41 protein-coding genes (1 of these 41 running past the window's edge) are annotated in these 57,671 nt (G+C 62.0%); 17 read left to right on the top strand and 24 right to left on the bottom strand.

Annotated features, from left to right (window positions below; translation table 11 throughout):
- Positions 1 to 877, bottom strand: partial view of an enolase C-terminal domain-like protein gene (locus tag DX909_RS19900; RefSeq protein ID WP_128546970.1) — the 5' portion only. 500 nt of this gene lie to the left of the window's left edge; 877 of the gene's 1,377 nt are visible here — the first part of the coding sequence; the start codon lies at positions 875 to 877; its stop codon lies beyond the left edge, outside the window.
- Positions 878 to 908: 31 nt separating this feature from the next.
- Positions 909 to 3,110 (bottom strand): outer membrane protein assembly factor BamB family protein, encoded by a 2,202-nt coding sequence (locus DX909_RS19895; RefSeq protein WP_128546969.1) that lies wholly within the window; start codon positions 3,108 to 3,110, stop codon positions 909 to 911.
- A 93-nt stretch (positions 3,111 to 3,203) separates the two neighbouring features.
- On the opposite strand from DX909_RS19895, the gene DX909_RS19890 reads away from it, so the two are divergent.
- Together DX909_RS19890 and DX909_RS19885 are read left to right on the top strand one after the other, a co-directional pair.
- A complete protein-coding gene (locus DX909_RS19890; RefSeq protein ID WP_128546968.1) occupies positions 3,204 to 5,852 on the top strand; it encodes a DUF7133 domain-containing protein in 2,649 nt (882 codons plus the stop codon).
- A 67-nt stretch (positions 5,853 to 5,919) separates the two neighbouring features.
- A complete protein-coding gene (locus DX909_RS19885) occupies positions 5,920 to 6,363 on the top strand; it encodes an OsmC family protein (protein ID WP_206513023.1) in 444 nt (147 codons plus the stop codon).
- Here the strand turns inward: DX909_RS19885 and DX909_RS19880 are convergent.
- The gene (locus DX909_RS19880) at positions 6,248 to 6,613 is read right to left on the bottom strand and encodes a cytochrome P450 family protein (RefSeq protein WP_128546967.1); all 366 of its coding nucleotides are present in this window, start codon (positions 6,611 to 6,613) and stop codon (positions 6,248 to 6,250) included. The genes DX909_RS19885 and DX909_RS19880 overlap by 116 nt on opposite strands.
- A 184-nt stretch (positions 6,614 to 6,797) precedes the next feature.
- Between DX909_RS19880 and DX909_RS19875 the strand changes: the two genes are divergently transcribed.
- The 6 genes from DX909_RS19875 (at position 6,798) to DX909_RS19850 (ending at position 16,506) form a co-directional block, all read left to right on the top strand.
- Positions 6,798 to 7,823, top strand: a complete 1,026-nt coding sequence (locus tag DX909_RS19875; protein WP_128546966.1) for an SDR family NAD(P)-dependent oxidoreductase — start codon at positions 6,798 to 6,800, stop codon at positions 7,821 to 7,823.
- A gap of 18 nt (positions 7,824 to 7,841) precedes the next feature.
- On the top strand, positions 7,842 to 8,387 hold the full coding sequence (locus tag DX909_RS19870; RefSeq protein WP_128546965.1) for a (2Fe-2S)-binding protein: 546 nt from the start codon (positions 7,842 to 7,844) through the stop codon (positions 8,385 to 8,387).
- Positions 8,384 to 9,364: an FAD binding domain-containing protein gene (locus DX909_RS19865; RefSeq protein WP_128546964.1), complete on the top strand. Its 981-nt coding sequence runs from the start codon at positions 8,384 to 8,386 to the stop codon at positions 9,362 to 9,364. Before DX909_RS19870 ends, DX909_RS19865 begins: the two co-directional genes overlap by 4 nt.
- Positions 9,365 to 9,373: 9 nt before the next feature.
- Positions 9,374 to 11,599: a xanthine dehydrogenase family protein molybdopterin-binding subunit gene (locus DX909_RS19860; protein ID WP_128546963.1), complete on the top strand. Its 2,226-nt coding sequence runs from the start codon at positions 9,374 to 9,376 to the stop codon at positions 11,597 to 11,599.
- Positions 11,600 to 11,939: 340 nt separating this feature from the next.
- Positions 11,940 to 15,782, top strand: coding sequence for a PVC-type heme-binding CxxCH protein (locus tag DX909_RS19855; RefSeq protein WP_128546962.1), 3,843 nt, complete (start codon positions 11,940 to 11,942; stop codon positions 15,780 to 15,782).
- 139 nt (positions 15,783 to 15,921) lie between these two features.
- On the top strand, positions 15,922 to 16,506 hold the full coding sequence (locus tag DX909_RS19850; protein WP_128546961.1) for an RNA polymerase sigma factor: 585 nt from the start codon (positions 15,922 to 15,924) through the stop codon (positions 16,504 to 16,506).
- On the opposite strand, the gene DX909_RS19845 is transcribed toward DX909_RS19850, so the two are convergent.
- The 3 genes from DX909_RS19845 to DX909_RS19835 all read right to left on the bottom strand — a co-directional run bounded on the left by DX909_RS19845 (position 16,490) and on the right by DX909_RS19835 (position 18,372).
- Complete coding sequence (locus DX909_RS19845; protein ID WP_128546960.1) at positions 16,490 to 16,969, bottom strand: RES family NAD+ phosphorylase; 480 nt, start codon at positions 16,967 to 16,969, stop codon at positions 16,490 to 16,492. The genes DX909_RS19850 and DX909_RS19845 overlap by 17 nt on opposite strands.
- A 3-nt stretch (positions 16,970 to 16,972) precedes the next feature.
- Positions 16,973 to 17,455 carry an Xre family toxin-antitoxin system antitoxin gene (locus tag DX909_RS19840; protein ID WP_128546959.1) on the bottom strand — a complete coding sequence of 161 codons (483 nt, stop codon included), beginning with the start codon at positions 17,453 to 17,455 and terminating at the stop codon, positions 16,973 to 16,975.
- A gap of 71 nt (positions 17,456 to 17,526) precedes the next feature.
- On the bottom strand, positions 17,527 to 18,372 hold the full coding sequence (locus tag DX909_RS19835) for a DUF4595 domain-containing protein (RefSeq protein WP_128546958.1): 846 nt from the start codon (positions 18,370 to 18,372) through the stop codon (positions 17,527 to 17,529).
- Between the two features lie 222 nt (positions 18,373 to 18,594).
- Here DX909_RS19835 and DX909_RS19830 point away from each other — a divergent pair, with 222 nt between their 5' ends.
- The 8 genes from DX909_RS19830 to DX909_RS19795 all read left to right on the top strand — a co-directional run bounded on the left by DX909_RS19830 (position 18,595) and on the right by DX909_RS19795 (position 30,138).
- Positions 18,595 to 19,641: a FecR family protein gene (locus DX909_RS19830; RefSeq protein WP_128546957.1), complete on the top strand. Its 1,047-nt coding sequence runs from the start codon at positions 18,595 to 18,597 to the stop codon at positions 19,639 to 19,641.
- 228 nt (positions 19,642 to 19,869) lie between these two features.
- Entirely contained in the window at positions 19,870 to 23,415 is a 3,546-nt protein-coding gene (locus tag DX909_RS19825; protein ID WP_229311115.1) for a TonB-dependent receptor, read from the top strand.
- Between the two features lie 21 nt (positions 23,416 to 23,436).
- On the top strand, positions 23,437 to 25,167 hold the full coding sequence (locus tag DX909_RS19820) for a RagB/SusD family nutrient uptake outer membrane protein (protein WP_128546955.1): 1,731 nt from the start codon (positions 23,437 to 23,439) through the stop codon (positions 25,165 to 25,167).
- A gap of 218 nt (positions 25,168 to 25,385) precedes the next feature.
- The gene (locus tag DX909_RS19815) at positions 25,386 to 26,603 is read left to right on the top strand and encodes a purple acid phosphatase family protein (RefSeq protein WP_128546954.1); all 1,218 of its coding nucleotides are present in this window, start codon (positions 25,386 to 25,388) and stop codon (positions 26,601 to 26,603) included.
- 37 nt (positions 26,604 to 26,640) lie between these two features.
- Entirely contained in the window at positions 26,641 to 27,444 is an 804-nt protein-coding gene (locus DX909_RS19810; protein ID WP_229311114.1) for an endonuclease/exonuclease/phosphatase family protein, read from the top strand.
- A gap of 102 nt (positions 27,445 to 27,546) precedes the next feature.
- Complete coding sequence (locus tag DX909_RS19805) at positions 27,547 to 28,023, top strand: Xre family toxin-antitoxin system antitoxin (protein WP_128546953.1); 477 nt, start codon at positions 27,547 to 27,549, stop codon at positions 28,021 to 28,023.
- 14 nt (positions 28,024 to 28,037) lie between these two features.
- A complete protein-coding gene (locus DX909_RS19800; RefSeq protein WP_128546952.1) occupies positions 28,038 to 28,487 on the top strand; it encodes an RES family NAD+ phosphorylase in 450 nt (149 codons plus the stop codon).
- Between the two features lie 64 nt (positions 28,488 to 28,551).
- A complete protein-coding gene (locus DX909_RS19795; protein ID WP_164851346.1) occupies positions 28,552 to 30,138 on the top strand; it encodes an arylsulfatase in 1,587 nt (528 codons plus the stop codon).
- Between the two features lie 3 nt (positions 30,139 to 30,141).
- Here DX909_RS19795 and DX909_RS19790 read toward each other — a convergent pair whose 3' ends face one another.
- The 18 genes from DX909_RS19790 to DX909_RS19705 form a co-directional block, all read right to left on the bottom strand.
- Positions 30,142 to 32,409, bottom strand: a complete 2,268-nt coding sequence (locus DX909_RS19790) for an NADP-dependent malic enzyme (protein ID WP_128546951.1) — start codon at positions 32,407 to 32,409, stop codon at positions 30,142 to 30,144.
- Positions 32,410 to 32,440: 31 nt separating this feature from the next.
- Entirely contained in the window at positions 32,441 to 34,360 is a 1,920-nt protein-coding gene (locus tag DX909_RS19785) for an aldolase/citrate lyase/malate synthase family protein (protein ID WP_128546950.1), read from the bottom strand.
- 31 nt (positions 34,361 to 34,391) lie between these two features.
- Positions 34,392 to 36,167 (bottom strand): L-lactate permease, encoded by a 1,776-nt coding sequence (locus tag DX909_RS19780; protein ID WP_128546949.1) that lies wholly within the window; start codon positions 36,165 to 36,167, stop codon positions 34,392 to 34,394.
- Between the two features lie 86 nt (positions 36,168 to 36,253).
- Positions 36,254 to 37,519 (bottom strand): MFS transporter, encoded by a 1,266-nt coding sequence (locus DX909_RS19775; protein WP_128546948.1) that lies wholly within the window; start codon positions 37,517 to 37,519, stop codon positions 36,254 to 36,256.
- Between the two features lie 22 nt (positions 37,520 to 37,541).
- Positions 37,542 to 39,017, bottom strand: a complete 1,476-nt coding sequence (locus tag DX909_RS19770) for an NAD-dependent succinate-semialdehyde dehydrogenase (RefSeq protein ID WP_128546947.1) — start codon at positions 39,015 to 39,017, stop codon at positions 37,542 to 37,544.
- A 2-nt stretch (positions 39,018 to 39,019) separates the two neighbouring features.
- On the bottom strand, positions 39,020 to 40,147 hold the full coding sequence (locus tag DX909_RS19765) for a zinc-dependent alcohol dehydrogenase family protein (RefSeq protein WP_128546946.1): 1,128 nt from the start codon (positions 40,145 to 40,147) through the stop codon (positions 39,020 to 39,022).
- A gap of 7 nt (positions 40,148 to 40,154) precedes the next feature.
- Positions 40,155 to 41,141 carry a D-2-hydroxyacid dehydrogenase gene (locus DX909_RS19760; RefSeq protein ID WP_128546945.1) on the bottom strand — a complete coding sequence of 329 codons (987 nt, stop codon included), beginning with the start codon at positions 41,139 to 41,141 and terminating at the stop codon, positions 40,155 to 40,157.
- Between the two features lie 65 nt (positions 41,142 to 41,206).
- Positions 41,207 to 41,833, bottom strand: coding sequence for a NanQ anomerase/TabA/YiaL family protein (locus DX909_RS19755; RefSeq protein WP_128546944.1), 627 nt, complete (start codon positions 41,831 to 41,833; stop codon positions 41,207 to 41,209).
- 74 nt (positions 41,834 to 41,907) lie between these two features.
- Entirely contained in the window at positions 41,908 to 43,071 is a 1,164-nt protein-coding gene (locus DX909_RS19750) for a YncE family protein (RefSeq protein ID WP_128546943.1), read from the bottom strand.
- A gap of 85 nt (positions 43,072 to 43,156) precedes the next feature.
- Positions 43,157 to 44,599 carry a RagB/SusD family nutrient uptake outer membrane protein gene (locus DX909_RS19745; protein WP_128546942.1) on the bottom strand — a complete coding sequence of 481 codons (1,443 nt, stop codon included), beginning with the start codon at positions 44,597 to 44,599 and terminating at the stop codon, positions 43,157 to 43,159.
- Positions 44,600 to 44,612: 13 nt separating this feature from the next.
- Positions 44,613 to 48,131, bottom strand: a complete 3,519-nt coding sequence (locus DX909_RS19740; RefSeq protein ID WP_128546941.1) for a SusC/RagA family TonB-linked outer membrane protein — start codon at positions 48,129 to 48,131, stop codon at positions 44,613 to 44,615.
- 20 nt (positions 48,132 to 48,151) lie between these two features.
- Positions 48,152 to 49,162: a FecR family protein gene (locus DX909_RS19735; RefSeq protein ID WP_128546940.1), complete on the bottom strand. Its 1,011-nt coding sequence runs from the start codon at positions 49,160 to 49,162 to the stop codon at positions 48,152 to 48,154.
- A gap of 51 nt (positions 49,163 to 49,213) precedes the next feature.
- Positions 49,214 to 49,849 carry an RNA polymerase sigma-70 factor gene (locus tag DX909_RS19730; protein WP_229311113.1) on the bottom strand — a complete coding sequence of 212 codons (636 nt, stop codon included), beginning with the start codon at positions 49,847 to 49,849 and terminating at the stop codon, positions 49,214 to 49,216.
- 186 nt (positions 49,850 to 50,035) lie between these two features.
- The gene (locus DX909_RS19725; RefSeq protein WP_128546938.1) at positions 50,036 to 52,249 is read right to left on the bottom strand and encodes a glycoside hydrolase family 20 zincin-like fold domain-containing protein; all 2,214 of its coding nucleotides are present in this window, start codon (positions 52,247 to 52,249) and stop codon (positions 50,036 to 50,038) included.
- 27 nt (positions 52,250 to 52,276) lie between these two features.
- Positions 52,277 to 52,888: a LutC/YkgG family protein gene (locus DX909_RS19720; protein ID WP_128546937.1), complete on the bottom strand. Its 612-nt coding sequence runs from the start codon at positions 52,886 to 52,888 to the stop codon at positions 52,277 to 52,279.
- Entirely contained in the window at positions 52,885 to 54,321 is a 1,437-nt protein-coding gene (locus DX909_RS19715) for a lactate utilization protein B (RefSeq protein ID WP_128546936.1), read from the bottom strand. The genes DX909_RS19720 and DX909_RS19715 overlap by 4 nt, the downstream gene beginning before the upstream one ends.
- Complete coding sequence (locus DX909_RS19710; RefSeq protein WP_128546935.1) at positions 54,321 to 55,058, bottom strand: (Fe-S)-binding protein; 738 nt, start codon at positions 55,056 to 55,058, stop codon at positions 54,321 to 54,323. Before DX909_RS19710 ends, DX909_RS19715 begins: the two co-directional genes overlap by 1 nt.
- A gap of 100 nt (positions 55,059 to 55,158) precedes the next feature.
- Positions 55,159 to 55,623, bottom strand: a complete 465-nt coding sequence (locus DX909_RS19705) for a nuclear transport factor 2 family protein (RefSeq protein WP_128546934.1) — start codon at positions 55,621 to 55,623, stop codon at positions 55,159 to 55,161.
- Positions 55,624 to 55,861: 238 nt separating this feature from the next.
- Here DX909_RS19705 and DX909_RS19700 point away from each other — a divergent pair, with 238 nt between their 5' ends.
- The gene (locus tag DX909_RS19700) at positions 55,862 to 57,244 is read left to right on the top strand and encodes an erythromycin esterase family protein (RefSeq protein ID WP_128546933.1); all 1,383 of its coding nucleotides are present in this window, start codon (positions 55,862 to 55,864) and stop codon (positions 57,242 to 57,244) included.
- The last annotated feature ends 427 nt before the right edge of the window (positions 57,245 to 57,671 follow it).

Raw genomic sequence — 57,671 nt, 5'->3', positions numbered from 1 at the left:
CCTCGATGAAGTAGGGGCGGTATTCCTCCAGCCCTTTGATCATGTTGATGGCCTCGATGGGCTCGATCAGTTCGTGGATGTCGTGCAGCAGTTCGACATCCTCTCCGCACCGTTTCCGGACCATATCGAACATCTTCGGAACCCGTTTGAGGTAGGTGCGCTGGTCGATGTAGTCGTCGCTCTCCCGCCCGAACCCGGCGGTGCGGAAGTCGGGTTTTTTCTCGATGGCCCCGACCCCGCCGTAGCCGCCCTGCTGGATCCGAACATGCCGGAAGCCCATGTTCATGAATTCCTGCACCTTGTCGGCGATGGCCTCGGGCGTGGGGCCGCTGGCGTGGGTGTAGGTATCGACGGCGATGCGGGCCTTGCCGCCCAGCAACTGGTAGACCGGCATGTTGGCCCGCTTGCCCTTGATGTCCCAGAGTGCCTGGTCCAGGCCCGACAGGGCGTTATTCAGCACCGGCCCGTTCCGCCAGTAGGAGCTGACGTAGGCCGACTGCCACATGTCCTCGATGTTGTCGACATCCTTGCCGACGCAGAATTCGTTCAGGTAGATATTGACGGCCGGAATGACGACGTGCGCCCGCTGGGTGAAGGTGGCGCAGCCCAGCCCGTACAGGCCCGGTTCGGAAGTCTCGACCTTGACGATGACGAGGTTGGGACCGCCGGGGGCCGTCGTGATGGCCCGCACGCTCTTGATGGTGATGGGCGCCATGCCTTTGGCGTAGGCCGGGGTAACGTGATGGTCGGCCCGGACTTTCGGGCTGTCGAACAGGCCCAGAACACCGGCGGAGGCTCCGAGAGCCAGTTTCCTGAGGGCGTTCCGGCGGCCGGCGTCCCGGCGTTCGCTCTCGGGCGATTGATCGAATGGGGTCATAAGGGTTGGGAGAATGAAGGTTCAGGGTCCATTATTTAAGAGCGAATGCGACGTAGTTTCCACCGATTTTCTGGCCCCGGCCGCCACCGGCCGCGATCACGACGTACTGTTTACCGTCCACTTCGTAGGTGATCGGCGTGGCGAAGCCGCCGGCCGGGAGCTGGTATTCCCAGACCTGTTTGCCGGTTTTCCGGTCGAAGGCGCGGATTTTTTCGTCCTTCGTGGCGGCAATGAACAACAGGCCCCCCGCCGTCACCAGCGGCCCGCCGTAGCTGTCGGTGCCGGTGGTCGGGACGCCCTTCTTCGCCAGCTCGGGGTATTCGCCCAGCGGGATTCTCCAGAGGTACTCGCCGGTGTTCAGGTCGATGGCGTTCAGGGTGCCCCAGGGCGGTTTGATGCCGGGGTAGCCGTTCTGGTCCACAAAGCGGTCCCAGACTTTCACAACGTAGGCCGGCACGTAGGGAAAGCCTTTCTTTTCGGCGGTGCCGTCCGGCTGCCTGCGGGCGACGGCTTTGGCGGTTTCCTTCCCGAGCAGGAAGGCCACGAGGGCGTCGCAGTCCTTTTCGGGCAGGTGCTGGAAGGACGGCATCCGGCCGCTGCCGGTTTTCAGGACGGCTTTGATTTCGTCGGCCGAGCGCCGTTTGCCGATGTCCACCAGCCCGGGCAGTTCGGGGCCGCTGCCTTTGCGGTCCTGCCCGTGGCACAGGGCGCAGTTGGCCGTATAGAGCGCCTGGCCCGGCGTCAGGGCAGCCGTCTCCTTTCGGGAGCCGCCTGACTCGGTCATGACCAGTTCCCAGGGTTCCTCGTTGGCGTTCTGGTACAGAATCCCGTCGGGGTCGATGGCGTTGCCGCCCCATTCGGCGCCCCCGCTATAGCCGAACAGGAGCGTTCCCTTCGTGCCGGGCGGGGTGAATTTGTGGTCGGTCCGGATTTTTTCGAACCGCTTCTTCAGGTAGGCATGGGTCTCCGGTGTCAGGTCGGACAGGTCGGCTTCGGTGTACACCTGCCGGGTGAAGGGCAGCGGTTTCAGCGGGAATTTCTGGGTCGGGTAGGGATGTTCGCCGGGCAGGCCATTGGTCGGTACGGGACGTTCCTCCACCGGAAACAGCGAGGTGCCGGTGTCGCGGTCGAGCACGTACACCAGCCCGTCTTTGGTGGCCTGAACGACCGCGTCGACGCGCTTCCCGTTGCGGGTCAGCGTGATAAGGTTGGGCGGACAGGGGTGGTCACGGTCCCAGAGGTCGTGGTGGATGGTCTGGTAATACCACTTCATCTTTCCGGTTTCGGCCTCCAGCGCCAGGATGCAGTTGGCAAACAGATTGGCCCCGGCCCGGTCCCCGCCGTAAAAGTCGGAGGCCGGCGAGCCGGTGCCGAAATAGACTACGCCCCGGCCCTCGTCGAGGGCCATGCCGCTCCAGTTATTGACGCCCCCGATGCGTTTGTAGGCGTCTTTCGGCCAGGTCTCGTAACCCGGTTCGCCGGGCTGCGGAATCGTGTGGAAGACCCACTTCAATTTCCCCGTCACGACGTCGAAGGCCCGGATATGGCCCGGAGCCGCATCGCCCGACTCCGACACGCTCGACCCGATGATGAAGGTATTTCTATAGACGATGCCCGGCGAGGTGGCGTTGACCGAGAGCTTGCTGACGTCGTGGTCGAGGCCGGTCTGGAGGCCTTCATGCAGGTCGGCGCGGCCGTTCGTTCCGAACGCCGGGATGCCGCGGCCGGTGCGGGCGTCGACGGCGTAGAGGCTCGAACCGACCGTATACAGGATACGTTTGTCATCGCCGTTTTCCCAGTACACCACGCCCCGGTTGGAGTTGAGCCGGTCGGAGGGCGAGGGCGAAAACCGCCAGAGTTCCCGGCCGGTGCCGGCGTGCAGGGCGAACAGCTTCAGCTCGGGGGTGGTGCCGTAGAGAATGCCGTTAACGACGATGGGCTGACACTGGATGGCACGGTCCCGGCGCCGGCCGGGGTTGGCGGGGTCGGGTTTCTCGGAGGCATCGTACATCCAGGCCACCTGGAGGTTCTTCACATTGTCGAGGGTGATCTGCTTCAGGGGCGAGTACCGGTTTCCGGCCTTATTTCCGCCGTAGTTCGGCCAGTCGAGGCCGGTTTCGGGGAATTTGTCGGACAATTCCATGCCGGTCAGCAGGCAGCTTCCCGTCAGCACGGCCGTCAGGGTACCATACGGAAGCAGCCTGCGCAGGAGCGGATTCAATTTCAGAAGCATTCAGGGTCAGGCTTGTTTTCAAGGTTTAGGATTTCCAAATTAGCGGAAAAATTCGTTTCCTGAAAACCCGTTCGCGCGGTGTTCCTGAATCTCATGTCAAAGTTTACCCTTACCCTCTTCCCGGCCCTGCTGCTTCTGCTCTGGAATACGCTCCGGCCGGCCCGTTATGAAACGCTGAATACGCATCCGGTTGCCCCGGCGGCCGATACCCTGCCCAATGCCTCGCGCTGGCCCGGTGAATTGACCGTCAGCAACTTCACCGGCCCCGACCTGACGCCCAGCCCGGCCTGTCTGGCCGTGGCTCCGACCGGCGAGGTGTTCGTCGGCGTGGACATGATCGGCTCGCTCGGCAAAACGCCCGGCAAGGGCAGCATCGTCCGGCTCGTCGACGACAACCACGACGGCAAGGTCGACCGCCACACCACCTTCGCCCCCGTCGACAACCCGCGGGGCATCCTGCCGGTCGGCGATCAGGTATTCGTGCTGCACACCACCTTCTCGAAAGAAACCGGCAAAGCCTCCGGCATGGACCTGGTGGTGTTTGAAGATAAAAACCGCGACGGACAGGCCGACGGCCCCGCCAAAGCGCTCATCGAAGGCATCAGCAACCCCAAATTCCTGCAAAGCCGCGGCACCGACCACGCCACCAACGGCATCCGGATGGGCATCGACGGCTGGATTTACATCGCCGTGGGCGACTTCGGTTTCCATAACGCCGTCGACCGCTCCGGCAAAAAGCTGACCATGCTCGGCGGGGGCATCGTGCGCGTCCGGCCCGACGGCACCGAAATGGAAGTCTTTTCCCACGGGATGCGGAACATCTACGACGTCGCCATCGACCCGTACATGAACATCTTCACCCGCGACAACACCAACGACGGGGGCGGCTGGAACATCCGCTTCAGCCACCAGATTCAGTCGGCCGAGTACGGCTACCCGGTTCTGTTCAAACACTTTACGGATGAGATCATCCCGGCGCTGGTCGATGTCGGGGGCGGCTCCGGAACCGGCTCCCTGTTTCTCGACGACGATTCCTGGCCCGCCCAATACAACCGGGTGCCGATGATGGCCGACTGGGGCAAAAACCAGCTGTACATCCACCGCGTGACGCCGGACGGCCCCGGCTTTACGCAGAAAGAAGAAGAGTTTATCCGTCTGGCGCAGATCACCGACGTCGATATCGACGCGTCGGGCCGGATGTACCTCGCGGCCTGGGCCGGCGCCGGCTATTCCGGCAACCCGGCCAAAGGCTTCGTGGTCCGGGCCGTCCCGAAAACCTGGAGCTACAAACCGGCTATCGACCTGAAGAAGGCGTCCGAAAAAGAACTGGCGGCCGAGCTGAAATCGGGCAGTGCGGTCCGTCGGCTGGCGGCCCAGCAGGAGCTGCTGACGCGCCCCGCCAAACGGACGGCCGAAGCCGCCTGGAAGCTGGTCGACGATAAGAAGCTGCCGCTCTCCGTCCGGGTGGCCGGCCTGTTTACCTACGCCCAGGCCGCCGGCGCCGACGGCATCGCCAACCTCGTAAAGCTGACCGCCGACAACGACCTCCGCGAATTTGCCCTCCGCGCCCTCGCCGACCGCAAACCGTTCGTCGAAAAAGTGCCGTCCGAGCCGTTCCTGAAGGCCCTCCAGGACCCCTCCGAGCGGGTTCGGGTGGCGGCTATCGTGGGGCTGGGCCGGCTGGGCCGGGCCGAAGCTGCCCCGGCGCTGCTCCAGGTGAAGGTGCCGGCCTCGTTCGTGGCTCCCGCCAAAGGAACCGAAGGCCCGCACGCAACGCCGAATGCCGCCATCATCCCGGCCCACCTTGCCGTCCGCTCGCTGGTGGCGCTGAACGCCGTCGATGCCTCGGTGGCCGCCGTCGGTTCGCAAAACTCGACGATTGCCCTCTGGGCGCTTCGTTATATGCACGACCCCAAAGCCGTTCAGGGGCTGATCGCGGCCTACCGGAAAACCGGCGACGAAATGCTGAAAAAACAGATTCTGACCACACTGGCGCGGCTGTATAAAAAGGAGGCCGATTACGATGCCTCGTGGTGGTGGAGCACTCGTCCCGACACCCACGGCCCGTATTACAAAGCCGTCGAGTGGGAGGGTTCGCCCGCCGTCAAAGCCCTGTTGCTGGAAGAAGCCGGCAAGGCCGCCGACAAGACGTTCTTCGCCGACCTGAACAGCCGGCTCCGGCTGGAAATCCCGGAACTGGGCGGGATGGAGGAACCGGTGGTGGCAAAGGAGGAGGTGAAGGTCGATTTGGAAAAAATCCGGAATCGCAAGGGGCAGGTGGGCGAGTCGTCCATCGAGGACGTGATGCTGGCGATGGCGAAGATCAAGGGCGACCCGGGGCTGGGCCGTCAGCTGTTCACCCGCCAGGGCTGCATCGCCTGCCACAGCCTCAGCCGGAACGAGCCGATGAAGGGGCCGTTCATGGGCCAGATCGGTTCGATCATGAACCGGGAGCAGATCGCCGAGTCGATCCTGAAACCGAACGCGTCGATTTCTCAGGGTTTCGCCACGGTGCAGATCACGGCCAAAGGCGGCAAGAGCTACATGGGCTTCGTGACCGAGGAATCGGCCAGCCGCGTCGTCCTGCGGGATATTACCGGTCAGGTCTATACCCTGAAGGCGTCCGACATCCTCAAACGGCAGGAAATGGAAACGTCGATGATGCCCCCGGGCCTCGCCAACGCGCTCTCCTACGAAGAATTCGCTTCGCTGATCACCTTTCTGTCCGAGCAGAAGAAATAACCGTATTCCAAAGCTCGTAAGAAGTCCCGCCGGTCTGCGTTCTGAACGTGCGACCGGCGGGACTTTTTTGCTCAGTGTCGATCCGGCTTTTCCCAAAGAGATTGGCGGCAACGGCGGGGCTACCAATCCGGAGCAGTTGTTTGCTGCGGGCTTTTCGGCCTGTTTCGGGCAGAGTCTTTCCTTTGTCGCTTCGCAACGCAAACTTCCCGTAGACGTCAAACGGGTCAGCGGAACGACCCGGGTTCATCTGCTCCGGATCGAAGGCGGTTTCGGCCCGGCGGCCGACCTGTTCATCCGGGTGCCGGGCGTGGATCGCGAGGTGGCCGAAGAACTGGTGGAAGCCACCAAACCGTCTGCGCCTACTCCAATTCGACGCGGGGGAAAGTTCAGACGACCTACCGGATTGTCGAAGACTGAGCCGGATCCTCAGGTTTCGGATGCTGGTCGCGGGTCATCATCGTCATCATCAGTTCCTTACGGTAGCGGTGGCGACCGTCGTCGAGGGCCATGATGCTGCGCTCGCCGGGCAGCGTCTTCTGCACCGGCTTCGGAATGGCGCCCCGGCGAACAAACCGGGTAGGGTCGTAGAATAGCCGGGCGGCTTCCTCTCCGGTCAGGCAGATGGTATTCTGGAGCATGATGCGGGTCCGGAAGAGGTTGGAGCCGTGTTTCCGGCAGCGGAGCTGAATGAACCGGAACCCGTCGCGCAGCAGGGCGATGGAACTGTCGAAGCTTTTCTCGCGGGGGATCGTAGTCGCCATACCGGTGGAACCGGCTGCCCGGCAAAAGGACAGGGCGGCCCGATGGGCGATGAGGGTACGGCCCGGAACCGGTTTCGGTGGGAATCTGCCGGATAATCATCCTACAGAATAAATAGACGGTTGAATTTCAAACCTGTTCCGGGCTGCCGGGTTAAACCGGAACGACCACTCACTTTCCACATTCATGACTTCCCAAAACGGCAAAACCGCTTTGATTACCGGTGCGTCCGGCGGTATCGGGCTGGAACTGGCCCGCTTGTTTGCGCAGGACGGCTACGACCTGATTCTGGTGGCCCGGAGCGATGATAAACTACAGCAACTGGCGCAGGAACTCCGGGAATCCCACGGCAACCTGAACGTCACGGTCATTCCGAAGGATTTGTCGCAGGAGAACTCCGGCCGGGAACTGTACCAGGAGGTGCAGCAGCGGAGCGTTTTCGTCAATGTCCTCGTCAACGACGCCGGCGTGGGCCACTACGGGGCCTTCGCGACCGAGACGGACTGGGAGAAGGAGAGCGCCATGATCCGGCTGAACATGGTATCGCTTACCGAACTGACCAAGCTGTTTCTGTTTGATATGGTCGCCCGGAAGGAAGGCCGCATTCTGAACCTGGCTTCCATGACCTCGCTCGTGCCCTCGCCCCTGATGGCGGTTTACAGCGGTACCAAAGCGTACGTCTACCAGTTCACCCAGGCCCTGGCCAACGAACTGAAAGACAGCCCGGTGACGATCACCGCCCTGCTGCCCAACGCCACCGCGACCGACTTCTTCAACAAGGCCGGGGCGCAGAACGCCCGCGTGACCGAACAGCTCGACGATCCGGTCCAGGTGGCCCGGGCCGGCTATGAAGCCCTGATGAAAGGCCGGACCAAAGTGGTGCCCGGCGGCCTGAAAAACAAGTCTTTCGCGGCCCTGAGCAACATCGTGCCTACGGAAGCCCTGACCGGCATGATGCGGAAAAACATGGAGCCGAGGGAGCAGAAGCCGATTTACGTCACCAAAAAAACGCAGAAGAAACTGGCCCTCGGGCTGGGGCTGGTGGCGGTGGGGCTGGTCGGTTACGCCCTGGTGCGGGCCTACGACAGCCTCTCCTGGTACGACAAGGCCCGCTACCGGTACCGGCTCAATCAGGCCGGTCGGCGCATTCGGCAGGCCGTGGACCGGACGACGAATAAAACCCGTGCGACGGTGGCGGAGGCCCTGTCCTGATCCTATTCAATCAACGTTATGAGCAACCAATCAGCAACCATCACCGAAGCCCCGAAAACGGCCCAGCTTCCCCGCACCTCGATCGTCACCCTGACCGTCAACGGCGAACAACGGAGCCTGCGCATTGCGCCCTGGACCACCCTGCTCGACGCCCTGCGCGAGTATCTGGACCTCACCGGCACCAAAAAAGGCTGTGACCACGGCCAGTGCGGAGCCTGCACCGTTCTGGTCGACGGCAAACGAATCAACGCCTGTCTGGCGCTGGCCGTCATGGTCGACGACCGGGAGATCACCACCATCGAGGGGCTGACGAAGGAGGGGAGCGCCACGCCCGACGGGCTGCACCCGATGCAGGCGGCTTTCATCGAACACGACGCCTTCCAGTGCGGCTACTGCACCCCCGGCCAGATCTGCTCCGCGGTGGGGCTGCTGAAGGAGGGCCACGCCCACAGCCGCGAAGACATTCAGGAGCTGATGAGCGGCAACATCTGCCGCTGCGGGGCCTACCCGAACATTGTCGATGCCATCGAAGACGTCAAGAACCACCAGCCCGACCGCGCATGAATCCCTTTACCTACTCCCGGGCCGGCGACCTCGACGAGGCCGTGCGGGAAATCTCCGACAACGACCGCGCCAAGTTCATCGCCGGCGGTACGAACCTCGTCGACCTGATGAAGGCCAACGTAATGCACCCGACCCACCTGGTCGACATCACGCGTCTGGGCCTGTCGGCGATCGAAGAGACCGAAGAAGGCGGGCTGCGGCTCGGGTCGCTGGTGACCAACGCCGAAACCGCCTACCACCCGCAGGTGGCCGAACGGTATCCGCTGCTGGCCAACGCGATCCTGGCCGGGGCCTCGCCCCAGCTGCGGAACATGGCGACCAACGGCGGCAACCTGCTCCAGCGGACCCGCTGTTATTATTTTTACGATACCGCCACGCCCTGCAACAAGCGCGAACCCGGCTCGGGCTGCTCGGCGCTGAACGGTCACAACCGCATTCACGCCATCCTGGGTACCAGCGAACACTGCATCGCCACCCATCCGTCGGATATGTGCGTGGCCCTGGCCGCGCTGGAAGCGGTGGTGCGGGTCACGAACCGCTACGGTGAGCGGGCCATTCCCTTCGCGGACTTTCACCGCCTGCCCGGCGACACGCCCCACATCGACGCCAATCTGGAGCCGGACGAGATCATCACCGCCGTCGAACTGCCGCCGAGAGGCTTTTCGCAACATTTTAAGTATTTGAAAATCAGGGACCGGGCGTCCTACGCCTTTGCGCTGGTGTCGGTGGCCGTCGGGCTGGAGATGGAGGGTGACACGATCCGGGAGGCTCGGCTGGCGCTGGGCGGAGTGGCCCACAAACCCTGGCGCAACCTGGAAGCGGAAGCTCTGCTGGTGGGCAACCCGGCCAACCGGGAAACGTTTAAGCGGGCCGCCGATCGCATCGTGGCCGACGCCCGGGGCTACGGCTCCAATTCCTTCAAGATCGAACTGGCCCGTCGGGCGGTGGTCCGCGCCCTGAACGAAGCCGCCAAATAAGCAATCCCCATGACAACTAACTATATCGGTAAGCCGACCAACCGCGTGGACGGCTACGCCAAGGTGACCGGCGGAGCCAAATACGCCGGGGAGCATAATGTGCCCGGCCTGACCTACGGCGTCGTGGTGTCGAGCGACATTGCCCGGGGCCGCATCAGCCGCATCGACGCGAGCGAGGCCCTGAAGCTGAACGGTGTGCTGGAGGTGTTCACCCACGAAAACCGTCCCTCGCTGCCCTGGTTCGACCGCAACTACCAGGATCAGGACCAGCCGCCGGGGTCGCCTTTCCGGCCCCTGTACGACAACGAGATCCAGTTCAGCCAGCAGCCCATCGCGCTTGTGGTGGCCGAAACCTTCGAGCTGGCCCGGTATGCGGCTTCGCTCGTGAAGGTGCAGTATGTCCGGGAGCCGCACGGCACCGACCTCCGGGCGATTCAGGGCCAGGCCTATGCGCCCTCGAAGGGCAAACCCAGCTGGAAGAAGCCCAGGCCGCGCGGCAATGCCGCCCAGGGGATGGAACAGTCGATTTTCAAAATAGAAGGCCGCTACGACCATGCCGCCGAACACCACAATCCGCTCGAAATGCACGCGTCGACGGTGGTGTACGAGCCTTCGGGCAAGCTGACGGTCTATGACAAGACGCAGGGCGTTCCCAACAGCCAGAAATACATTTCGCGCATCTTCGGCCTCTCCAAAGCCCAGGCCACCGTTCATGCGCCGTTTATCGGAGGAGCCTTCGGGTCGGGGCTGCGGCCGCAGTATCAGCTGTTTCTGGCCGTCATGGCGGCACTTCAGCTGAAGCGGTCGGTGCGGGTGACGCTGACCCGCCAGCAGATGTTCTCCTTCGGCCACCGGCCGGCCACCATCCAGCGGTTTGAATTGGGCGCCGATGCCGAGGGCAAACTCCAGGCCGTGGTGCATGAGGCTATTCAGGAAACGTCTCAATTTGAGGATTATACCGAAAATGTGGTCAACTGGTCGGGAACGGTATACCAGTGCGACAACGTAGAGCCGACCTACAAGCTGGTGAAGCTGGATACCTATACCCCGCTCGACATGCGGGCGCCCGGCGGAGCCACGGCCATGGCGGCCTACGAAGTCGCCATCGACGAACTGGCGTATGCCGCCGGCATCGACCCGCTGGAATTCCGGCTGATCAACTATACCGAGCGCGACCCGATGCAGGACCTGCCCTATTCGAGCAAGGAACTGCGGGCGTGTTACCGGCAGGCCGCCGAACGCTTCGGCTGGTCGAACCGCCGGCCCGAACCGCGGTCCATGCGCGACGGCAACGAGCTGATCGGCTGGGGCATGGCGACCGGCATCTGGGAGGCCGAGCAGAAACCGGCCATGGCGAAAGCCGTGCTGACCGCCGACGGAAAACTAACCGTCAGCAGCGCCACCGAGGACATCGGCACCGGCACCTACACCATCATGACGCAGATTGCCGCCGAGACGCTCGGCCTGCCGCTGGAGAACGTCACCTTCGAACTGGGCGACTCCAGCATGCCGGAGGCCCCGCTGCAGGGCGGTTCCTGGACGGCGGCCACCGTCGGGTCGGCGGTCAAGAGCGCCTGTCTGGAAGTGCAGAAGCGGCTGTTCGAATACGCCGGATCAATGCCCGATTCCCCGCTCGCCAAAGCTGATGCGGATGGGGTGGTTTTCGCCGACGGACGGATTCATCTGAAACACTACCCGACCATCGGTGTGACCATTCAGGATGTGCTGCGTCATAGCGGAGTAGACCGGATCGAGGAGGAAGTGACGACGCTGCCGGATATGCTCCGCCAGAAGAAATACGCCCGGTTTACGCATTCGGCGGTTTTCGTGGAGGTGAAGGTGGATGAGGACCTCGGCACGGTGCACGTGACCCGGGTGGTGACGGCCGTGGCCGGCGGACGCATCCTCAATCCCAAAACCGCCCGCAGTCAGGTACTCGGCGGGGTGGTCTGGGGCATCGGCATGGCGCTGGAGGAGGAGTCGGTTCTGGATCATCAGTTCGGGCGGTTCATCAACCACGACCTGGCCGAATACCACGTGGCCGTCAACCTCGACGTGCCGCCGATCGACGTCATCTTCGTCGAGGAAAACGATACGGTAGTCAATCCGCTGGGCGTCAAAGGGCTGGGCGAGATTGGTGTCGTCGGCACGCCGGCGGCCATCGCCAACGCGGTGTTCCATGCCACCGGCAAGCGGCTCCGCGATCTGCCCATCACCCTCGACAAAGTGATGTAACCGGACTTTCAATTCGTGGAACGGCCGCTCCCGGAATCTCAGGAGCGGCCGTTTCGTTGGCCGGTCATTCCGCCGGCAGGAGGACCACCCCCCGGCCCCCTCCTTGGTAAGGAGGGGGAGTGCGCTGCCACTCCCCAGTTCCTGCGAAGCCACCCCCTCCTTACCAAGGAGGGGGCCGGGGGGTGGTCCCTCCTTCAATCCACCTCTTGGCGAGTTAAGTACAGGCTTATCCTTTCGACCCTTGGAAAAACCCGTTAGATTAGGACGGGAAAAAATAGGCTTTTAGGTATATTGCGATTTCCGGACAGCCAGCCTCCGGGACGCCCAAACCCTGACGTTCATGAAAGCCGTTTTTCTATCTCTCGTCCTGATCGTTTTCAGCCTCGGCTGGATTTCCAAATACGCCGGCGGCTTCGGCTCCGACGAGAAGGCCGGCCTGCGGCTGGTACAGGACGAAAAAGCGGGCACCATCTCCGTCCTCCGGGTCGGTGGCAAAGAGCCGATCCTGACCCAGAACGCCAAACCGGACTTCCGGCCTTATCTCCACCCCCTCATCGCCCCCGACGGCAAGGGCCTCCTGACCGAATACAGCCCCGGTCACCATAAACACCAGACCGGTATCTACACCGGCTTCACCCGCATCAACGGCCGCGACTATTTCCACCATCCGCAGGGCGATTACTGGCGCCGGGTGTCGGCCAAAGTCGTGAAGGCCACGGGGCCGGAGGTGCGCTGGCAGACCGTTTACGAAATGCTCGACTCCACCGGCCGGGCCGTGATGACCGAAACGCAGAACTGGGCCATGCGCGAGCAGAACGGCCGCTACCTGCTGGACCTGGAATGGAACGGCGAGGCCAAAACCGAGGTGACCGTCGGGAAGTACGACTACGGCGGGCTGTTCGTGCGGATGCCCTGGCGCGAAGGCATGAAGGGCGAGGTAATCAACGCGGCCCGGCAGAAGAACGAAAAGGCCGAAGGGCAGCGGGCTATGTGGGTCGACGTCGGCCTTCAGGTGGACGGCCGTTCCGACCGGGCGCACATCGCCGTCTTCGAACACCCCGAAAACCGCAACTACCCGACCCTCTGGCGGGTCGACGGGCAGCTCGGCATCGGCCCGGCCCGCGCCCGGAACGGCGGCTGGACCATCAAAGCCGGCGATACCGAAGTCATTAAACACCAACTGGTTATTTATACCGGCGACCTGAACGACGTCGAACTGACCAACACCTGGAGCGCCTTCAGCGGGGTCAACTCCACGGCGGCCCTCTGGGGCATCGCCCAGCAGGAAGCCCTCCAGGCCAAGTTCCTGACGCCCGGGGAAGCCGTCAAAAGCATGACCCTGCTGCCCGGCTTCAAAACCAACGTCTGGGCCTCCGAGCCCATGATTACCCAGCCGATGGCCTTCTGCTGGGATGATCGGGGCCGCCTGTGGGTGGCCGAAAACCGCGACTACGAATCCCGCGGACACGGCTTCTCCAATGCCGGCAACAGCCGCATCCTAATTCTTGAAGACAGCAACTACGACGGCGTGGCCGACAGCCGGAAGGTGTTTCTGGACAGCATCCCGTTCCCGGCCGCGATGGCCGTCGGCTTCGGCGGGCTGTTCCTCGGCGCTCCGCCCAACCTGCTGTTCGTGCCCGATCGCAACGGCGACGACGTGGCCGACGAGAAGGACATCGAAGTGCGTCTGACCGGCTGGGGCATCCGCGACCGCCACGAAACGCTCAACAGCTTCCACTGGGGGCCGGACGGCTGGCTCTACGGCCTCCAGGGTTTTGCCACGCCCTCCAAAGTCCGCAAGCCGGTCGGGAAGGGAAAGCTGTATAAACACAGGGACCCGTTCCCCGAAGACATTCTGCAGGGCGAGGGCGTCGACATCAACGGCGGGGTCTGGCGGTATCACCCCGTCAAGGACCGCTTCGAGGTGGTAGCCCACGGCTTCAGCAACCCCTGGGGCATCGACTACGACGCCAAAGGGCAGTTCGTGATGAGCGCCTGCGTGATCCCGCACCTCTGGCACGTCATCCCGGGCGGCATCTACCACCGGCAGGGCGGGCAGCACTTTAACCCCTACGTCTACAGCGACATCCGGACCATTGCCGACCACAGCCACCGCTCGGCCCACGGCGGGGCGCGGGTGTACCAGTCCGACGCCTTCCCGAAAGAGCATCAGGGCCGGGTGTTCATGGCCAATATCCACGAACACGCCATCCTGTCGGACATTCTCGAACCGAAAGGCTCCGGCTTCGTGGGCCACCACGGCGACGATTTTCTGACGGCCAACAACGCCCAGTGGGTGGGCTTCAGCGTCGAGATCGGGCCGGACGGCGGGCTGTATGTCCTCGACTGGCACGACGCCGACATCTGCGGCAAGGAGGTGCTGAACGGCGAAACCGGCCGCATCTTCCGCACGGTGCCCGAGCAGTCGGCGGCCGAAAACTTCGAGGGGCGGTATGCCGACCTTTCCAAAATGAGCGACCAGCAGCTGGTCGATTTTCAGACGAGCAAAAGCGACTGGCACGCCCGCCGGGCGCGGGTGATCCTGCAACACCGGGCGGCTTCGGGCCAACTCGACGCCCGGACCCACGAGCGGCTCCGCAGCCTCTTCAAAACCGGCGCCCCCGACCAGCGGCTGCGGGCCATGTGGTCGCTGCACGTCACCAACGGCTTTGCGCCGAAGGCCCTCGAACAGTCACTGACCGACGCCGACCCCTACGTGCGGGCCTGGGCCATCCAGCTGCTCTGCGAAGACCGGGCGCCCTCGGCCGACGCCCTGGCGGCTTTTGCCCGCCTGGCGAAACAGGACCCCTCGCCGGTGGTGCGGCTGTATCTGGCCTCCGCCCTCCAGCGGGTTCCGGGTGAGTCGCGCTGGCAGATCGCCGAGGGGCTGATGAGCCATGCCGAAGACGTCGACGACCATAATCTCCCGAAAATGATCTGGTTCGGCACCGAGCCGCTCGTGAAGGAAAACCCGAACCGGGCGCTGGCGCTCGCCGGCGGCAGCCGGATTCCGATGGTGGCGCGGTTCATCGCCCGCCGGACCGTCGACGCCGACCAGCTGAACACGGTGGTGGCCGCCCTCGGGCAGACCGCAAAACCGTCGACGGCCATGCTGGAAGGGCTGCGCGACGGGCTGGAGGGCCGCACCGACCTGACGGCCCCGGCCGGCTGGACCGCCCTGTATGCCCGACTGAAAACCGCCGGGCCGGGTGCGTCCAAACTCGGCGGGGAGATCGCCCAGCTGTTCGGGGATACGGAGGTGAGCCGGAAGCTGCTGGCGACGGTAAAAGACCGAAACGCGCCGGTGGAACAGCGCCGGCTGGCGCTCCAGACGCTGGCAGCCCGCAAACGGCCGGAACTGACCGCCGAACTGCCCGCCCTGCTCGGTGACCCCAGCCTGCGCCCGGACGCCATCCGGGCCGTGGCCGGGTATGACAGCGATGCCCTCGGCAAACTGATTCTCACCAAATACCCGACCCTCACGGCCTCCGAAAAGCTGCTGGCCGTGCAGACGATGTCGTCGCGGCCGAAGTACGGCTGGATGCTGACGCAGGCCCTGAAAGATAACAGCGTGCCGAAGAAGGACGTGCCGACCTACGCGGCCCGGCAGCTGCTGCGGGTCGTCGGGAGCGGTTTTGTGGAGGTCTACGGCCCCATCGAGCAGAGTGAGGTGGACGAGGTGGCCTATAAGAAATACCGGCGCCTGCTGACCGATAAGGCGGTGGCGGAGGCCAGCCCGGAAAAGGGCCGGGTGCTGTTCCAGCGGACCTGCGGGCCGTGTCACAAAATGTTCGGCGAGGGCGGCAGCATCGGCCCCGACCTGACCGGCTCGAACCGGGGCAATGTGGAGTATCTCCTCTTTAACGTGCTGAATCCGAGCGGGGAGATTCAGGACGATTACCGGATGGTGGTCGTGACGACGCGCGACGGCCGCACCTTCTCCGGCAACGTGACCGGCGAAACCGACCGTCGGCTGACGCTCCGGGTGGTGGGGCAGGACGCCGTGGTGCTGAACAAGTCGGATATTCAGTCACGGGAGGTAACGCCGGTGTCGATGATGCCGCCGGGGCTGTTCAACACGCTGTCGGACGGGGAGGTGCTGGACCTGGTGGCGTTCCTGCGTCGGGCCGAACCGCCGAGACAGGCCGCCGAGCCGTCAAAAACGGTGAAAAAGTCCAGATAAGGCCGTTAAATTTTTATTACCATCCCGGTGAAAACTGTTCGATTCCTTAATGGAGAAATGGGGAATTAAAGGTAAAATCGACCGAATTTTGTAAAGTGAATCAGCAAGTCCGGACCTACGTTCCCAGGAGATTCAGCTTATGAACTCGACGTATTGCAGCTTTTCCGATGAAGACATCCTGAAGTCGATCTGCGAAAACGGTGACGAATCGGCGTTTGCAGAACTGTACGACCGGTATTTTCGCCTGTTGTTCAACTTTGCCTACAGCAGGCTGAACGACCGGTTTGCGGCCCAGGAGATCGTGCAGGAGGTGTTCGTCTCCGTCTGGCAGCAGCGGCACCGCGCGGCCGTTGAATCGTGCCGGTCTTACCTGTTTTCGAGTGTCAAAAACCAGATTATTTCCCATTATCGTAAGGAATATACCCGCCGGTTTCACTACGACCAGTGGGAAATCCGGCACGAGGCCTCGTCGGCCCTGACCGACCAGCCCGTCCTGACCGCCGACCTTCAGAACCGCTACGAACAGGGCCTCGGCCAATTGCCGCCCAAATGCCGCGAAGTGTTTCTGCTGAGCCGCCAGGGCAATTCCAACCGGGAGATTGCCGGGCAGTTATCCATTTCCGAAAAAACCGTCGAACAGCACATCACCCGGGCGCTCCAGACCCTGAAAAGCTACCTCCGCGAACATTTCGTCTACGCGCTGCTGCTTATTCCCCTCTGCTGAGCCGCTCGTCGAAACCGTGCGGAACCACCTCCACCACCTTCACCTGCGCGATCAGCGGGTGCAGCGGATTGATCAGGATGTTCCGGGAGGGGGAATCGCGGATGATGACCGAAGGGACCGAGAAAGCCAGGGCCGGATAAGTCGGCGTCAGCTTCGGCCGGAGAAAAACCGGGATTTCAGTTTCATACTTCAGGGTATTCCAACCCGCCGGCAGGTCGGTTGCCGGAATCACTTCAATGGCCTCCGGCAGTTCGATGGTGACCCGGACGAAGGGCGGCAAGTCCCGAAGCGGGGTGCCGTTCAGATGCACCAGCGTTTCGAGCAGGGCCAGTTCAGGGGTAGTGGAGGTATAAATCAGCGGGGTGCCGGGCGGGTTCCACCGGCCGCCGTTGAGCCGGGCACCTTCTCCGCTTAGGATGGAATCGACGAACTGACGTTTCTGAATCCGGTAGACGAGCGCCATCGCTTAACTGTAAACGCCGTATTCGATCCGGCCCAGAATCTGATCGACTACCTGAAAGCCCGTGGCCGTGTCGAGCAGCTGCAGGGGCGACTGGCCGTCGAGAATCTCCAGGGGCCGGCGCAGCCAGCGATTGAATTTCCCCTGATCCTCGAACACCCGCAGACCGTGGGACGCCAGAGCCTTCAGCAGCAGCAGCCGTTCGGATTCCACCTTGTTGAGCGAACCGCTCACCAGCCGGCGGGCCATCGTGCGCTCGTTCATCGCCAGAAGCACCGCAAACTCCCGGATGGTCAGGTCGAGCAGGGCCGCCAGTTCCCGCACCTCCGCATGCCCCACGCCCGACCGCGACCGGGCGATCAGTTCGAAGGGACCGGCGGCCTCCGGCAGAACCCTTACGGTCGGGCCGGTCGGCAGCAGGGCGGGCGGTAAAGCATCCGGGCCTGACTTCCCCGATGCACCGGCGGTTTTGGTTGTCCTGCTTTTCATAAAAATGCGTAAAATGTCGGTAATGATACCGACATTTTACGCATTTTCAAAGACGGGCAGGTCGGGTAGGCTCAGTTGATGGAATACTTGTAGAGGACCGGGTCCTGCCGCCAGATGTTATCCAGCACGTCAAACACCTTGTAGCTCTCGGGAAAACCGTCTGCGTTGAGGGTATACGCAAAGATTTCATCATGATGGATCGAGTTGGTCCAGAAGCTTTTGAGGGTACGTCGCTGCACGAGGTGTTTATGCGTGACGCCGAAGAGGGGAACGAAAATACCGTCACCGGCGAAAGAATAGGCGTAATCCGTCGGGATGCGATCCGTTTTCCGCGGCTTCCCGGGTAGTTCGTAGGCGTAGGTGAACTCCAGCGTCTTGAAATTCTGCGCGTTGTACCATTCCTCCCGGCTCAGGTCACCGTTGGCGTCATAATAAATCTGGACCCGCTTGTTGGGAACGTCTTTATACGTCATCTGAACCAGTTTGCCGGCACCGTCGTAATGATAATTGCGGGTTTCGATGAGTTGCGGTAAGGCGCCCGGATCGTTAAACTTATAGACTCTGGCCTGGTGGGACAGACCCTTCGCATTGAGATCAAAAACTTCCTTATAACTTTTCACCTGATCGCTGAACAACGTGACGGCCGTCCATCCGTTGCCGTATTCTACCTGGAAATACTGATTACCGGTACTGATCTTAGTGATTTTGCTTTCCCGGTTGTAGGTAAGCTTATAGCTTGAAAATTCAGTCAGGAGGTACTTTTTGGCGACCGGGATGTCGGATGCTTCCGGAGCGCCGGAGACCGGAGCCGGGCCTGGAGCGGGTTCGGACGGGAGGACGGTATGGTTCTCGCAGGAGAAGAAGCCTAAAAGCAGGGCACACAGGGCCGTGGCGCCCAATCGTTTTGCAAGGTTCATCGTTTCTGTTGTTTAAATATTAAATGGATCGGATGATCGCTGCGAAGGTAAACTTCCGGTTTTTCGTCCCGTAGCCCGAGTCGATAACCGGCGGGTTCGACCGAACCGCCGGCGCCAAACCTCCGATGGCGGGTCATGCCGGCCCTTCCCGAAAATTTTTTCAACCCGACTAAGGGTCGGCGCTTCGGCGCGCGACTTCAGGGCAGAACCACCTGCCCGACCATGCCGCCACCGCGTATCTCTCCCCAGTTGCTGGATAAATACCTCCGGAACCAATGCACCGACGAGGAACGGGCGCAGGTGGAGGCCTGGTTCGCGTCGCTCGACGGCCCGCCCGATTTTCTTGGCTCGCTGCCCGAGACCGAGCAGCGGCAGCTGAAGGACGAAACGTTCCGCAGCATCCGGGAGCAACTGCAAACGGAGGAGGAGCCGCCCGTGCGGACGTTTTGGCTCGGTTCGGGCCGGCTGACGGGTCTGGCGGCTTCGGTGCTGCTGGCGCTGGGCGTGTTCATCGCCTGGCGGTATACGGTCAACCGCCACGCGGCCACCCTCGCCGACCGGCCGGTTCCAGCCCTGACGGCCCCGAAAGCCGCCCCGGCGGAGGTGGTTCAGTTCGTCAACCGCAAGCCGCGGCCGGTGCTGCACCGCCTGCCCGACGGCAGCTCGGTTTGGATGCAGCGGGGGGCCGCCATCGCCTACCCGAAGACGTTCGAGCCGGACCGGCGCCGGGTGTCGTTCTCGGGGGAGGGCTTTTTCGATATCCAAAAGGATAAAACGCGGCCCTTTTTCATCCGGAGCGGGGAGATGCAGATCCGGGTGCTGGGCACGAGCTTCAACGTCAATGCGCCGGCCGCACGCCGGGTGTTCCGGATCGCGGTCGTGACGGGGCGGGTAGAGGTGAGCGCGCCCGACAGCCGCCGGCAGGCGCAGCAGGTGATTCTGAAACCGCAGGAGCAGGCGGTATTCGAAACCGACTCCCGGCGGCTGACGGCCTCGGCCATTCCGGCGCAGGTTCGGAAGGAAATCTACGAGCCGGTGTCCATCGTGTTCAGCGAAACGCCACTGGATCAGGCGGTTGCGCAGCTGGAGAAACGCTTCAACGTGCGGTTCCGGCTCTCGAACCCGAAGCTGGGCCGGTGCCGGGTCAGCGCCGACTTCGAGCGCCAGTCGCTGCCGCTGATTCTGGAGATGCTCTGCACGGCGCTGGATGCAACGTATACGATGACCGGTAACGTGATCGTGCTGGACGGGCTGCCCTGTGAACCCTAAAACTATATCGCTTTCACTATAACCCGAACGGCATGGAAAACCGCTACCCGCTGCCTCCGTAGAAAACAGAAAACCGGGAGTGTGCCACCACCCCCGGCCTGATTTCCGCCCCTTTCGCACCGTGCCACCGGTGGGGAGGGTGGTTCGTATCCAACAGCTCTCAACTATCAGACAACCAAAAGTATGCAAATTCCCATCCCAAACAAGTCCGTTGACTGGCGAAAAATCATGCGTATCGGATTACTTCAATGGACACTTGCCGTGTTGCTGGCGGGCTTTGCCAACGCCCGCGACATTGCGGCACAGTCGATCCTGAGTAAGGATATGACGCTTCATCTCACGAACGTTACGCTCAGGGAAGCCCTGGAACAGATTCAGGAAAAAGCCAATACGAAGTTTGTGTACAGCAGCCGGGTGTCGCTGGCGGAGCCGGTTTCCATCGCGGTGAAGAACCAGAAACTCTCGAAGGTGCTGGACCAGCTGCTCCTGCCCCGCGGCATCACCTACCGGGTCATCAACGAGCAGATCGTGCTGGCGCGCGACCGCAGCCGGGCGCTGGAGTCGAACCTGCCCTCGCTGGAAGAGAAGATGCAGCGGTATCTGACGCAGGACATCCGGGTGAAAGGCAGCGTTGCGGACGACAAGGGGCCGCTGGCGGGCGTCAGTGTCGTGCTGAAAGGTACCACCCGCGGCACCACCACGGACGCCGGCGGTAACTACGAAATTTCGGTGCCCAACGGCCAGGCGGTGCTGGTATTCAGCTTCGTGGGCTATCAGTCGCAGGAGGTGGCCGTGGGCAACCGGACGGCGGTGAACGTGACGCTGATCACCGACAGCAAGACGCTGGAAGAACTGGTGGTGGTCGGGTACGGGACGCAGAAGAAGGTGAACCTGACGGGCGCCGTCTCGCAGGTGCAGGCCAAAGACCTCGAAAACCGGCCGGTGAACAACATGTCGCAGATTCTGCAGGGGATGATTCCGAACCTGAACGTGACCTTCAGCACCGGCCAGCCGGGGCAGGGGGGAAGTCTGAACGTCCGGGGCGAAACCTCCATCAACGGGGGCGGACCGCTGGTCCTGATCGACGGGGTGCCGGGCGACATCAACCGCATCAACCCGAACGACGTCGAGTCGGTGTCGGTGCTGAAGGATGCCGCGGCTTCGGCCATCTACGGGGCGCGGGGAGCGTTCGGGGTGGTGCTGGTAACGACCAAAACCGCGAAGAACGGCCGCACGAGCGTTTCCTACACCAACAACTTCGGCTGGGCCTCGCCCACGGTCAGCACCGACTTTTTGACCAACGGCTATGAACACGTCATGCTGAACGACCAGGCCTTTATCCGGGCCACGGGCAACAGCTACACGCGCTACACCGAGGAGGACTATAAGGAACTGGAGGCCCGGCGCTACGACAAGACCGAAAACCCGGCGCGGCCGTGGGTGGTGGTCAAAAACGTGAACGGGAAAGATATCTATAACTATTACGGAAACTATGACTGGTGGAACACGCTGTTCACGAAGGTGCAGCCGTCGCGCCAGCATAACCTGAACCTGTCGGGCGGCAACGACAAGATCAACTACTTCCTGTCGGGGTTCATGTACGAGAAGGAGGGGATCATGAAGACCAATACCGACAAGTATACGTCGTACACCCTCCGCAGCAAGATCAACGCCCAGCTGACGCCCTGGCTGAAGATCAGCAACAACACCCAGTATTTCGACTCCAAATACAAATACCCGGGTCTGGATGGGGGCGCCAACGCCAACTTCGTCGCCATCACGGTACACGCCCTGCCTGCCTACGCTCCGCGCAACCCGGACGGTACGGCTACCTATAACACCCTGAAAAACAACTACTCCATCGGCGACGGGCTGTTTGCCAACCTGCTGAAGGGCGTAGCCGGCGGGGAGAAGAAGATCCACGAGCTGACCACCATCAACTCAGCGACGATCGACTTTACCAAAAACTGGAACCTGGTCGCCAACCACTCGTTCTCGTTCTACATCGCCGACGACTGGTACCGCTCGGCCGTGGCCCAGTATTCGATCCAGCCCGGTATTCTGACGACGGTGCCGAACTACAACACCGACCAGTACCGCCAGACGATGTGGTTCGACCCGATGCATGTGTCCAATCTATACACGTCGTTCAATCAGACGTTTGGAAAGCATTACGTGTCGGCGACGGCGGGGATGAACTACGAGACGAAAAAGCACCAGCGGCTGTTCGGCGCGCGCAAGAACCTGCTCTCCGAAAGCCTCAACGACCTGAACCTCGGAACGGGCGAGCAGCTCTCGGGCGGGGATTCGTACCGGTATTCACTGTTCGGGGCTTTTTTTCGGGTGAACTACGACTACCAGGGCAAATACCTGCTGGAAGTCAACGGCCGGTATGACGGCACCTCCCGCTTCGGCGAAGGCCGGCGGTACGGTTTCTTCCCCTCGGTGTCGGCCGGCTGGCGGCTTTCGGAGGAGAACTTCTTCGAGCCGATGCGTAACGTGGTTAACAACCTGAAGCTCCGGGCCTCCTACGGAACGCTGGGCAACCAGCTGCCCTCGAACACCAGTTCGGCCAGCTTCTACCCGTACATTTCCATCATGCCGACGGCTCAATCGAGCTGGATCGCCAACGGCCAGAAGCTGTATTACGTCGACAGCCCGAACCCGATCTCGCCCGACCTGACCTGGGAGAAGGCCACGACCTCCAACCTCGGTCTGGATGCCGACTTCCTGAAAAACCGCCTGAACGTGTCCATCGACGCCTACATCCGGAACACCACCGACATGCTGGTGCCGGGCCGGGTGCTGCCGGCGGTTTACGGCGCCGGCGTGCCGACCCAGAACGCGGGCGACCTTCGCACGAAAGGCTTCGAGCTGGCCATCGCCTGGCGCGACCAGTTCAAGGTAGCGGGCAAACCCTTCACCTACAATGCCTCGTTCAATCTGTCGGATTCGAAGTCGGTGATCACCAGATTCGATAACCCGAACAAGATTCTGTCGAGCCGCTACGTGGGCCAGACCATCGGCGAAATCTGGGGCTACTCCATCGACGGGTATTTCAAAACCAACGAGGAAGCGCAGTCGTACACCGTCGACCAGACGCTGGTGAACCGGCAGCGGCTCAGCGCCCCGGGCGAGTGGAGCAAGCTCCAGGCCGGTGACCTGAAGTTCGTGGACCTCGACGGCAACGGCAAGATCGACCAGGGCGCCAACACCCTGGCCGACCACGGAGACCTGAAGATCATCGGCAACAGCCGCCCGCGGTATCGCTACGGCCTGAGCCTGGGCGCGGGCTGGAACGGCTTCGACCTGTCGGTGCTGGCGCAGGGCATCGTCCGCCGGAACTGGTATCCGGGGGCCAACGCCGACAAGTTCTGGGGCCCATATTCGCGGCCGTATTATTCGTTCATCCCGGCGGATTTCGAGAAGGACGTCTGGACGCCCGAAAACCCGGATGCCTACTTTCCGGTCCTGCGCGGCTATACGGCCCTCAACGCGGGCGGTGACCTGAACGCCCCCAATGACCGCTACATCCAGAACGCGGGCTACCTGCGGCTGAAAAACGTGGTGGTGGGTTACACCATTCCCGAAGCGCTGACCCGGAAGGTGCGCATCCCGCGGGCACGGATTTATTTCAGCGGGGAAAACCTGCTGACGGCCACCCCGCTGCGGACCAAATACATCGATCCCGAACAGCTGGACGGCGACGGCACGAACGGCCGGACGTACCCGCTGTCGAAAACCGTCTCCGCCGGTCTTAACATCACGTTCTAATTCGATTCAATAGCCAAACCGATGAAAAAATATATCTTTTCCATAGTGATGGCGATCGGGCTGTCGTCCTGCGACCTGAACCTGCTGCCCCAGGACGCCATTTCGCCGGAAACCTTCTTCAAGACGGAAAACGACCTGCTGCTGTATACCAACTCCTTCTACAACGCCCTACCCTCGGCGGAGGACGTCTACAACGAGGATGTGGACAATGTGGTGAAAAACAGCCTGCGCGACGAGCTTCAGGGCACGCGCGTGGTGCCGACGAGCGGGGGCGGCTGGAGCTGGGGCACGCTGCGCAACATTAACTATTTCCTGGCGAATTCGAACAAATGCCCCGACGCCCGGGCGGTCGCCAAATACAACGGTCTGGCCCGCTTCTTCCGGGCGTATTTCTACTTCGGCATGGTGAAGCGCTTCGGCGACGTGCCCTGGTATTCGGGCACCATCGAAGTGAACGACGAGGCCCTGCTGACCAAAGCCCGCGACCCGCGCGCGATGGTGATGGACTCGGTCATGGCCGACATCGACTATGCCATCGCCAACCTCGATGCGTCGCGGCAGCTCAACACCGTCACGAAATGGACGGCCCTGGCGCTGAAGTCGCGCGTCGGGCTGTATGAAGGCACGTTCCGGAAATACCATACGGAGTTCAATCTGCCCAATGCCGACAAGTTTCTGGACGCCTGCATCGCGGCTTCGGAAGACCTCATGAAGAACAGCGGTTACACGATCTACAAGGCTACGCCCACGACGGCCTATCTCCGGTTGTTTTCGTCGGACAACGCCATCCCGGACGAGGTCATTCTGGCCCGTGATTTTAGCGACGAACTTCAGGTCTACCACAACCTGAACTATTACACCATGACGGCTTCCTACGGTCGTCCGGGGCTGGAGAAGAAGCTGGTCAACAGCTATCTGATGGCCGACGGCTCCCGCTTCACCGACCTCAAGGGCTACGAAACCATGCAGTTTGCCGAGGAGGTGCAGAACCGCGACCCGCGGCTGGCGCAGACCATCCGGACGCCGGGCTACACCCGCATCGGCGAAAACACCCCGCTGGTGCCCGAATTCGGGGCCACCGTAACCGGCTACCAGCTGATCAAGTTCGTGTCGGCTCCCAAGTGGGACACCTTCAACAAGGACATCACCGACATGCCGATTTTCCGGTATGCCGAGGTGCTGCTGAACTTCGCCGAAGCGAAGGCCGAGCGCGGAACGCTGACCCAGGCCGACCTCGACCGCTCGACCAAACTGACCCGCGACCGCGTCGGGATGCCGAACATCAGTCTGGCCGCGGCCAACGCCAACCCCGATCCGTATCAGGCCCAGATGTATCCGAACCTGAAAGGAGCCAATGCGGGCGTGATTCTGGAAATCCGGCGCGAACGGCGCATCGAACTGGTGATGGAGAACTTCTTCCGCTGGGACGACCTCATCCGCTGGAAGGAAGGCCAGCTGCTGACCCGGCCCTTCAAAGGGATGTACTTCCCTGGCCCCGGCCAGTATGACCTCGACAAGAACGGCAGGATCGACCTCGTCATCTACGAGGGCACCAAACCGAACGTGCCGGGCGCCCAGCTCCTGAAGCTCGGCAGCGAAATCCTGCTCGAAAACGGGGCCAAAGGCGGCAACATCGTCGTCAACGGCCACATCAACAAGAAGTTCAACGAAGCCCGCGACTACCTGTACCCGATCCCGAAACAGGAGCGTTTGCTGAATACGAACCTGACGCAGAACCCGAACTGGGAGTAAACCACCCCCCGGCCCCCTCCTTGGTAAGGAGGGGGTGGCTTCGCATGAAATGGAAAGTGGCCGCTCACTCCTCCTTGGTAAGGAGGAGGTGCTGTGTTCCGGAAACTACTTCAATATCTTGTGCCGCTACCCGCTGAAAACGGCTCCGCTAATTCAAAAACAGCGAAGCCACCCCCTCCTTACCAAGGAGGGGCAGGGGGTGGTCAAACCCTGACACCATGCTTTCAGACAGACGTTCGTTTCTTGAAAAAATCGCCGGGGCGGGGGCGCTGAGCCTCGTTCCGGGCGCGTCGGCCCTGGCCGGGACGGCATCGGCCGACGAGAAAAACCACTTCGTCGTGGGGCCGTACCTCCAGAACCTCGGCCCCGACGCGGTGACCATCATGTGGATCACCCACAAAAACTCGTTCAGCTGGGTCGAATACGGCGCCGGAACCTACACCAGCAAACGCGAGTTCGGCTACAACAACGGGCTGATCGAGGCCAACAACCGCATCAACCGGATTACGCTGACCGGCCTCACCCCCGGCACGGCCCACAAATACCGCATCGTCTCCACGGAGGTGCTGGGCTACAAAGGCTCCAAAGTGGAGTTCGGCGACACGCTCACCAGCCCGATGTACGACCTGAAAACCCCGGCTGCCGGCGAGGAAGAATGCCGGCTGGTGGTGCTGAACGACCTCCACGACCGGCCTCAGACCATTCCGAAACTGCTCTATAGTCTTGGCTATACCGGCAACCGACGCGACTTCGATTTCGTGGTGTTCAACGGCGACTGCTTCGACTGGGTGTCGTCCGAAAGCCAGATGGTCGACCACCTGCTCAAACCGGCCGTGGACATTTTCGCCACCGAACTGCCGTTCATCCTGACGCAGGGCAACCACGAATGCCGGGGCAGCTTCTCGCGGCACATCCCGAGCTATTACGCCTACCCCGAGGAGAAGTATTACTATGCGTTCACGCGCGGACCGGTGCGGTTCGTCGTGCTGGACTCGGGTGAGGACAAAACCGACGACAGCGTGGAATACGGCGGCCTCTCGGCCTTCGACCGCTACCGGCTCATCCAGAAAAAGTGGCTGGAAAAGGAGGTCGAAAGCCCCGAGTTCAAAAAGGCGGCCTTCCGGGTGGTGCTGATCCATATCTCGCCCTACCACTCCGGCGACTGGCACGGCACGATGCACTGCCGCGAGGTGTTCGGGCCGGTGCTGAACCGGGCGAAGATCGACCTCCAGATTTCGGGCCATACGCACCGCTACGCCAGCCATGATCCGGACGATAGTCATAACTATCCCATCCTGATCGGGGGCGGCCCGCTGGAGGGTAAACGGACCCTGATCAAGGTTCACGCGACGCCGAAGCTGCTCGACGTGAAAATGATCCGCGACGACGGCGAAGTGGTCGGTAAATACGCCCTGTCAAAAAAAGCCCGGACCTGAACCGGGTCTTTATGTACCCAATATCCTGAATGAAACCGTGAAAAAACTCCTTTCTTTTTTGCTGGCCGCCCTGTCCGTCGTCGCCTATGCCGGCGACGGCGGGAGCGAGCCGGCTTCCCGAAAAACCCGCCGGCTGAAGGTGATGACCTACAACATTCACCACTGCAACCCGCCCTCGGCCGGAACGAAAATCGACGTGCCGGCCATCGCCCGCGTCATCACTGCCGAAAAACCCGACTTCGTGGCCCTGCAGGAGGTCGACGTCAACACCGAGCGCTCGGGCAAGGGCATCCACCAGGCCGCCGAGCTGGCCCGGCTGACCGGCATGCACTATTTCTTCTCCAAAGCCATTGACCACCAGGGCGGGGATTACGGCGTGGCCGTGCTGTCGCGCTTCCCGATTCTGGATTCCACCCGCTTTATCCTGCCCGTCGACCCGGTCATCGGGGGCGAAACCCGCACCATCGCGGCCGTGACCGTCGAAATTGCGAAAGGGAAGAAGGTGATCTTCGCCAGTACGCACCTCGACCTGAAGGAGCCGAACCGGCTGACGGCCGCCGAGCGCATCGTCCGGCATTTTGAAAACTCCAACCTGCCGATCATTCTGGGTGGTGACTTCAACGCCCTGCCCGACAGCAAGGTGATCGGTTTTCTGGAAAAGACCTTTGTCCGGACCTGCCGGGACTGCGGCCCGACGATCCCGGTCGTGAACCCGAACCGGACTATCGATTTCATTATGTTCAAACCGGACGGCCGTTTCAAAGCCCGTTCCACGCGCGTCATCGACGAGCAGTATGCCTCCGACCACCTGCCCGTCGTGGCCGAACTGGAAGTAAAATAGAGTTGATTTTAAAATGACAGACAGCGGCCAAAGGCAGGGTAACTGCTTTTTTGCAGTTGTAAAGCTGTAAAAGAGCAGTTACTTTTGTTAAAAAACAGAGATATGGCAACCACAGGTCCCCATTCATCCGGTGCTTCAGGGCCGGCACACCGGCGTCGGCCGGCTTCCCGAACGGGGGGCGAGCCGGTTTATCAGCCGGAGCCATTGAGCCCGCTGACGCTCATCGAGAAAGCCCGCCAGGGCGTAAGTACGCAGAAGGTAGACCAGCTTTCGCAGTTGCTGGGCGTCTCCCTAAAAGAAATGGCGAACCTGCTTCAGCTGGCCGAACGCACTCTGCACCGGTTTCGCAGCGAAGGCCGTCTGGACGAACCGGCTTCCGAGCGGCTTCTGACGCTGGAGAATCTGGCGGTTCACGGGCTGCTGGTGTTCGACGGCCGGGCCGATGCCCTGGCCGACTGGCTGCGCTACCCCCTGAAAGAACTGGCCGGACAAACGCCCCTTGCGTTACTGAACACCATCACCGGTTTCCGACTGGTGGACGATGTGCTGACCCGCATCGAGTACGGGGTCTATTCTTAACCGGCAAGCCTTCGATGCTGGTTTACCGACTCTACAAAAGCACCTATATCTCCGACCCGCTTTCGGCGGAGGGCGCGAGCCGGGCCGGTGGGCGCTGGAACCCCCGGGGCTACCCGATTCTATACACGTCCGCTACGCCGGAACTGGCCCTGCTGGAAGTCATCGCGCACCTGAATCCCGGTTTCATCCCCCGGTTTCATCTGCTGGTTCTGGAAGTGCCCGACGAATGTCGGTTCATCGCTGCGGATTCCCTTCCGGCCGGCTGGCAGGATGAGCACGACGGCGCCCTTCAGACCTTTCTGATGGACTGGCTGAAACAGCCCGATCTGCCGGCGGTTTCCGTTCCGTCCGCCATTGTGAGCCGGTCGAGAAACTATCTGCTGCATACGCTGCACCCCGATTTCCCACATTCCGTCCGGATCGTGGAGAACCTGCCTTTCGAAGTCGATTCGCGGCTGGTTTGAACCGGATAGATTTTTTGGAAAACCGCCTTTTGGCAAAAAAACGGTTTCCCGAAAACTGAAAACCATGCGCCTGAAACTTCCGGCGGCCGCGCTGGCCCTGATGCTGCTGTGTTCCTCCGTCGTGCCCGGACCCGACCCGAAGCCGAATATCATCGTGATCCTGGCCGACGACATGGGCTACTCGGACATCGGGCCGTTCGGTTCCGAAATCCGGACGCCGAACCTCGACGACCTGGCGAAAAACGGCCTGCGCATGACGCAGTTTTACAATGCCTCCCGCTGCTGCCCCACCCGAGCGTCGCTGCTGACGGGGCTGTACCAGCACCAGGCCGGGGTGGGTGACATGGTCAATACGCGGAAGCAGCCGGCTTATCAGGGTTACCTGAACCGCAACTGCGTCACCATCGCCGAGGCCCTGAAACGGAGTGGTTACCACACGTATATGGCCGGCAAATGGCACGTGGGCACCGCCCGCGAACACTGGCCCGTCCGACGCGGCTTCGACCGGTATTTCGGGCTGATCGACGGCGCGAGCAGCTACTTCGGGAACTACCCTTACCGCGCCAACCAGAAGCTGACCCTCGCCCTCGACGACCGGGAGTATACGCCCGAAAAGGGCTATTACGCCACCAACGCCTTCACCGACCACGCCCTTCAGTTTCTCGACCAAAATCCGAAGGGCCAGCCGTTTTTCCTGTATCTGGCCTACACCGCCCCGCACTGGCCCCTGCACGCCCTGCCCGAAGACATCGCCGGATACCGGAACGCCTACCGCAAGGGTTGGGACCAATTGCGGGAAGAACGCTTCCGGCGGATGCAGGCGATAGGCCTTCTGGACAAAACCGCCCGCCTTTCACCCCGCGACCCGGACATACCGGCCTGGGATTCGGTGAGTGAAGAAGAAAAAAACCGCTGGCAGGAGCAGATGGCGGTCTACGCGGCCATGATCGACCGGATGGACCGGAACATCGGCCGCATTCGGCAGAAACTGAAGGAAACCGGGCAGGACCGCAACACCGTCATCCTGTTTCTGTCCGACAACGGAGCGAGCCACGAAGACATCGGCCCGAACGGCTTTCTGCCCCGCATTTACGAAAACAGCAAAAAACCGTCGGGCGACTCGTCCTCGTTTACGGCCTACGGCATCCGGGGCGCCCACCTGAGCAACACGCCCTTCCGGTTCTACAAACACTGGGAGTACGAAGGCGGTACGGCCACGCCTTTCATCGCCTGGGGGCCGAATTTTGTAAAACCGGGCCGGATCGACGCTCGCCCGGGTCACATCATCGACCTCATGGCGACCTGCCTCGACCTGGCCCGGGGTACTTATCCGGAAAGCTATTACGGGAATAGAATCACGCCCACCGAAGGCATCAGCCTCGTGCCGCTGTTTCGGGGTCGGCCCTGGAAAGGCCACGACGCCCTGTTTTTCGAGCACGAAGGCAACCGGGCCGTCCGCCGGGGCGACTGGAAGCTGGTGTCGGTATTTCCCGAAAACCGCTGGGAACTCTATAACCTCAAAACCGACCGGACCGAACAGCAGGACCGGAGCGCGCAGGAACCGGAGCGGGTCCGGCAGATGGCCGCGCTCTATGAGCAGTGGGCGAGCCGGGCGGGCGTCATTCCCTTCGCCGAACTCAGCGGCCGATAGGGGTCAGCCGCCCTGCGCTTCCACCACCGCGATGGCGACCATGTTGACGATCTCACGCTCGGAGGAACCAATCTGAAGCACGTAGACCGGTTTACGGATGCCGAGCAGGATGGGGCCGATGGCGTCCAGACCGGCGGCTTCGCGCATGAGGTTGTAGGCGATGTTGGCCGCCGACAGGTTCGGGAAGATGAGCGTGTTGGCGCCTTCCTCCACCAACTGGCTGAACGGGTGGTTCTGCCGCAGCAGGTCGGTATCGAAGGCCAGGTGTGCCTGAATTTCACCGTCTACGATCATGTCGGGGTGCTTGCGCTGGAGAATCTCCACGGCCTGGTGCATCTTCTCGGCGTCTTCCCCCTTCGCGCTGCCGAAGTTGGAATACGTGACCAGCGCGACGCGGGGCCGGATGTTGAAGCGCTCGACGGTGCGGGCCGTCAGCTCGGTGATTTCGACGATCTCCCCGGCCGTCGGGTTGAAGTTGACCGTCGTGTCGGAGAAAAACAGCGGGCCGTATTTGGTCAGCAAAATGTACATCCCGGCCACTTTCTTCACGCTGGGATCCTTGCCGATGATCTGCAGGGCGGGCCGGATGGCGTCGGGATAGTTGCGGGTCAGACCCGAAATCAGGGCGTCGGCCTCACCGGTCTCGACCATCATCGCGCCGAAATAATTCCGGAAGTTCATCAGCCGCCGGGCTTCGATGACGGTGATGCCCTTGCGCTTGCGCTTCTCGAAAAAAACGTCTCCGAAGCGGTCGATCAGGGCCTCCTGTTCGGGGGAGCGGGGGTCGAGGATCGGCACCGGCCCGAGATCGATGCTGTTCGTTTTGATCAGCTCCCGGATGCGGGCGACGTCGCCGAGCAGAATCGGGTGGGCAATGCCCTCGTCGCGCACCTGCTGGGCGGCTTTCAGCACCGTCAGGCTTTCGGCATCCGCAAACACCACCCGCTTCGGGGCGGCCTTCGCCTTCGTGATGATCACCCGCGAAATCTGATTGTCCTGCCCGATGCGCCGGGCCAGCTGCTGCTCATACCCCTCCCAGTCGTCGATAGGCTGCCGGGCCACCCCCGACGCCATGGCGGCTTTGGCGACGGCCGGGGCCACCGTCGTCAGCAGGCGCGGGTCCACGGGCTTGGGCAGGATGTAATCCCGCCCGAACAGCATATTCGGCTCATTATACGCCAGGTTGACGAGGTCGGGCACCGGCTTTTTCGCCAGTTCGGCCAGGGCGTAGGTGGCGGCCAGTTTCATGGCCTCGTTGATCTCGGTGGCCCGCACGTCTAGCGCCCCCCGGAAGATGTACGGGAAGCCCAGCACGTTGTTTACCTGGTTGGGATAGTCGGAGCGGCCCGTCGCCATGATCAGGTCGGGCCGGGCGGCCATGGCGTCCTGATAACCGATTTCGGGATGCGGGTTCGCCATGGCAAACACGATGGCGTCCTTCGCCATCGCCCGGATCAGGTCCGGCCCGACGATGTTGCCTTTCGACAGCCCCACGAACACGTCGGCCCCGGCGAAGGCGTCCTCGAGGCTCCGGATGTCGCGGGTGGTGGCGAAGGGGCGGGTCAGGTCGGTGAGGTCGGCGCGGTCGGCGCGGAGCGGGCCGTTGATGTCGAACAGGACCATGTGCTCGGGCCGGGCACCGAGGGCTACATACTGCCGGGCGCAGGAGAGGGCCGCAGCCCCGGCGCCCAGGATGACGAACCGCACGTCCTGAATGCGTTTCTGCACCAGTTCGAGGGCGTTCAGCAGGGCGGCCCCGCTCACGATGGCGGTGCCGTGCTGGTCGTCGTGCATGACCGGGATGCCGAGCAGCTTTTTAAGCCGGTCCTCGATCTCGAAGCACTCGGGCGCCTTGATGTCTTCGAGATTGACTCCCCCGAAGGTCGGCTCCAGAATCTTGACCGTCCGGACAAACTCGTCGATGTCGCGGGTGTCCAGCTCGATGTCGAAGACGTCGATGTCGGCGTAGATTTTAAACAGAAGCCCCTTGCCTTCCATGACGGGCTTGCCTGCCAGCGCGCCGATGTCGCCCAGCCCCAGCACGGCGGTACCGTTGCTGATGACGGCCACCAGATTGCCTTTGGCGGTGTATTTGAAGGCGTCGTCGGGGTTGGCGGCAATGGCCAGACAGGGTTCGGCCACGCCCGGCGAATAGGCCAGCGACAGGTCGCGCTGGGTGTTGGTTTCCTTGGACGGGATGACTTCGATTTTTCCCGGACGCCCTTTGGCGTGGTACTCCAGGGCGTCTTCCCGCCGGATGGTGTGCTGCATAGTTCCGAAAGATGAAGTGTCGATGATCGGCTCACCCGCCGACCGCGAGCGAAATTTTGTTTCCTGAATCGACAAAATCAAGGTTTTCGGTAATTCGTTTCCCTTCCTGCCGTAGCGTGTCCATGTAAAGGGCGATGCGCCGGCGGGCTTCGGTCAGGTCCGGGTTGTTGAGGTTGATGTTCAGCAGGTCGATGAACCAGGGGGCCTTGACCTCACTCAGCACGTACACCGTGGCGATCTCGCGGGCAATCGGCAGGGTAGTGGTTTTGGAGGCATCGAATACGTCTTTACTGCCGGCTTTCAGCAGTTTGTCGTATTCATCGTCGAGCAGTTTGCGGAACAGGGCTTCCAAGAACACATCCCCCGCCTTCGTGCCGGTTTCGGGGTCGTCTTCCGTCAGAACGGCGCCCTTGTGCAGCCATTCCCAGAGGATGCTCAGCCGGATTTCGCCCGTCGCCATGTCCTCCATCAGGTACAGAATGTCGTCATTGCCGAAGAAGTCGGCGGGTTTCAGGGCAGCCGCCTGCATGCCCTGGCCGAAGGCGTTGCCGTATTGCAGGGCCACGCTCAGCAGGTTGCGGGCGCCCCGGATGTCGCGCGGGGCCGGTTCGAGTTCCATCAGGCCGTCGGCGTCCGATGGGGTGTAGGTCAGCCGTGGGAACGACCGCCCGAGCTGGTTGTCCTGCCCGGCTTTCTCCCAGACCGGCCGGACGATATGCACCATCTTCCAATGCGCCACCCACTTGCCGCTGGCTCCTTCGCGCTGCTCGCGTTCGGCCCCGGCAACGGCCTTCTGCATGCCGGCCGCCACCCCCGCTTCCGACCCGACTGGGATGTTCGGCTCCATGCCGCCCTGCCAGAGCGCAAAATTGCCGTTCATATCCGGGGTGTTGACGGCCCGGCGGACGCGGTCCTCGTAATTCCGCATGTAGCCGTAGGTCATCGTGATGGCTTCGATGTTCGGGTTGATGAAGCCGGTATCCCAGGCCAGGGCGTCGGATACGCTGTTGATGTAATCCCAGCGGCCGGTATTGAACCCGACGAAGTGCCGGCCCAGGGCCGCCCGGATTTCCATGAGCTGGTGCGTAGCCTCCAGCTGTTCGACCAGCACGTAGACTTTGATGGTGCCTTCGTCCAGCCCGAGGTGGTCTTCGAGTGCGGTCAGAAGGGCGTTCCAGACCCCGGCTTCTTCGGCCGTCTGGATTTTGGGCAGATACAGCACGACGGACGAACCCGCCTGCTGCAAAGCCCGGTAATTATTGACCACATAGAGCGTCAGGTCCACGATGGAAGCCGCCATCGCCACGCCCTCGCCGTCGCGCAGGTGGCGGTCGTCGAGGTGCAGGCCCCGCGCCCGGAAGATTTTCGTCGTAAAATTAAGCTGCTCCTCCCAGTTGTCGATGGTTTTCCGGCCCAGGAACGACTCGGCCCAGCGGTTCATTTCGACGGCCACCTGTTCGGCCACTTTCAGAAAAACCGGGTTCCGTTGGATCGCCAGCTTCAGGTTGCGCTGGTTGTCGAGCGACATGGTCGTGATCTGCCCGAGCGCGTCCTCGCCGTCGAACATCCAGCCGTCGGCTCCCGACAGCAGGGCGTAGGCCACGTTGCGAATGCTGCTTTCGACCGGCGCGTCGGGTTTGGCCGCCGGGCCGGTGCCCTGAATCCACTGCCGCCGGAGGTCGGGCGGGATCACCGCCCCCACGAAGCGCCCGTCGCGGGCGTCCTGCACCCGGATGCCGGTGCCGGGAATGGTGCTTTCGGGGTCCAGGAAAGTGATCCGGGTTTGGGCCTTCCTTCGGCTTTCCCGGCGCTCCATCCGCGCGGCCATGAGGGCCTTGATGCGTCGGTTGAAGGGAGCGAGGGCGGTCAGGGCGGCCAGGGCTTCGTCGGTATAGACGTCGGAATAAATCTCCCGCAGGTTGTCGCGGATGGCAAGGGTCGGGCGGCTCATGGGTCGAAAGCGGGTAAGGGTGAACGTTGGGTTAAGGGTTGACGGGCTGTGCCGTCCGGACTTTGGACCGGTTCATCACCAGCACCGTCGCCACGATCAGGGCCACGGCCAGCGCCAGCACCAGCAGGTAGGTAAAGCCCCGTGCCGCTTCCGAAACGGTGGTCGTGACGGCCGTTCCCAGTGGGGTGTATTCCGGGATAATCCATGGGAAGACGTAGGCCTGTAAAGTCGTAATAATGCTGATGATGACCAGCATGATGAAGCTGTGTTTGACCGTGAACCGGAACAGCTCCGCTTCGCGCCCGGTCAGGCCGACGGAGGCCGTCCCGATGGCGATCGACTGCGGGGAGATCATTTTGCCGGTGACCCCGCCCGACGCGTTCGCGCTGACCGTCAGCAGCGGATCGATGCCGATGGCTTCGGCCGAGGTGGCCTGCAACTTCCCGAACAGGGCGTTGGCCGAAGAGTCGGAGCCGGTCAGAAACACACCCAGCCAGCCCAGCACCGGCGAGAAGAAGGGGAACAGGGCGCCCGTGCCGGCGAGCGTCATCGCCATCGTGACGGACATCCCCGAATTGTTGACCACGAAGGCGAAACCCACCACCGACGCGATGGTCAGGGCCGGAAAGCGAAGCTGGTACAGGGTGTCGAGAAACGTCCGCCAGCCGTCGCGGAACCGCATCCCCATGAGCGGGATCGAAATCAGCGCGGCCAGCATCACCGCCAGACCGGAGTTGGACAGGTAGTTGAAATCGAAGGGTTTGATGAGCAGCGGGCTGCCGTCGGCCTTCAGGATGGCGTTGGCCAGCCCCGGAATCATGAATTTGGTCGTGCCGACCGAGTTCAGGGCGTCCTTGACCGGCTGGAGCCCCCAGGCCACGATCATCAGCGTCATGATCAGAAAAGGCGACCACGCCCGCAGAATCTGTCCCGGCGTATACACCGCCCCGACCTCCGTCGTCTGGGGAGGTTCTTCCTTAAACCGCCAGACTGATTTGGGTTTCCAGTATCGTAACAGGATCATCATGGCCGCCAGGGACGCCAGCCCCGCGATGACGTCGGGGAGCATGGGGCCGAGGTAGTTGGCCGTCAGAAACTGGAAGACGGCGAACGTGATTCCGGCCACCAGGATGGCGGGCATGACGTCGAGGGAGCGCCGGACGCCCGCCATAATCGTGACGAGGTAGAACGGCACCACGATGGACAGCAGGGGCAGCGTCCGCCCGATCATCTGCGAAATCGCCATTTCGGGCAGGTCCGAGACGTGGGAGGCAATGATGATCGGAATCCCGACCGAGCCGAAGGCCACCGGGGCCGTGTTGGCGATCAGGCAGACCGCGGCCGCATAGAGCGGGTTGAAACCCAGCCCCACCAGCATGGCGGCCGTGATGGCGACGGGGGCGCCCATCCCGGCCGAGCCTTCCAGAAAAGCCCCGAACGAAAAGGCGATGATGATGGCCTGGAGCCGCCGGTCGGGCGTGATGGAGGCCATGAAGTGCTTGATGATTTCGAACTGGCCGCCGGCGACCGTGATGTTGTACAGAAATACCGCCCCCAGAATGATCCAGCAGATCGGGAACAGGCCGTACAGCGCTCCGTGCAGGGTGGAGGAGAGAACCAGCGGGATGGGCATGCCGTAAACCGCCACCGCCAGCACCATCGCCAGGAGAATCGTCAGCAGGCTGGCCAGGTAGCCTTTCATTTTACGGATGATCAGCGCCCAGAAGATGAAGGCGATGGGCAGGAAAGCCACCAGCGCGGACAGGGCGAGGTTCCCCAGCGGATCGATTTGTTGTTTCCAGTTCATGTCAGAGCATGTTACTAAGGGTCACAGGGCTTGCTTTCGGATACCGACAGGTCGGTTTGTATACGAAAGCCGGGAGCGGGGCCTGCTTACTCTTCCAGAAAGTTAAGGTCTTTTCCGAAGGTCTCCTCCATCTTCCAGAGGCCCAGAAAGGCGATGGCCAGCGTCAGCAGCCCGAGCAGGGCGGCCCCGTTCAGAATCCCGAACTGCGCCCGGAACAGCAGAAACAGGGGCGTCATGAGGTTGATGCTGCCCCGCACGAAATTCGGGACGGTGGTGGCGACCGTCGCCCGCAGGTTGGTCCCGAACTGCTCGGCCGCGATGGTCACGAACAGCGCCCAGTACCCCACCGAAAAGCCGAGGGCCACGCAGAGGGCGTAGAAGGCCGTCGTGGTGTGCAGCGGGATGTACAGGTACACCACGACGCAGGCGGCCGTCAGCAGCAGGAACAGCGCCAGCACCTTTTTCCGGCTGTTCAGGTACTGGCTGATGAGGCCGCTCGACAGGTCGCCGACGGCCAGCCCGATGTATTCCCACATGACGGCTTTTCCGGCCACCACCGGCCCGTCGAGTTCCAGGGCCTGCCCGAATTCCGGCGAGAACGTCATCAGGATGCCGGCCACGAACCAGACCGGCAGGCCGATCAGGATGCAGCGCAGGTACTTCAGAAACTGGCTCCGGGACGCGAACAGCCGGAAGAAGTTGCCCCGCGAAACCGGTTTCTCCTTGAGTCTGGTAAAAATGCCGGATTCGTACACGCTGACGCGCAGGATGAGCAGGAACAGCCCCAGCCCGCCCCCGATGAAGTAGGCGTTGCGCCAGGCGAACTCCTCGGCGATGAAATAGGCCAGGACTGCCCCCAGCAGTCCTACCGAAGCCACCAGCGAGGTGCCGTAACCCCGGATTTCCTTCGGCAGCACCTCGGCCACCAGCGTGATGCCCGCCCCCAGTTCGCCCGCCAGCCCGATGCCCGCGATCAGCCGCAGCACCGCATACTGATCGACCGAGGTGACGAAGCCGTTGGCGATGTTGGCGAGCGAATAGATCAGGATGGAGCCGAACAGCACCGAAAGCCGCCCCCGCTTGTCGCCCAGGACCCCCCAGAGGATGCCGCCGATGAGCAGTCCGGCCATCTGGGTGTTGATCAGGTAGATGCCCGTCGGCAGCATGTCGGCCTCCGGCACGCCCAGGTCGCGCAGGCTCTGCACCCGCACGATGCTGAACAGCAGCAGATCGTAAATATCGACGAAATAGCCCAGGGCGGCCACGATGACCGGTATCTGTAACAACTGCCGGAGCAGGGACGCCGGCGGTATCCGGGCGGCCCGGCCGGTTCTGGAAACGGGTTCGATCATGGCCGTGGGGTTTAGAGGTTCGTCAGCTGATTCCGCCGAAGCAGAGGTATTTGAGTTCGGTAAAATAATCGATGCCGTATTTGGAGCCTTCGCGCCCGATGCCCGACTCCTTGATGCCGCCGAAGGGCGCCACTTCCGTCGAGATCATGCCGTCGTTGATGCCGACCATGCCGTAGTCGAGGGCCTCGGCCACCCGCCAGCAGCGGGCGATGTCGCGGCTGTAGAAGTAGGAGGCCAGCCCGTAGGGCGTCGCGTTCGCCAGTTCGATCACCTCCCGCTCGTCCCGAAACCGGAACACCGGAGCCACCGGCCCGAACACCTCGTCCTGCGCGATGAGCATGTCGGCGGTGGCGTCCGTCAGCACCGTCGGCCGGAAGTACAGCCCCTCCAGCGCCTGCCCGCCGACCAGCACCTTCGCCCCTTTTGCCAGGGCGTCGTCCAGGTGGCGTTTGACCTTGGCTAGTCCCTTCTCGCTGATCAGCGGCCCCACCTGGGTGCCCTCGTCCAGCCCGTTTCCGACCCGCAGGGCCGAGACGGCTTTCGAGAACTTGTCGATAAATTCGTCGTAGACCCGGTCGTGGACGTACAGCCGGTTCACGCAGACGCAGGTCTGGCCGCTGTTGCGGAACTTCGACGCCATCGCGCCCTTCACGGCCGCATCCACATCAGCATCCTCGAAGACGATAAAGGGCGCGTTGCCGCCCAGTTCGAGCGATATTTTTTTCAGGTTGGACGCGCACTGCCGCATGAGCAGCTTGCCGGTGGCCGTCGAGCCGGTGAACGACAGCTTCCGGACGAGCGGGTTTTCGCAGAGTTCCAGCCCGACTTCGGCGTTCCGGGAGGTGGTGATCACGTTGACCACACCCGGCGGAAAACCGGCCTGCTCGGCCAGATACGCCACCGCCAGGGCCGTCAGCGGGGTTTCGGTGGGCGGTTTGATCAGCACCGGGCTGCCCGCGGCCAGCGCCGGTCCGACCTTCCGGGTGATCATCGCCAGCGGAAAATTCCAGGGCGTGATCGTTGCCACTACCCCGATCGACTGCCGGATCACCACGATGCGCTTATCCTTCGTGTTGGCCGGAATCACGTCGCCGTAGGTGCGCCGGGCCTCCTCGGCAAACCACTCGATGAAGGCGGCTCCGTAGTCGACTTCCCCCCGGCTTTCGGTCAGCACCTTGCCGCATTCCAGCGTCATGATCCGGGCCAGTTCTTCCTTATGTTCCAGAATCAGGGCGTTCCATCGTTTGAGCAGGCTCGCCCGGTCTTTCGCCGTGCAGTCGCGGAAGGCGGGCCAGGCGTCGTGGGCGGCCCCGATGGCCCGGCGCACGTCGTCGCGACCCAGATCGGCCACCGTGGCGACGACCTCGCCCGTGGCCGGGTTGAAGACGTCGAAGGCGGCCCCGTCGGCCGCGTCCGTCCAGGTGCCGTTCAGGTAGGCGCGGGTGCGAAGCAGCGGGCCGGCGCCGAGTAGTTCTTCGGAAGCGGGGATGGTGTTCATAATCAGAAGGTAATGATCTGGCGGATGGCCTCGCCTTTGGCCAGTCGTTCGAAGCCTTCGTTGATGTCGTCGAGTTGAATCCGGTGGGTCATCAGCCGGTCCACCGGCAGGCGGCCGGCCTGATAGAGGCCGATGTAGGCCGGGATGTCGCGGGCCGGAATGCAGCTGCCGATATAGGAGCCCTGGAGCGTCCGTTCCTCGGCCACCAGCCGCACCGGGGCCAGCTGCATGAACTTGCTGGGGTGGGGCAGCCCGGCCGTGACGGTCTTGCCGCCCCGTCCGGTGGCGTTGTAGGTGAATTCCAGGGCCGGAACCACCCCGGCAAATTCGAAGCCGATGTCGACTCCCCCGTTGGTGAGGTCCTTCACCTGCTCCACGGCATTCTCGTCCGACGGGTTCACGACGGCATGCGCGCCCAGTTCGAGGGCCTTTTCCAGTTTCGACGGGTTAACGTCGGCGACGATGATCCTGCCCGCGCCCCCGGCCAGGGCCCCGAGCAGGGCCGCGAAGCCGATGCCGCCCATGCCGGTGATCAATACGGTCTGGCCCAGCGAGAGCCGCGCGGTATTGATCACCGCCCCGACGCCCGTCATGACGGCGCAGCCGAACAGGGCCGCAATGTCGAAGGGCAGCGCGGGGTCGATCCGGACGATGGATTTGCGGGAGACGACCGTGTATTCGGCGAAGCCCGAGACGCCCATGTGGTGGTGGACGGGCCGTCCGTCCCGGTCCTTCAGCCGGAAGCCGCCCCCGAGCAGTTCGCCCCGGTTGTTGGCGGCCACTCCGTTTTCGCAAAGGGCCGGGCGGCCGGTCATGCAGGGCATGCAGTGGCCGCAGATCGGCACGAAGGAGAACACCACGTGGTCGCCGACGGCCAGATCGTGTACGTTCGGCCCCAGCTCCACCACCTCGCCGGCGGCTTCGTGGCCCAGCACCATCGGCATCTGCCGGGGGCGGTTGCCGTCGATGACCGAGAGGTCGGAGTGGCACAGGCCGGCGGCCCGGATTTTCACGAGCACCTCCCCGGCGCGGGGCGGTTCGAGTTCCAGCTCCCCGACGGTGAGCGGTTTGCTGTCGGTATACGGGCGTTCGAGACCCATCTGGTGTAATACGGCGGCCCTGATTTTCATAGGGTTGTTATTTCGGTTGAGCGTGACTTTCGGTTTGCGGCCGCCCCCCGGCGGCTCCGGGTTCGTTCAAAAAATCTTCGATGTTCCGGCCGACCTTTTCCATGAGCCGGGTGCGGGATTCGATGCTGGCCCAGGTGACGTGGGGGGTCAGCACCAGCCGCCCGGGGTGCTTCAGATGCAGCAGCGGGTGGTCGGGACGGATGGGTTCGTGCTCGAACACGTCGATGCCGGCCCCCGTGATCCGGCCTTCGTCCAGCGCCCGGGCCAGATCGGCTTCGACCACGATGCCGCCCCGCCCGACGTTGAGCAGATAGGCCGAGGGCTTCATGCGGGTCAGCCGTCCGTAATCGATGAGCCCGGCGGTTTTCTCGTTCAGGGGTGCATGGATGGAAACCACATCGCAGGTGCTTAGAAATTCTTCGAGTTCGAGCCGGCGGTAGGGCTGATCGGTGTTGCGGCCGGAAGTCGAGTAATAAACCACCTCGGCCCCGAAGGCTTCCGCGATGCCGGCCACCTGCCGCCCGATGTTCCCCATCCCGACGATGCCGAACCGCTTGCCGGCCAGTTCGATGAAACCGCGTCCGAAATGGGTGAAGATGTCGCTGCGCGAATAGCTGCCGTCCTTCACATACCGGTCGAAATACGGAATGTCGATCATGAGCTGGAACAGGAGGGCGAAGGTACCCTGGGCGACGCTGGCGGTCGAATAATCGACGGCGTTGCGGACCGGGATGCCGCGTGCTTCGGCGGCCTGCCGGTCGACGTTGTTGGTGCCGGTGGCGGCAATGCAGATCAGTTTCAGCTTCGGCGCCTGGGCGATGGTGTCGCGGTCGAGCACCACCTTGTTGGTGATGACGATGTCGGCGTCCCGGATGCGTTCCCGGACCTGTTCCGGGGTGGTGGTTTCGTAGTAGGTGACCCGGCCGAATTTTTCAGGCAGACGGAGGTTGGGAATGTTACCGATGGTTTTCGTATCCAGAAAGACCAGTTGCATAGGGCCGGAAAGGGAAAAATAAGGTTCAGGTATCAGGGCATCCGGACGGCGACGAACGGCTTCCCTCAGGGCGCGTTTCGGACTTTGACCACTACTTTCTTGACCCCCTCGACGCCCTCCACCCGGTTGCCGGGGTTGTGCGCTTCTTTGGTCGTGATGACGTAAAACAGGCCGGGTTCGGCCAGGTGGAACCGGCCCGTGTCGGACCGGTAGAAGGCGATGTCCTTCTCCGGGCTGTAGGCAACGGCCACCTGTGACTTCACCTGTTCGACGGGTAATATACCGATCTTTTCCTTACCCCTGATCACGTAATGGATGTCGTTGTAATTCAGGTGCGCTTCCCACTTGTCGGGGGCGATTTCCCGGGCCGGCCCTTCGGTGATCAGGGCGTAGACGTTCTCGTCGTCGATGGGGTATTTCCCGGCTCGCAGCCGGCTGAAATCGGTGTTCTTCAGAAATTCGAACGCCTTGTCCCAGGCGGCTTTGCTGCTGCGGTACTGCCGCGCAAATTCCTCGCTGTTGACGACGTCGGCGGGCCGCGCCGTCAAGCCGTTCAGCCATTCCCGACCGGCATACCAACGATCAGCCGGGCTGCGGTCAGCGGGGTTGGCTTCCGACTGGGCCGACGACGGGAGGGTTGTCAGTATCAGCACGACCGGAAGCAGGAGGGCGGATGCGAATCGTTTGGTCATAGCGTTCCCTTACCCGGGCGTCCCGGCCGAAAACCGGGACGCCCGACGATTGGAGGATGGGATATAGGGGAAGCTTAGTTGCGGGCGAGCTGCTTCATCTGTCCGATGCCGAACTGGTCACCGGCCGCGACGGGTTTGCCGTCCACGAAGTGAATTTCGACCATCTTCTCGCTCTGCACGCTGTTGTAGTTCTGGTCTTCCAGCGTCGTGACGATTTTCCGGGTTTTTGCGTCGATGATGTCGCCGGTGGAAGGATAGGCGTATTTACCGTCGACGCTGAAGGTGATCCAGCCGGGCATGTCGCGGGTCTGGATGGTGGTTTTCTGGACGGGCGGCATGACGGTATTGTCGAACACGTGCAGGCGGTGGTTGGCGCCGTCGCACAGCCAGATTTCCTTCTCGTCGGGCGTCAGGGCGATGCCGTGGCTGGGGCAGCTGTGGCGTTTGACCTCCCCGATGTTGAAGCCCTCCACCACCACCCGGTGCAGGAATTTGCCGGTCACGAGGTCGCCGATCTCGAAGCCGAGCAGCCCATTGACGTTGACGTACACCAGCGTCTGCGATCCGTTGATCGTGAACGGGCGGATGTCGGCGCTGAACGGCCCCACCTGCTTCGTCACCGTGTGGGTTTTGGTGTCGGCCACGTTGAGCATCGTGGATTTGAGGCCGGCCAGATAGACGAAATTGCCGTCGGGGCCGTAGATGGTATTGTGCGAGCCGGAATTAGTCACGATCTTCTTGACGACGTCACCGGTTTTGGCATCCACCACCGTCCAGAATTCCTTTTCAAGCGAGGGCATGTAGATCAGCCGGCCGTCGGGCGAGATCGAGATGCGGTCGACGCCCCCTTCGTATTCCCGCTCCCAGAGCAGTTTTTCCGTCACGAGGTCGATGCACTGGAGGGCTTCCAGGGTGCTGATATAGATGCAGTTGGTCGCCAGGCTGACGTCCACACCCTTTACGTTCGACGGTTTGCCTTTCTTGTTGAGGCCGCCGGTTTTGATGAATTTGACCCACTTGTGGTTGTTGTTGATATCGAAAACCTGAATGCCGTGACCACCGTAGCCGAGGTAGTTCCGGACGCCGGGCGTCACCACGTACAGATACTTCTGGAGCTTCGGCGCGGGCCGGGGAGCGGTCAGGCCCGGGGCGACCTTTGTGGTAGCCACCCAGGCCGTCGTGGAGAGGAGGAACAGGCCGCCCATCAGCAGCGCAAAAACAGTTTTTGTCGTCTTCATAAGGCAATCGGATTAAGGCAAAAGGTCTTGGTTTTCAGGAAAACTGCTGTACTCTCATGGTCCGGTGGCCCGGCAATCCGGCAGCTCAGTCATACCCCGGGTTCTGCGGGAAGATCGAGCGGTCGTTGATCAGCTGCACCTGCGCCAGCGGCACCGGGAACACCGTCATGTGTGGCTTCATGCCGTATTTCTGCATGACCGTGTAGGCCTGACCGGTCCGGACGAGGTCGAACCAGCGGTGGCCTTCGAAGGCCAGTTCCATCCGGCGTTCGAGGGCGATTTTGGCACGCAGCTCGGCCTGATTCATCGCCGGATAAGGGTCTACGCCCGCCCGCGTCCGGATCTGATTCAGATAAGGCAGCGCGGCCGCCGATTTACCGTTCTCGTTGAGTGCTTCGGCCACCATCAGCAGCACGTCGGCATACCGGATCACCTTCCAGTTGGCCGGGCTGTCGTTGGCGGTCGGGATCCGCATGATGTATTTGCGGGTGTAGGCCGACATATTGTTGGAGGAGATCAGGATCGGAATGAACTTGCCCGTGCCGTCGTAATAGCCCCGGGTGGCCGTGATTTCCCGTCGTTTGTCTTTCGGCTCGAAGAGGTCGAACAGCACCTGGTGCGGGGTGTTCTGGTCGTCGACCGAGCCGGCGATGCCGTAGAAGGCGATCATGGACGTAACCTTGGGCGTGAAGCGGTTCGTGAACACGCTGCCTTCCCCGCCCAGCCCCTGCTCGTATTCGATGTCGAAGATATATTCGCTGTGGTGTTCGTTTTTGCCGTAGTCCCAGAGGTCGGCGAAGCCGGGCAGCAGGGCGTAGCCCATCGTGGTCACTTCCAGAAGTTTGGCCTCCGCCTTCACAAAATCCTTCCGGGTCAGATAAACCTTCCCGAGCAGGGCTTTGGCCGCCCCTTTGGTGGCCCGCCCGACACCGGGGCCGGTGTAACTCGCCGGAAGGTTGGCTTCCGCATCCATCAGGTCTTTGATAATCAGCTCGTCGTAGATTTTATCCACTTTTTCGCGGGGCGTCTTGTAGGATTCCTCGATGGTGAGCGACCGGGTCACCAGCGGCACGTCGCCGAAGATCCGGACCAGATCGAAATAGGCCAGGGCCCGCAGAAACTTTGCTTCGCCGATGTGCCGGGCCTTGTTCGTCACCTGGGCGGCATCGGCGGTTTCGATCCGTTCGAGCAGGGTGTTGGCCCGGGTGATGGCCTTGTAGTAATTCCGCCAGGTGCTGATCAGCAGCCCGTCGTCGTTGGACAGCGTGAAGTTGTCGACGGCCCCCGGCGTTCCCTTGACCAGCTCGTCCCACGAGTCGTCTCCCCGGATGTCGCCGAAGTAATACATGTTCTGGTACTGGTCCTGAAAGATGCCGTAAATCCCGATGACGGCGTCCTGATAATCCTTGTCGGTTTTATAGAGCAGGTCGACCGTGACCGTATCGACGGGTAATATTTCGATGAAATCCTTTCGGCAGGAGGTCAGCAGCAGCATGACCAGCGTAGCAATGGAGACTGTCTTTTTCATCGGATTGTGTAGGTTAAAAGCCAATGTTGATGCCGAACAGAATGCTTTTGGCGGTCGGGTAGTCATACCGTTCGTTGCCCGGGGTAAGCGGGTTGTCGGTGCGGCTGACGTCGGGGTTGAAGCCGATAAACTTCGTGAACAGGAACGGGTTGTTGGCCGTGACCGAGAACCGCACTGCGCTGAGCGTCAGCTTGCGGGCCAGGAAGTCGGGCAGCGCGTAGCCCAGCACGATGTTGTTGATCCGGAGGTAGGAGCCGTCGTCGAGCCAGCGCTGGCTGTAGGTGCCCCGAAAGTTGCCGGTCGGTACGTCGTTGGGCCGGACCGAGTAGCCGTTGCCGGGTTCCTGCTCCGATTTCCAGTAATTATTCATGAAGGCATACTGCCGGAAGCGGGCCCGGTTGTTGGCCAGCTGCTCCCGCGAGAGGGCCAGCACGCTGTTGCCCTGCACACCCTGAAGGCTGACGCTCAGACTCAGGCTCTTATAGGAGAGCTGGTTGGTCATGCCGTAATAGAAATCCGGGTAGGGCGAACCCATGATGGTTTTGTCGAAGCTGTTGATGACCCCGTCGGGCCGGCCGTTGGGGCCGCTGACGTCGACGAACCGCACGTCGCCCACCCGCGACTGGTCGCGGCCGCCGGGGTTCCAGAGCGGACCTTTGTCGAGGTCTCCCTTCGTCATGAAGATGCCGTCGGTCAGCCAGCCGAAGAACATCCCGACGGGCTGGCCGATCATGGTGATGTTGCCGCCCGAAATGATGGGGTCACCGGAGGGGCCGAGCTTCGTGACGCGGTTTTTATAGGTTGAGAAGTTGAGGCTGGTCTGCCACTTCACGGCGCCCTGCGTGTTGACGGTGTTCAGCGACACCTCCCAGCCCGTATTTTTCACCTCTCCGATGTTCTGGAGCGCGGTGTTGAAGCCGGTGATGTCGGGGATGTTCACGTTCAGCAGCAGGTCCGTGTTCCGCGACCGGAAGTGGTCCAGCGTCAGGGCCACGCGGTTGTTGAGAAAGCTCAGGTCCATCCCGAAATTGATCTGCTGCTGGGTTTCCCAGGTCAGGTTGGGGTTGGCGAGCCGTCCGGGCGAGTAGCCGCCGAGACCGGTATTGCCCAGCACGTATTTCTCGTAGTTGATCGTGGCGAGGTGGTCGTAGTTCCCGATGTTGTTGTTCCCGGTTTTGCCGTAGCTCGAGCGGAGTTTGAACTCGTTCACGAAACGGAATTCCTTCATGAAGGCCTCGTCCGATACCCGCCAGGCCAGCGCAAAGGAAGGGAACACGCCGTATTTGTTCTCCGAACCGAAGCGCGAGGAGCCGTCCGTCCGGACCGAGGCCGTCACGTAGTATTTGCTGTTGAAGTTGTAGTTGATCCGGCCCAGGTACGACAGCAGCGACCACTCGGCCACGTTGGACGAGCCGCCGGTCAGCAGCCCGCTCACGGCGCTCAGCGTCGGCACGAGGTTGTTGGGATACCGGTTGCTGGTCATCGTGTTCGACTCGAACGTCTCGCGCTGGGTCGTGTAGCCCAGCAGGCCCGTGAAGTTGTGCCTGCCGACGCTTTTGGTATAGTTGAGGGTGGTTTCCGTGATCCAGTTGAGCCGCTGGGAGGCATTGTCGGTGCCGGAGGCCAGCTCGTTCAGGAAAGCCGCCATCTGGGGTTTGAAATAGCTGCCCTTGATGCTCGACAGGTTGATGCCGAGCATGACGTTCACCTTCAGGTTGTCGAGGATGCTGTACTCGATGAACGTATTGCCCAGAAAACCGATCCCTTTCTGTCGGCCCTTCACCTCCCGGGCCAGCGCCAGCGGGTTTTTGCTCGTCACGACGGCATCCAGCCCGTTGCCGAAGGGGTAATACGTGCCGTCGGGGTTGAGAAGTGACTGGTAGGTCGGAATGACGAGGGCGTTGTACAGCGGGTTGTTCGTGATGTCGGAGTAGGTGGCGACGTCCTCGGCGCCCGCCCCGCCCACGTTGGTCTTGTCGGTATAGGACGGGTTGAAATTGACCTTCAGCGTCAGCCGGGGTGCCAGTCTGGCGTCGATGTTGGCCCGCACCGAATACCGCCGGAAGTTCGTGTTCAGGATGATGCCGTCCTGGTTGAGGTATTCCCCGCTGACGGCGTAGCGGACGTTCTCGCTGCCGCCGGCCGCACTCAGCTGGTACTGCTGCTGCGGGGCGGTGCGGAGAATGGCGTCCAGCGGGTCCTCGTTGGTCGTGATTTTCCCGGAAAGGACGTCGACGATGGTCTGCGGCACCGGCGATTTCCAGCCCACCGGGTTGCCCGAAACGTCATTGCCTTCGTCGAGGTTGCGGTTTTTCACCCCGTCGAAGTAGTGCTGCGCTTCTTCCTGGCCCGACTGGAGTTTCGGCATTTTGGCAATTTTCTGAAAGCCGAACTGGTAGTTGAAGTTGAGGGCCGCCCGCCCCGCCCGGCCCCGTTTCGTGTTGATGATGACGACCCCGTTCGACCCGCGCGATCCGTAGATGGCGGTGGCGGAGGCATCTTTCAGCACATCGATGGTTTCGACGTCGTTGGGGTTCAGGGCCTGGATGCTCGATATCGGGAAGCCGTCGACCACATACAGCGGGCTGCCGCCGGCCGAGATGCTCCCGATGCCCCGGATGCGGATCTGCGGGGCGGCTCCGGGTTCACCCGATACGGGCTTCACCTGCACCCCGGCGATCTTTCCCATCAGCGCCTGATCGACCCGGGGCACGGCCAGTTCCTGGATGGATTTGCTGCCGAGGGACGCCACCGAGCCGGTCAGGTCCTTTTTTTCGATCGTTCCGTAGCCGATCACGACCACTTCGTTCAGGGTTTTGTTGTCCGTCAGCAGGGTGATGTTGAGGCTGTTGCGGCTGCCGACCACCACCTCCTGCGAAATATAGCCGACAAAGCTGAAAATCAGCGTAGAAGCCGCGTTCGGCACCTCGATGCGGTAACGGCCGTCGGCGTCGGTGGTGGTTCCCTTCTGGGTGCCTTTCAGGACGATGCTGACGCCGGGCAGCCCTTCGCCCTTTTCATCCGACACCTTGCCCTGCACCGTAAGGTCGGCGGCATGGGCCTTGTCGGCCGCGGGTTCGGCGGGCGGGGTCGGTTCCGGCTGGAAACCCGGGTGCGCCGAGGCCGACTTTTCGGGTTCGCTCAGGGCCGTACCCGGCAGGCGGGGCATGGCGGGTTCGAGCCGGCCGGACGTCTCCCGGCCCATGATCACGTAACCGCCGTTCTTTACCTTCCGGTAACGCAGACCGAGCGGCTTCAGGATGGAGCTGAGGTTGTCCTCGATTCCGGCGTTCAGGTTGACGGCGTCGGCCGCGACGGTCAGGCCCTCCACGTTCCGGTCAAAAAACAGGATGTCCGTGGCGTAATGCTCCTGAAGTTTTTTCAGGACGTCTTTCAATCGTTTCGCGGGCGCTCTGGAGGTCAACTCCCTGGCATGAGCCTGCTGGGCGCGGGCCAGGGTCTGGGAAAAGCCAGGGTGTAGTCCTCCCAGCACTACTCCGATCAGGAGCAGGATGCGTACTGATTTTTCCATAAGGTTCAGGGTTTATATAGTCAATGCGGTCGGTCGATGACGATGGTGTCGCCCTGGCGCCGGTAGGTCAGGTTCGAGGCACTGGCCAGGATTTCGATGAGTTCTTCGGCGCTGTTGGCCGTAAAGGCACCCGATACGGTCCACTGCATCAGCCCCCGGTCGGCAAACTGGAGCCGGAGACCGTAGTTTTCCGTAAACAGGCTGCCGAGTTCGCCCAGGGTGGTTTCCTCGAACACGAACCGGTGGTCTTTCCACGACGTAAATACCTGCGGGTTCGGCGTCTGTTTCAAATTCACGCGCCCCTTCTGATCGAAGGTGACCAGGTTGCCGGGTTTCATCGTCAGCTGGCGGCTGACGGCCCCTTCCTGATACAGCAGCTTTACTTTGCCCTTGTTCAGCACCACTTTCTTGCTCCGCTCGCGGGTGTTCACCATGAATTCGGTCCCCAGCACGACCACCTCGAAATTCTTATGGGTCCGCACCGTAAAGTTCCGGTGATCGGGCAGGTGTCGGATCGAAAAGTCGGCCTCGCCCGCCAGAATCACCTGCCGGTTTTTTTGTCCGAAACCGAAGCGGGGCACCTGCAGCGTGGAGTTGGCGTTGAGCGTCACCCGGCTGCCGTCGGCCAGCGTCAGCATCCGGGTTTCGCCGAAGGCGGTCCGGTAGGTAATGAAAAGCAGGTTGCTCCGGTAACGGAGCGCCCCGAAGGTCAGCGCCAGCCCGACCGTGGCCGCCACCAGCCAGCGCAGCCGGAACCAGCCCGACCGCAGCGACCGGGTTTCCGGCCCGGCGGCCGGTTCTTCCTCCGCCTGGAGGGGCTGTTGCGTCATCCGTTCCCGGTGCCGGTGGAGGGCGTCCCCGGCGTCGGCGCTGAACTGAAGGTTCTGCGTCTCCCACACGGCCAGGCATTCGAAAAAGAACTCCCGGTTCTCCTCCTCTTTGGCCCACTCGTCAATCAGCTGTTTCTGAAGGGCGGTGGCCCGTCCTCCGAAGTAATTGAAAAGTGATTCTTTCGATACCTGTGTTTTCATGGGTTGGTCCTGGATAAGCTCTTGGCGGTTTGGGGCCGGATTAACATGGAGTCAGTTGCCGAAAAAAAGCCGGGCGCAGTAGGGGCTCGCGAGCCAGAAGATCAGCAGCCACTTGCCTTTCAGCGTGTCGCGGATCTGGTGGACGGCCTGGTACAGGTGGGCTTCGATGGTTCGCAGCGACAGGTGCAGTTCATCGGCGATCTCCTGGCCCTTCTTCCCCTCGAACCGGTGCATGATATAGATCTGGCGCCGTTTCAGCGGCATGGCGTTGATGGCGTTTTCCACATCGTGATACAGTTCTTCATACTGCGTGATCGAATCGGGGTTCTGGGTGATGTGGGCCGGCACCAGTTCCGCGTGGTCGAGGGAGGTGCTCTGCCGCATCTCCGCCCGCACGTAGTCGAAGGCGCGGTGCCGGACCGCCGTGAACAGGTAGGCGCGGTAGGAGGTCGTAACCGTCTGATACCGAAGCTCGCTGTGAAACTCATAGAAGATATCCGACACGATGTCCTCCGCAACCGCTTTGGAGGATACGTACCGGACCGCGTGGCTGCACAGGACGGCGTAATACTGCCGGAAAAGGACGGCAATGCCGGCGTCCGGGTCCTGCTCGAACGTCCGCCGAATCAACAATTCAGTGTCCAGACGCAACCGATCCATGGCATTGCGGGCAGCGTCCTCTTCCATCCAAAAGTCTGGATTTACGATCTTGTGAGAGACTCTTAACGGCTGGAGTTGTTCCATTTGGGTTAGGAGAAAGAAAGCCTTCGGTTCACTGTTGAGCTTCTTTCAACAGAGACGGTTCGGGGCCGGAAAAACACTTAGCCGTTTTTAATTATTTTTTTGGAAAATTGAATTTTCCCGTGCAGATGTTCAGTTTTCGGCCTTTTTTTCGCGGGGAAAGCGCTCGGCTTCCACCCGGGCCGCATCTTTCGCCACCAGCGGCCGGAGCTTTTCCCAGTGGAACCGGAGCCGGTTGTTTTCCTCCCAGCTGCGGCCTTTCTGTTCGGTGAGGTGGACGAGGGGCATGTCGTTGTAGAGCGGCCGCGTAACGGACACCACCTCATCCCAGTGAGCGAGGGCGGCTTTCAGGTGTCGGACGGCCTCCTGGTGCCTGTCCTCCTGCCCGGTCGTGCGGTAGGTTTGCAGGGCAACGGCCGCCCGCAGTTTTTCGGCCAGATGCAGGCCCAGGTGCGCCCAGACCTTTACGTCGGCGACCTCGTAGAGCAGCGACCGGTTACCGGCCGGGTCGATGGGCCGGACCAGTTCCAGGGCTTTCCGGCAGTCGGTTTCCAGCAGGGCCGCCAGAACCGGGGGCGTCACCTTCTCCGGCCCGAACTGCCCGCCGGCCGCCGTAGCCCGGACGTAATCCGGAACCGAGACGTAATCCGGGTCCAGCGGAGGCTGCGTAAGGAGCTGTTCGACCGAAATATAGGAGACGTTTTTGGCCGCGTCGAATCCCATCATGCCCTCACTGTAGAGCGAAAAATCCCAGGTGAAATCGAAGGCGGACGCCAGCCGCAGGGGGGTCGAGGATGCAAGCGAATAAGCCTCCAGCAGGGATGCCGCCGGGGGGCCGTAGCGCCGGACGAACTCCGCCCGGAAGACCGCATCGGGCGTTGCCGGATTATAGAGCAGGCGGCCCCAGAGTTTGTAGAACAGCCACTGCCGCTCGAAGGCATATTTCCAGTCGACCGGGCCGCCGGTATCGACCGGGCCGCCGGTGCCGACCGGGCCGCCGGTCGCCGTAAAATAGTCCTTCGCCGGGATGTAGGTCTCCGACCCCAGAAAATAACCGCCGACATAGGGCTGGCGGTTGGCGGCCAGGTGTGCCCGGACGAAACCCGGAACCCCCCAGCGCAGGCAGAAGAAATCTTCGTTGCGAACCGTCCAGGTCACTTTATAACTCGTCGGCAGCGGGTTGAAATAGGTGTCGTAGAGTTTGCCGCCGTGGACCTTCACCAGCCGGGGCGTCGAGTGTCCGTGCGACCAGTTGTATTTCAGGTCGGCCCAGACCGGCCCCTCGATGAACGGCAGCGCGCCCTCGCTCTCGATAGATTGCCGCGTCAGCTTTTCCGTCTCGATACTGGTGACGCCCAGCGAGCCGGTGGTGCTGGAGAACGGAATCCGGTGGATGAGTTTGGTTTTACGCCCGGCCAGCCGCATGCCTTCGAGGATGGTGGCCTTCATCCAGTCTTCGCGCTGTCGGGGCGTCATGCCGCCCATGGCCTCGCCCAGCGTCAGCCCGAAACCGGTCAACTCCGGATATTCCTGCAATACCTGCGTGACGCACTGCCGCGTATACCGGCGAACGATTTCGGCCGTGTCGCCGTCGGTGAAATGGTGGTGTTCCGGGTTGTTCAGCTTCGGGTCGAAATGGTAGGCTTTCGAAAATTCGGGGCTGGTGAAGATATTGAACGGTACCAGGTAGGTGTCGATGGCCCGCTCTTTGGCCATCTGGAAAATGGCCCGGAACAGCGCCTGCCACTCCTTCAGCTGCCGGTCGTCGAAGGGCGTGGCGGCCGGGAAGTGCGTCGGCCGGATCATGAACGGATACGGGTGCAGGTTCCAGAGGCTCAGCGCATTGAACCGGTTTTCCGCCATCATGTCCAGAAAGGCTTTCCAGTACAGCGTATCCCGGCAGGTTTCGTAATGCAGGTCCAGAGCCTCGCTGTGCCGGTAGGTGTCCCAGGGCAGGTCGAATTTGATGGCCCGCAGCGCCAGATGCGGCTGTTCGGTCCGGGCCGTTATCTGCGCCAGGGGAAGGCTGTTTTTCAGGTCCTCGGCCAGGGAAAGGCTGCCGTAGATCAGCCCCCGCCCGTCTCCGCCGGTAATGGTGATTTTCTTGCCCCGCCGGTCGATGGCATAGCCTTCCGGCCCCGGTTTTCCGGCTTTTACTTCCAGTCTGATTTCATACTCCGCCGACCCGGTTTTCAGAGAATACCGGCCCTTTTGGAGAGCCTCGGCCAGCTTTTCGGCGGCATACCGGCTTTGCGGCCCCGGATTGCTCTGCCGCAGAACCACCGACTGCCCGAAGGCGGCCGGCAGAACCCCGGCAAAGCACAGAAGCACAAAAAGCGTTTTCATGGCAGGGTCGAAAAGGGGCCGACAGGGTCAGGCCGGTTCGGTTGGTACGGTAGTCGGTTCCAGAATAAATACCGTCATGGTGATCGGCCCGTGAGCGCCCAGCACCAGCGCCTGCTCGATGTCGGCCGTTTTGGAAGGTCCGCCGATAAAGGCTCCGAACCCGTACTGGCCGGCGCCGATGCGGGCGTAGGCTTCGTGCAGGGTCGGAACGATCACCTCCGCCCGAACCACCACCCCGAGGTGCTGGCAGATGTACGGCACGATGCGCTGACCCATACGGTGTTCGGGCAGCCAGACGGCCCCGTTCTCCGCCACCGCCAGCTCGGCCTCGATCACGGCCAGTTCGACGTCGTTGAACGAGTGCGGATCGACCGTAGCCGACAGCGTCTCGAACGGTTCGCCCAGTTCCGGCAGGGTGGTGACGAACCGCCGGTCGGCGTCGAAACGGCTGCGGGCCAGCGCGTTGATTTCCGTCAGGTCCCGTACCCGGAACACCTGTCCGCCGATGCCGGCAAAAATTTCGGCATAACGGGCAATCAGGTCCCGGTCTTCTCCCCGGAACGGGCTGAGATCGGGGAGGGGGCTGAGGGCCGGCTGGTTCCTCAGAACCGCGGCCAGAATGCTGTCCCGGGCGCTCATTCGGGCTGGATGGATTGAAGGTCCGAACTCGCTTTCGGGGCCGGGTCAACCGCCCCGCCCGGGCGGTGGTTTCGGGCATACCACTCGCTGAACGACTCTTTCGGCCCTTCCGGCATATCCCGCTGGCGAAACCAGGGGTTGAACCGGTTGTTGACCGCGACCGGGATGTTGTTCAGCACCCAGCGGCCGGCCTTCCCCAGGGTGGAGAAGGAGCCGGGAGACGAGAAGGTCCAGGCCATGGCCTTCATGCCCAGTACTTTGGTGTGGGCCGCGTAGCCTTCTTTCACGATCACCTGCCGCCACTGGTACAGCTGGTCGTGGATATTGATCTTCACGGGGCAGACGTTCGAGCAGGAACCGCAGAGCGTCGACGCGAAGGGCAGGTCCGCGTGTTTTTTCATGTCCAGGTTCGGCGCCAGAATCGCCCCGATCGGCCCGGAGATGGTGTTATGGTAACTCAGACCGCCACTTTTGCGGTAGACCGGGCAGGTGTTCATGCAGGCCCCGCACTTGATGCACTTCAGCGAATCGCGGAACTCGGGCCGGCCCAGCTGCCGGCTCCGGCCCATATCGACCAGGATCAGGTGCATCTCCTGCCCCTCGCGCGGTTTTTTGAAATGGCTGGAATAGATCGTGATGGGCTGGCCGGTGGCGCTGCGGGCCAGAAGGCGCAAAAAAATTCCCATGTGGGCCTTTTTGGGCACGATCTTCTCGATCCCCATCGAAGCGATCTGCACCTCCGACAGGTGGGCGCCCATATCGGCATTGCCCTCGTTGGTGCAGACGATGTATTCCCCGGTTTCGGCCACGGCGAAGTTGACCCCCGTCAGAGCCGCCCGGCGCGTGATGAACACGTCGCGCAGGTGCCGCCGGGCGAAGCGGGTGAGCGTGGTAGGGTCCGACACGCCCTTTTCCGTGCCGAGATGTTCGTGAAAAATCTCCCCGATTTCCTCCTTGCGTTTGTGGATGCAGGGCAGCACGATGTGGCTCGGCGGCTCGTTGTCCAGTTGCTGGATGTATTCGCCGAGGTCGGAGTTGATCACGTCGACGCCCCGTTCGATCAGGTATTCGTTCAGGTGGCACTCTTCCGTGAGCATGGATTTGCTCTTGACCATCTGCCGGATGCCCTTCTCTTTCAGGATGGAATACACGATGGCGTTGTGTTCGGCCGCATCGGCCGCCCAGTGGACCCGGATGCCGTTGCGGGTCGCGTTGGCTTCGAACTCCAGCAGGTAGTCATGAAGATTGGACAGCACATGGCTTTTGATCCGGGATGCGGCCTCGCGCAGGGCCTCCCATTCCGGAATCTGCCGGGAAGCGATGTCCCGCTTCTGCCGGATCCACCAGAGCGCTCCGTCATGCCAGTCGACGCGCTCTTCATCGCGGATAAAGGCTTCGGCCAGGGCGGCATGGTCCTTCGTTTCATTTCCCATTACAGGCTTGCGTTTAGGATTTCGGAAATATGGATGGCCTTGACGGCGCTTTTCTTCCGGTGCAGGATGCCCTCCAGATGCATGAGGCAGGAGAGGTCGACGGAGGTAATGTATTCGGCTCCGTTGCGGATGTGGTCGTTCACCCGGTCTTTACCCATTTTGACCGAAACGGCCTCTTCGGCCACGCAGAACGTCCCGCCGAAGCCGCAGCATTCGTCCGGCCGGTCCAGCGGCACCAGTTCCAGCCCGTCGACCTTCGACAGCAGCCGGAGCGGTTTGGAGAAGGGGGCGGCATGGAGCTCGCTCATCTGGGCCAGATACAGCCCGCGCAGCCCGTGGCAGCTCTGGTGTATCCCGACCCGGTGCGGAAACCGGGCCTTCAGGTCATCGACCTCCAGCACGTCGGTCAGAAATTCGACCAGCTCGTATACCCGTGACCGGAGGTCGTCGGCCCGGGCCGGGTCGTCGGTCGAGTGCAGGTGTTGTTTGACGTGGAGAACGCAGCTGGCCGAGGGAGCCACGATATAGTCGAAGCCCTGAAAATTTTTCAGGAAAAGATCATTGCATTCCTGGGTGAGGTGCTCGAAGCCGGAGTTGGCCATCGGCTGCCCGCAGCAGGTCTGCCCGGTCGGATAGACCACTTCCACCCCGGTTTTCCGCAGCAGCTGCAGCGTGGCGACGGCCGCCTGGGGGTAAAACTGATTGACGTAACAGGGAATAAACAGTCCGACGGTCATGAGAAAGGGTTCAGGGTCTGGGTTACCGGAATACGCTACTGCCTAAAGCAGTGAACCAGACCAATTTACTACCCTTTTGCAAAACCGTCGGACCGCCTGCTCATTTCATGGCCCGGAGCGACTTCGGCGGAGACTGCCATAATACGTTGACGATCATCCAGCGGCCGTTTTCCTTCACCAAATGAATGTAGTCGATGCCCCAGACCGCCGTCACCTTGGCCGATGCGGTTTTGTCGGCGACCTCGAAAACGGTCACCTCGCGGGGCGACTGTTCGTTGGCCCGCTTGCCGTCCCGGTTCCAGTTTTTCGCCAGCCGGATCAGGGCCGGAAACGGCATTTCCAGCTGTTTCGAATACGTGGCGGTTTTTTCGTCGAACGCAAAGCCGCGTTTCTGCAGGGCGGGTGAGATGCTCTGATAGGCCAGCGTCGTGTCCACTTTATAAAAGGTGTCGATGTAATTGAAACAGGCCTGCCGGACACCGGCCATGTCGTCGGTCTGGCCGTTCTGCGCATAAACCCCCGTCAGCACAAAAGCCAGGAGAACGGTAAAGATCAGTGGTCGCATAGGAAGCGTAAATGTAGGTTTCCGGAATGCGCTCAAGGAATATGCCGTAAATTGAAAACCGCCTTTATGAAACCGGGGAGCGTTCTTCGGCGATTCCGTCTGTCCGAAACCGTACAGCGGCTGTCCGTTTGCGAACTCTCGTCCGGGCCGGCCGTAAGCTTGTTTTTTGAGTTCGGATTGGTCCCGGCCGAAAGCCGCTCCGGTTTAGGCTATTGAAACGGAAGAGGAGAAAGGGACTATGAATAATCTGCTATGGATCGGGCTGGGCTGGCTGGCGGCCGGCTTCACCGCCTGTCGCAATGAACCCATGAAAAGCCGGGAAGAAAAAGATAAGGCGGTAGAAAGTCTGCGCACGCATTCCGCACCGCTGACCGACGAACGCAGCCTGGATTCCCTGATGCAGCAGATCGGGGAGGCCCGCTACGTGCTGCTGGGTGAGGCTTCCCACGGGACCTCTGATTTTTACCAGTGGCGGGCCGCCATTACCCGACGGCTGATCGCAGAGAAAGGCTTCACCTTCGTGGCCGTCGAGGGCGACTGGCCCGATGCCTGGGAGGTCAACCGGTATCTGCACGGCGCTCCCGGCCCACCCCGCGAAGTGCTTCAGGCGTTCAACCGCTGGCCGACCTGGATGTGGGCCAACGAGGAGATTGCCGGCCTGATCGAATGGATGCGCAACTATAATGACCGCACCGGTGCCGGCGCCCCGACCGGCAAAGCCGGCTTTTACGGGCTGGACGTCTATAGTCTATGGGAGTCGCTCGACCGGCTTCGCACCGACCCGCAGCTGAGCCGGGAGGTACACGCCCGGGCGGAGGAAGCCACCCGCTGCCTGGCCCCCTACCAGGGCGACGAGCAGGCCTACGCCACTGCAACGCTCCGCGGCTCCCGTTGTGAGGCTTCGATTCAGCAATTGCTTGTGGCCCTCCGGGCTTCCGGTTCCGGTACGGCTTTCGAACGGTTCGACCGGGAGCAGAACGCCCTGGTGGCCGTCAACGCCGAGCGGTATTATTACGCCATGGTGCGCTCCGACGCCGAATCCTGGAACATCCGGGATCGGCACATGGCCGAAACGCTCGACCGGCTCATGGAACTCCACGGACCGAACGCCAAAGCCATCATCTGGGCGCACAACACCCACGTCGGCGATGCCCGTCATACCGACATGGCGCAGGCCGGGATGGTCAACCTGGGGCAGCTGGTCCGGGAGGCCCACGAAAGCGAGGGCGTCCATATCGTCGGCTTCGGCACCTACCAGGGCGAGGTGATCGCCGGCGACTACTGGGGCGCTCCCGCCGAGCGGATGCCCGTACCGAAGGCGCAGGCGGGCAGCTGGGACGAACTGCTTCACCGGGTCGGCCCGGAAAACCGGATGGTTTTCCTGAACCGGCTTCGCGCCGAAGAAACCGAAACCGGGGAACGCGGCCAGCGGGCCATCGGAGTCGTCTACGACCCTTCCGCCGAACGGGGCAATTACGTGCCGACCGTCCTCGGACTCCGGTACGACTCTTACCTGTTCATCGACCGGACCTCTGCTCTCCGGCCGTTGCCGGTCGATGCCACCTCCCGGAAAGACGGGGCTAAGGCACCGGTGGGCCTTTATGCGCTGATCAACGACTGACGCGCGGCAGGGTTATCGAAAATATTTTTGAAAAAAATAAAACTTGGCCGGCTTCGGTTCGTTAGGTAAATTCGGGGCCTGATTTTTTAGACAGGACACCAGAAAATTTCAAATAGCGGGGAACTCCGGACAGCGATTTGGATGTTCTCTTTTAGGTCCGCGTAAGTCACCAAAGGGACTTCTTCAGACAAAAGCCGGGAATAAAGAGAAAATATTTTTAGAATGCCCTTGACAAAGTCTACTAAATCTATTATCTTTGTATTCTATTTTAATAAGGGCTACGGCAAACGTGCCGCGGCCACCGGGTTCCCAGAGGGAACACACGTTCTTTGACCGATTGACACAACAGCACAACAACCAGGACTTCGAAGCTGCCAAACAGTAAATGTTTGATAGTTTATTTACAATGGAGAGTTTGATCCTGGCT

The sequence above is a fragment of the Larkinella soli genome (genome assembly GCF_003703975.1).
GTDB lineage: Bacteria > Bacteroidota > Bacteroidia > Cytophagales > Spirosomataceae > Larkinella > Larkinella soli.
This window is presented reverse-complemented; position numbering and strand designations above follow the sequence as displayed.

Bases quoted from the DNA above. Each gene is read 5' to 3' on its own strand.
- DX909_RS19750 (WP_128546943.1), bottom strand. From the start codon at position 43,071: ATGAAGACGACAAAAACTGTTTTTGCGCTGCTGATGGGCGGCCTGTTC.
- DX909_RS19850 (WP_128546961.1), top strand. From the start codon at position 15,922: ATGAACTCGACGTATTGCAGCTTTTCCGATGAAGACATCCTGAAGTCG.
- DX909_RS19725 (WP_128546938.1), bottom strand. From the start codon at position 52,249: ATGAAAACGCTTTTTGTGCTTCTGTGCTTTGCCGGGGTTCTGCCGGCC.
- DX909_RS19865 (WP_128546964.1), top strand. From the start codon at position 8,384: ATGAATCCCTTTACCTACTCCCGGGCCGGCGACCTCGACGAGGCCGTG.
- DX909_RS19735 (WP_128546940.1), bottom strand. From the start codon at position 49,162: ATGAAAACACAGGTATCGAAAGAATCACTTTTCAATTACTTCGGAGGA.
- DX909_RS19760 (WP_128546945.1), bottom strand. From the start codon at position 41,141: ATGCAACTGGTCTTTCTGGATACGAAAACCATCGGTAACATTCCCAAC.
- DX909_RS19805 (WP_128546953.1), top strand. From the start codon at position 27,547: ATGGCAACCACAGGTCCCCATTCATCCGGTGCTTCAGGGCCGGCACAC.
- DX909_RS19745 (WP_128546942.1), bottom strand. From the start codon at position 44,599: ATGAAAAAGACAGTCTCCATTGCTACGCTGGTCATGCTGCTGCTGACC.
- DX909_RS19870 (WP_128546965.1), top strand. From the start codon at position 7,842: ATGAGCAACCAATCAGCAACCATCACCGAAGCCCCGAAAACGGCCCAG.
- DX909_RS19770 (WP_128546947.1), bottom strand. From the start codon at position 39,017: ATGAACACCATCCCCGCTTCCGAAGAACTACTCGGCGCCGGCCCGCTG.
- DX909_RS19845 (WP_128546960.1), bottom strand. From the start codon at position 16,969: ATGGCGCTCGTCTACCGGATTCAGAAACGTCAGTTCGTCGATTCCATC.
- DX909_RS19825 (WP_229311115.1), top strand. From the start codon at position 19,870: ATGCGTATCGGATTACTTCAATGGACACTTGCCGTGTTGCTGGCGGGC.
- DX909_RS19775 (WP_128546948.1), bottom strand. From the start codon at position 37,519: ATGATCGAACCCGTTTCCAGAACCGGCCGGGCCGCCCGGATACCGCCG.
- DX909_RS19700 (WP_128546933.1), top strand. From the start codon at position 55,862: ATGAATAATCTGCTATGGATCGGGCTGGGCTGGCTGGCGGCCGGCTTC.
- DX909_RS19835 (WP_128546958.1), bottom strand. From the start codon at position 18,372: ATGAACCTTGCAAAACGATTGGGCGCCACGGCCCTGTGTGCCCTGCTT.
- DX909_RS19765 (WP_128546946.1), bottom strand. From the start codon at position 40,147: ATGAAAATCAGGGCCGCCGTATTACACCAGATGGGTCTCGAACGCCCG.
- DX909_RS19795 (WP_164851346.1), top strand. From the start codon at position 28,552: ATGCGCCTGAAACTTCCGGCGGCCGCGCTGGCCCTGATGCTGCTGTGT.
- DX909_RS19705 (WP_128546934.1), bottom strand. From the start codon at position 55,623: ATGCGACCACTGATCTTTACCGTTCTCCTGGCTTTTGTGCTGACGGGG.
- DX909_RS19860 (WP_128546963.1), top strand. From the start codon at position 9,374: ATGACAACTAACTATATCGGTAAGCCGACCAACCGCGTGGACGGCTAC.
- DX909_RS19880 (WP_128546967.1), bottom strand. From the start codon at position 6,613: ATGGCGACTACGATCCCCCGCGAGAAAAGCTTCGACAGTTCCATCGCC.
- DX909_RS19820 (WP_128546955.1), top strand. From the start codon at position 23,437: ATGAAAAAATATATCTTTTCCATAGTGATGGCGATCGGGCTGTCGTCC.
- DX909_RS19715 (WP_128546936.1), bottom strand. From the start codon at position 54,321: ATGGGAAATGAAACGAAGGACCATGCCGCCCTGGCCGAAGCCTTTATC.
- DX909_RS19720 (WP_128546937.1), bottom strand. From the start codon at position 52,888: ATGAGCGCCCGGGACAGCATTCTGGCCGCGGTTCTGAGGAACCAGCCG.
- DX909_RS19875 (WP_128546966.1), top strand. From the start codon at position 6,798: ATGACTTCCCAAAACGGCAAAACCGCTTTGATTACCGGTGCGTCCGGC.
- DX909_RS19895 (WP_128546969.1), bottom strand. From the start codon at position 3,110: ATGCTTCTGAAATTGAATCCGCTCCTGCGCAGGCTGCTTCCGTATGGT.
- DX909_RS19800 (WP_128546952.1), top strand. From the start codon at position 28,038: ATGCTGGTTTACCGACTCTACAAAAGCACCTATATCTCCGACCCGCTT.
- DX909_RS19755 (WP_128546944.1), bottom strand. From the start codon at position 41,833: ATGACCAAACGATTCGCATCCGCCCTCCTGCTTCCGGTCGTGCTGATA.
- DX909_RS19790 (WP_128546951.1), bottom strand. From the start codon at position 32,409: ATGCAGCACACCATCCGGCGGGAAGACGCCCTGGAGTACCACGCCAAA.
- DX909_RS19840 (WP_128546959.1), bottom strand. From the start codon at position 17,455: ATGAAAAGCAGGACAACCAAAACCGCCGGTGCATCGGGGAAGTCAGGC.
- DX909_RS19740 (WP_128546941.1), bottom strand. From the start codon at position 48,131: ATGGAAAAATCAGTACGCATCCTGCTCCTGATCGGAGTAGTGCTGGGA.
- DX909_RS19780 (WP_128546949.1), bottom strand. From the start codon at position 36,167: ATGAACTGGAAACAACAAATCGATCCGCTGGGGAACCTCGCCCTGTCC.
- DX909_RS19830 (WP_128546957.1), top strand. From the start codon at position 18,595: ATGCCGCCACCGCGTATCTCTCCCCAGTTGCTGGATAAATACCTCCGG.
- DX909_RS19730 (WP_229311113.1), bottom strand. From the start codon at position 49,849: ATGGAAGAGGACGCTGCCCGCAATGCCATGGATCGGTTGCGTCTGGAC.
- DX909_RS19710 (WP_128546935.1), bottom strand. From the start codon at position 55,058: ATGACCGTCGGACTGTTTATTCCCTGTTACGTCAATCAGTTTTACCCC.
- DX909_RS19890 (WP_128546968.1), top strand. From the start codon at position 3,204: ATGTCAAAGTTTACCCTTACCCTCTTCCCGGCCCTGCTGCTTCTGCTC.
- DX909_RS19855 (WP_128546962.1), top strand. From the start codon at position 11,940: ATGAAAGCCGTTTTTCTATCTCTCGTCCTGATCGTTTTCAGCCTCGGC.
- DX909_RS19785 (WP_128546950.1), bottom strand. From the start codon at position 34,360: ATGAGCCGCCCGACCCTTGCCATCCGCGACAACCTGCGGGAGATTTAT.
- DX909_RS19815 (WP_128546954.1), top strand. From the start codon at position 25,386: ATGCTTTCAGACAGACGTTCGTTTCTTGAAAAAATCGCCGGGGCGGGG.